The sequence below is a fragment of the Stutzerimonas stutzeri genome (assembly GCF_018138085.1).
In the GTDB taxonomy this organism is placed as follows: Bacteria; Pseudomonadota; Gammaproteobacteria; order Pseudomonadales; family Pseudomonadaceae; genus Stutzerimonas; species Stutzerimonas stutzeri_AI.
Genome location: NZ_CP073105.1, coordinates 3640790 through 3695258 on the forward strand (window position 1 = coordinate 3640790; position 54469 = coordinate 3695258).

Consider the following 54469-nt stretch of genomic DNA (forward strand, 5'->3'; position numbering starts at 1 on the left):
TCAGCAATCAGGACGCCTTGCGCAGCCCCGACATACACCCGCAGGAAGACGGCACGCTGGTGATCGACGGCGCGGCCTACCTTCGCGAAGTCAACCGGGCGCTTGGCTGGCAGCTGCCCTGCAATGGCCCCAAGACCCTGAACGGGCTGATCACCGAGGCGCTCGAACACATTCCGGACAGCGGCATCTGCCTGCAGATCAATCAGTACCGGCTGGAAATCCTGCAAGCGGCGGACAATCGCGTCAAAAGCGTGCGCGCCTGGGTGGTCGCGGACAGTCAGAAGCCAGCCGACGACGCGCCTTGAAGCGCGCCGCCCACGACCCGGTCGCTATAGCCTTGTATCGATTGCCGCAGCCGCCCGTAGCGCCTTGGCACGCGCGGCCTCGATCGAGCTATCGCGCGCCAGCGCAACACCCATGCGCCGCTGACCGCTGACGCCCGGTTTGCCGAACAGCCGCAATGCCGTGTCCGGTTCGGCCAGCGCCTCGGCCAGGTGACCGAAGCTCACCTGTTCGGATTCACCCTGCACCAACACCACCGCCGAGGCGGACGGGCCGAACTGCCGAATCGCCGGAATCGGCAGCCCGAGGATAGCCCGCGCATGCAGGGCGAACTCGGAGAGATCCTGGGAAATCAGGGTCACCAGACCGGTATCGTGCGGCCTGGGCGAAACCTCACAGAACCAGACCTTGTCGCCCTTGATGAACAGTTCGACACCGAAGATGCCGCGCCCTCCCAGCCCTTCCGTTACGGCCAGGGCGATGCGCTCGGCCTCCGCCATCGCGCCGGGCGTCATTGGCTGGGGTTGCCAGGATTCCTGGTAATCGCCTTTTTCCTGTCGATGCCCGACCGGCTCGCAGAAGGTCGTTCCAGATGAATGGCGAACGGTCAGCAGGGTGATTTCGTAATCGAAATCGATGAATCCCTCGACGATCACCCGCCCCTTCCCGGCCCGCCCGCCAGCCTGTGCGTACTCCCACGCACCAAGGACATCGGCCTCGCCACGCAGCACCGACTGGCCTTTGCCTGACGAGCTCATGACAGGTTTGATCAGGCAGGGAAACCCCAGCGCGGCGACAGCCGAGCGGCACTCTTCCAACGAATCGGCGAAGCGGTAAGGCGAGGTCGGCAGTCCCAGCTCTTCGGCAGCCAGGCGGCGAATGCCCTCGCGATTCATGGTCAGTTGCGCGGCGCGCGCGTTCGGAATGACGGTGTAGCCCTCGCCCTCCAGCTCCACCAGCGTCGCGGTGGCAATCGCCTCGATTTCGGGCACGATGAAATGCGGTTTTTCCTGTTCGATGACCGCGCGCAACGCGGCGCCGTCGAGCATGTCGATGACATGGTGCCGATGGGCCACCTGCATCGCCGGCGCGTTGGCGTAGCGGTCAACGGCTATGACCTCCACACCCAGACGTTGCAGCTCTATGACCAGCTCTTTGCCGAGCTCACCAGAGCCACAGAGCAGCACACGTGTAGCGCTGGCCGAAAGCGGCGTACCTATTCGGGGCATGTCATTCCTCGTAACGCAGACAGTAAAGAAATTCCCGTGCCGATATCTCGCACGTCAGCCTTAAAAGAGCAGCCCGCTCGAACGGGCCCGCTCGTGACAACGCTGGAGCACCTGACGCCGCTCCCGGTTGTCCATGCGGCCCCAACGGCGGATCTCATCGATGCTGCGCTGGCAGCCCGTACAACGGTCGTGCTCATCCAGGGCGCAGATGCTGACGCAAGGCGAGGCGACCGGTTTGTCGTCCAGGCTCAATCGTCCTGCTCCGCCAGGCCACGCGCGTAGCGCTGGGCGTTGTGCACATAATGGGCGGCGCTGGCCTCGAGCATCTTTTTCTGCTGCTCGGTCAGTTCGCGAATGACCTTGCCGGGCGAGCCCACCACCAGCGAGCCATCCGGGATCTCCTTGCCTTCGGCAATCAGCGTGTTGGCGCCGATGATGCAGTGCTTGCCGATCTTCGCGCCGTTGAGAATCACCGCATTGATCCCGACCAGGCTGTAGTCGCCGACCGCGCAGCCGTGCAACATCGCGTTGTGGCCGACCGTCACGCCAGTACCCAGCGTCAACGGGTGACCCATGTCGGTATGCATGACGCTGCCATCCTGCACATTGCTGTTTTCGCCGATGTGGATCAGCTCGTTGTCGCCGCGCAGTACCGCACCAAACCAGACGCTGGCGCCGGCCTCCAGGCGAATCTTGCCCACCAGCGTGGCATTAGGCGCTACCCAGCTCTGCGGATGACATTCAACTCGGGAATCGCCCAGGCGATATTTCACGGTCATGACCTCTTCTGGCTCAGATCGATATAGGAAGCAGGAGGACGGCGCATCTCGATTCCGGCGTCATAGACCAGATTCACCAGCTCAACGATCATGATCGCCGTCAGGCCCCAGATCTTGTACTCGCCGTACCGGTACGACGGCACGTACCAGGCGCCGCCCTGATAATCGATACGATGGGTGACCTCGCGGACGTCCTGGCAAAAGAATTCCAGCGGCACGGAAAACACCGAGGCGATTTCTGCATCGTTGGCGCGGTACTCGACGTAGTCCGGGACGATGCCAACGAAAGGCGTGACGTGAATACCGTGCAGCGAAACCAGGCTACTGAGCGGACCGACGATCTCGACCATTGCCGGCACCAGACCTACCTCTTCCTCGGCCTCGCGCAGAGCGGTATGCACCAGGTCACGGTCTTCCGGGTCGCGCCGGCCGCCGGGAAAGGCCACTTCACCGCCATGGGTGGACAGGCCACTGGCGCGAAGAGTCAGCACCAGTTCAGGCGAATCATTGCGGGTGATCGGCATCAACACCGCCGCCTCCGGCATTCGGCCTTCCGGCTCCAGGAGATGCGGGGAGTAGTCACGCACCCGTTGGAGAATCTTGTCCAGCATGAAGCGTCTCGTTCAATCTTTGTCGAGCATCATGGCATGAATCACACAGGCGCCCAAGACAGACAAACCAAAACCTGGCGCCGCCGGTAGCCCCGAATGCGGCAGAACGATACAGCAACTGTCGCCGGCAAACTTTTCGCGGCACACTGGTGCCAACCAACAGACAGTTCAGCGTTCGAATGGCGATGGCCGGTATCATTCACATGCCGAAGGAAGCGAGATGAAATACTGCAGCCAGTGTGGCGGCTCGATCATTGAGCGTGTGCCGGAAGGCGACAACCGGAGCCGATTCGTCTGCACCGCCTGCGACATGGTGCACTACCAGAATCCACGTATCGTTGCTGGCTGCCTGCCGGTCTGGCAAGACCATATCCTGCTTTGTCGTCGGGCCATCGAACCGCGACGCGGCTACTGGACCCTGCCAGCCGGCTTCATGGAGAACGGCGAAACCGTCCAGCAGGCGGCGGAACGAGAGACGCTGGAAGAGGCCTGCGCCCGGGTCGCGGACCTGCAGCTTTACACCCTGTTCGACCTGCCGCATATCAACCAGGTGTACATGTTCTTTCGCGCCGAGCTGGTCGACGAAGGCTTCTGCGCCGGCGAGGAAAGCCTTGAAGTCAGACTGTTCCGACAAGCCGACATCCCTTGGTCCGAGCTGGCTTTTCCGACCGTGGGCCGTACCCTAGAATACTTTTTCGCCGACCGGGTGCAGCAGACCTTCCCGGTGCGCAACGAAGCCATCGAAGCAATGCGGGTGGCGCGCAGACAGGTCTGATGCCGTAAGGATTCAGGAAAAGCTCCATGCGCTGGTTGTTAGCGATCTGTTGTTTCACGTTTGCCACCCTTTCCCATGCTACCGCCGCGCCCATGCTTGATGACTCGTTCATCGACAAGGTGCTGGTGGTCAAATCCGAACGCCAGCTTCATCTCATCAGCCGTGGCGTGACCATGAAAAGCTATCGGGTCTCGCTGGGCAAGCAACCGGGCCCCAAGGAACGCGAGGGTGACAAGCGCACGCCAGAAGGGTTCTACTGGATCGACTGGCGCAAGACGTCCGACAAGTACAATCTGGCGATGCACATCTCCTACCCGAACGCCAAAGACCTGGCCCGTGCCCGTCGCGAAGGCACTCGCCCAGGCAGCATGATCATGCTGCACGGCACCCCGGTCGACGAGGAATATCCCGAGTGGTTCTTCCACACCCTCGACTGGACCGAGGGCTGCATCGCCCTGAAGAACGACGACATGCGTGAAATCTGGAACCTGGTCAAGAACGGTACGCTGATCGAGATTCGCCCCTGACCCACAGCGCCGAGCTTGGCAGCAGGCGAGGCAGCACGTTAACGTGCCACCATTCCCTCGCCATTCTACCGCCCATGACGACGACATCCTCAGACGAGCAGCTACAGCTGGATAACCAGCTGTGCTTCGCCCTGTACTCCGCCTCCCTGCAAATGACCAAGGCCTACAAGCCGTTGCTCAAGAGCCTCGGCCTGACGTACCCGCAATACCTGGCGATGCTCGTGCTCTGGGAGCGCGACGGGCTGACCGTCGGTGAGATCAGCGCCCGCCTGCTGACCGAGCCCGGTTCGCTGACACCGCTGCTCAAACGCCTGGAGGCCGAGGGCCTGATCAATCGCACCCGGAGAAGCGACGACGAGCGGGTGGTCGAGCTGCATCTCACGGCAGCCGGAAGCGCCCTGAAAGAACGGGCCCGCAACTTTCCCGCCTGTATGCTCGAGTGCACCGGGCAGTCGCCCGAAGCGCTGCTGGCACTGCGCGACCAGCTCGCATCCCTTCGCGAAGCACTGCTGAAACGCGGCTGAGCGCACGCAAGACACCCATTTCGCGGCAACTCAGCCGGACGGAATCAAGATAGCTTTCTGTATTTATCTTGCGCGATAAATATTGGCGCGATAATTTATAGCGCACACACCCCAAGAGGAACGATCATGCAGACCATCACCGCTCTCTATACCGCCACCGCCACTGCTACCGGAGGCCGTGACGGCCGCGCCGTGTCATCTGACGGAATGCTCGACGTCAAGCTGTCCACCCCACGCGAGCTGGGTGGCCAAGGGGGCGATGGCAGCAACCCCGAGCAACTGTTCGCCGCGGGCTACTCCGCTTGCTTCATTGGTGCGCTCAAGTTCGTCGCAGGCCAGCAGAAGCAGCAGCTTCCCGCCGATACATCGATCACCGGCCAGGTCGGCATCGGCCAGATTCCCGGCGGGTTTGGCCTCGAAGTCCAACTGAACGTCAGCCTGCCTGGCCTTGATCAAGCAGTCGCAGAGCAGCTGACCGAGGCCGCGCACCAGGTATGCCCCTATTCCAACGCCACACGCGGAAACATCGATGTGCGCTTGAAGGTCAGCGTCTGATTGTCGGCATGAACAAAAAAACCCGAGCCGCCTGTGGCGACTCGGGCTCTTCATTGCAGCATCCGTTCAGAACTGCAGGTCGGACAACCGCCAGACCTCGAAGGCGGGCGTCTCGTATGGATGGGTACGTTTGAGGGCTTTGACGCTGTCATGAATCAGCTCGTCAGCCACCACCAACTCGACCTTCCACTCAGAGACCGAGTGCACCTGACCAAGCTGCCCGAGAAATGGCCTACTGCCTTCGAGCGGTCGATACTGCCCGTGACCGAGCACCTGCCAGCAGCAGCTGTCGTATGCGCCGATCCGCCCGGCGCCGGCGGCGAACACCGCCTGCTTGACGGCGTCCAAGTGGCTATCCGGGACGTAGAAACACAGCTTGTACATCAACCTCTCCGCACAAAAAACGCTCGGCGGAGCACTTCCCCGTCGACACGATCGCCTCGCCGAATCCGGTCGGTAAGGCCGAGCGCAACTATCAGACGTTGCCATCCGAGCTTGGTTCACCCGCCATGGTCGACCAGATCACAGATATGAAAAAGCCCGGAGCACCTAAAGCGCCTCCGGGCTCTTGCGCACAGCGCGACCTCAGTCCACCCAGACCCGCGCGTTGCGGAACATGCGCATCCAGCCACCATCTTCCTGCCAATCGTCCGGACGCCAGGAGTTGGTCACGGCGCGGAACACCCGCTCAGGGTGCGGCATCATGATGGTCACGCGACCGTCACGCGTGGTCAGCCCGGTAATACCCCGCGGCGAACCGCCCGGGTTGGCCGGATAACGCTCGGTGACCTTGCCGTGATTGTCGACGTAACGCAGCGCGACCGTGCCGGAGAGATCGGCCTCGAGCAGTGCTTCTTCGCTCTCGAACTCGGCATGGCCTTCGCCATGGGCGATGGCGATCGGCAGACGCGAACCGGCCATGCCCTGCAGGAAGATCGAGGGCGAATCCTGGATTTGCACCATGGCCACCCGCGCCTCGAACTGCTCGGAGCGGTTGCGCACGAAGTGCGGCCACGACTCGCTGCCGGGCACCAACTCGTGCAGATTGGAAAGCATCTGGCAACCGTTGCAGACGCCCAGGGCAAAGCTGTCCTTGCGCTCGAAGAAGGCACTGAAGTCCTCACGGGCACGGCTGTTGAACAGGATCGACTTGGCCCAACCTTCACCGGCACCCAGCACGTCGCCGTAGGAGAAGCCGCCGCAGGCGACCATACCCTTGAAACGCTCGAGACTGATACGCCCCGCGAGGATATCGCTCATGTGAACGTCGACCGCAGCGAACCCGGCACGATCGAACGCAGCGGCCATTTCGGTCTGGCCATTGACGCCCTGTTCGCGCAGGATCGCCACCTCAGGCCTGACGCCACGCTTGATAAAGGGCGCGGCAATATTCTCGTTGACGTCGAAGCCCAGCGTGACGCTCAGGCCAGGGTTGTCTTCCTCGAGCAGCGCGTCGAACTCCTGGTCGGCGCAGTCGGCATTGTCGCGCAGGCGCTGAATCCGGTAGCTGGTCTCGGACCACTGGCGTTGCAGCAGACGACGATCGCCTGCGAACACATCGGCGCCCTGGAACCGGATAGCCACGTGCCCGTTGTTGACCGGCTGGCCGATGACCGACACGCAGTCGGCCAGACCCGCGGCGCTGAATTGGGCGAGCACAACTTCGGTATCGCCCTGGCGCACCTGGAGCAACGCACCCAGCTCCTCGTTGAACAGCGCCGCGGGAATCTGCGCCGCGTCCTCCACCAGACCATCGAGGTTAAGGTTGAGGCCGCAATGCCCGGCGAACGCCATCTCCAGTGCTGTCGTCAGCAACCCGCCATCGGAGCGATCGTGATAGGCCAGGAGCAGGCCGTCCGCGTTGAGGCCCTGGATCACCGCGAAGAATGCCTGTAGATCCTCGGCATCATCGACGTCCGGCGCCTGGCGCGCCATCTGCCCGTACACCTGCGCCAGGATCGAAGCGCCCATACGGTTCTGCCCACGGCCCAGATCGATCAAGACCAGATCGGTTTCGCCCTTGTCCAGTCGCAACTGCGGCGTCAGGGTCTGGCGAATATCGACGACCGGCGCAAAACCGGAAACGACCAGCGACAGTGGCGAGGTCACGCTCTTCTCGGCGCCCTCCTCGCTCCAGCGGGTCTTCATCGACATCGAATCCTTGCCCACCGGGATGGTAATGCCCAGCGCCGGGCATAGTTCCATGCCGACCGCCTTGACGGTGTCGTACAGCCGCGCGTCCTCGCCCGGATGCCCGGCCGCGGCCATCCAGTTGGCGGAGAGTTTGATGTCAGAAATCTTCTCGATGCGTGCGGCAGCCAGGTTGGTCAGGGTTTCGCCAATCGCCATACGCCCCGAAGCGGGCGCATCGAGCAGCGCCAGCGGGGTCCGCTCGCCCATCGCCATGGCTTCGCCGGTGTAGACGTCGTAGCTGGTGGCGGTCACGGCACAGTCGGCCACCGGCACCTGCCAGGGCCCGACCATCTGATCGCGCGCCACCATGCCGGTGATGCTGCGGTCGCCGATGGTGATCAGGAAGCTCTTGCTGGCCACGGCCGGGTGGTGCAATACACGATCGATCGCTTCGCTCAGGTCGACCTGTTCGGCGGCGAAATCGTCGCCCAGCTCGGCCTCGCGCACAGCGCTGCGGTGCATGCGTGGCGCCTTGCCGAGCAGCACATTGAGCGGCATGTCGACCGGATTGTTGCCGAAGTGGCTGTCGGAGACCGTCAGATGCGGTTCGGCCGTCGCCTCACCGACCACTGCGAAGGGGCAACGCTCGCGCCGGCAGATCGCCTCGAAACGCTCGAGATCAGCCGCATCGACCGATAGCACGTAGCGCTCCTGGGATTCGTTGCACCAGATTTCCAGCGGTGCCATGCCCGGCTCGTCGTTCGGAACCTTGCGCAGCTCGAAGCGCCCGCCGCGTCCGCCATCGTTGACCAGTTCCGGGAAGGCGTTGGACAGGCCGCCTGCGCCGACGTCATGAATGAACTTGATCGGGTTCTTGTCACCCAGCTGCCAGCAGCGGTCGATGACTTCCTGGCAGCGGCGCTCCATTTCCGGGTTGTCACGTTGTACCGAGGCGAAGTCCAGGTCGGCCGAGCTGCTGCCGGTCGCCATCGACGAGGCTGCGCCGCCGCCCAGGCCAATGAGCATCGCCGGGCCGCCGAGCACGATCAACTTGCCGCCGACTGAAATATCGGCCTTCTGCACGTGATCTTCACGGATGTTGCCCATGCCGCCGGCCAGCATGATCGGCTTGTGATAGCCGCGCACTTCGTCGCCATGCGGGGTGCTGATCGATTGCTCGAAGGTACGGAAGTAACCACTCAGCGCGGGCCGGCCGAACTCGTTGTTGAACGCCGCGCCGCCGAGCGGGCCTTCGATCATGATGTCGAGCGGCGTGACGATGCGCTCGGGCTTGCCGTACGGCACTTCCCAGGGCTGTTCGAAGCCAGGGATGTTCAGGTTCGACACGGTGAAACCGGTCAGCCCGGCCTTGGGCTTGGCACCTCGGCCCGTGGCGCCTTCGTCGCGGATTTCGCCGCCCGAGCCGGTGGCCGCACCCGGGAATGGCGCGATGGCCGTCGGGTGGTTGTGGGTTTCGACCTTCATCAGGATGTGCACCGGCTCGCGGTTGGCCGCGTATTCACCGGTGTCCGGATTCGGGTAGAAGCGCCCGGCCACGTTACCGATGATGACCGCGGCGTTGTCCTTGTAGGCGGACAGCACGCCTTCGCCGTGCAGCTGATAGGTGTTCTTGATCATGCCGAACAGGGACTTGTCCTGGCTCTCGCCGTCGATGTCCCAGCTGGCATTGAAGATCTTGTGACGGCAGTGCTCGGAGTTGGCCTGGGCGAACATCATCAGTTCGATGTCGTGAGGATTGCGCCCCAGATCGGTAAAGCTGGCCACCAGATAATCGATTTCATCTTCGGCGAGCGCCAGCCCCAACTCCACGTTGGCCCGCTCCAGTGCCGCGCGACCTCCGCCAAGGACGTCGACCGCCGTCAGAGGCTTGGGCTGGGCGTGGCTGAACAGGTTCGCGGCGTCTTCGAAACGCTCGAGCACCAGCTGAGTCATGCGGTCGTGCAGCGCTGCGGCGATTTGCCGAGCCTGGTCATCGGACAGCTCTCCGGCCACGTAATAGGCGATGCCGCGCTCGAGGCGTTGGATCTTGTCGAGACCGCAGTTGCGGGCGATGTCGCTGGCCTTGCTCGACCATGGAGAAATCGTGCCGAAACGAGGGATCACCAGAAACAGCCGACCGGCAGGCTCCTGCACCGGTACGCTCGGCCCGTACTTCAGCAGCCGGGAGAGCACACGCTCTTCATCCGCGCCAAGCGTGCCGGATACCTCGGCGAAATGAGCAAACTCGGCATACAACCCGCTCACGGCGGGGACCTTCTCGGTCAGTTGCGCCAGGAGCTTGCCGTGACGGAAGGCGGAAAGAGCGGGAGCGCCGCGCAGGATCAACATCGTCGGAACAGCCTCGGGGAGGGGAGCAGTCGGGCCGCGTATTCTAGCCCATGACGGCCGTCGAGGCTAAGCCTGCTGCAAGCGGGCGCTCGCAGCTGTCGATCAGCCAGCAGCGTGAGGGCAGAACATCGCCGGCTGGCCGTCCGCAGGACCGCAGGGAGCCAGGCGACGCTCCGCTTCCGTTTCACAACAATCCCACTGCTAGGCCGAGCGCTCGCTGATTTCGGCCGAGCGCCGCGTTGCTAATGCAGTATCTGGCTGAGGAACAGTTTGGTCCGATCGTTGACCGGGTTGGTGAAGAAGGTGTCCGGATCGGCCTCTTCGACGATCTCGCCCTTGTCCATGAAGATCACCCGGTCGGCAACGGTACGGGCGAAACCCATTTCGTGGGTCACGCAGAGCATGGTCATGCCGCTTTCGGCGAGCCCGACCATGGTATCGAGCACCTCCTTGACCATTTCCGGATCCAGCGCCGACGTCGGCTCATCGAACAACATGATTTTCGGTTTCATGCACAGCGCCCTGGCGATCGCGACCCGCTGCTGCTGCCCGCCCGACAGCTGACCGGGAAACTTGTTGGCCTGCTCCGGGATCCGCACACGTTCGAGATAGTGCATGGCGACTTCTTCGGCCTGACGCCGCGGCATCTTGCGCACCCACATAGGCGCCAGCGTGCAGTTCTGCAACACGGTCAGGTGTGGGAAAAGATTGAAGTGCTGAAACACCATGCCGACCTCGCTGCGGATCGCCTCGATCTGCTTGAGGTCGTTGGTCAACTCGACGCCATTGATCACGATGCGCCCCTGCTGGTGCTCCTCCAACCGGTTGAGGCAACGAATGGTGGTGGATTTACCCGAGCCGGACGGCCCACACAGCACGATGCGTTCGCCCTGGGTGACGTTGAGATTGATGTCCTTGAGTACATGGAACTGGCCGAACCACTTGTGTACGGCCTGCATCTGGATGACCGGCTCGTCGGCCTGCGCAGGCCGGTCGGAACGTAGAGAATTCTCGCTCATGGTGTTTTTCCTTAATTCCGGTGACCGGTGTCGAGCTTGCGCTCCAGGTGCATCGAGTAGCGCGACATACCGAAGCAGAAAATCCAGTAGACCAGCGCTGCAAATACGTAACCTTCGGTCGACATCCCCAGCCAGGCAGGATCGGAGGTCGCCCGCTTGATGCTGTTGAGGAAGTCGAACAGGCCGATGATGATCACCAGGCTGGTGTCTTTGAACAGGGCGATAAAGGTATTGACGATGCCCGGAATGACCATTTTCAGCGCCTGCGGCAGGATGACCAGGATCATGCTGCGCCAGTAACCCAGGCCCATCGCCGCAGCGGCCTCGTATTGGCCCTTGGGGATCGCCTGCAAACCGCCGCGCACCACCTCGGCGACGTAAGCCGCCTCGAAGAAGACCACCATCACCATCGCGCGCATCAGCTTGTCGAGGTTCATCCCCTCGGGGAGAAACAACGGCAGCATTACCGACGACATGAACAGCACCGTGATCAGCGGCACGCCACGCCAGAACTCGATGAAGGTCACGCAGAGCACACGGATCGCCGGCATGTCCGAACGTCGACCGAGCGCCAGCAGGATGCCGAGCGGCAGCGCCCCGGCGATGCCCACCGCGGCGATCACGATCGTCAGCATCAGCCCGCCCCAGCGGCTGGTCGGCACGTTTTCGAGGCCGAGGAAGCCGCCGTGCAACAGCCAGTAGGCGACCAGCGGATAGACGATGAGATAGGCGATGCCATAGCGCGCCTTGCTCGGCATCTGCCGCAGGAACAAAGGCGCTGCGCCGACAATGGCAAGCCAGGCGGTCGCATCCACCCGCCAGCGCAATTCCGGCGGGTAGAAGCCGTACATGAACTGGCTGAAGCGCGTCTGCACGAACACCCAGCAAGCGCCCTCGCGCGTGCAGTCGGCGCGGGTTTCGCCGCTCCAGTCGGCCTTGATGATCGCCCACTCGAGCATGGGCGGAACGATCATCCAGATCAGATACAGCCCGACCAGCGTCAGCAGCGTGTTCCACCAGTTGGAGAACAGGTTGGCACGCATCCAGCCAACCACGCCGATATTGGCGGATGGCGCCGGCAGGTCCGGCTTAAAAGTATGAGTCGTCATGCGCTGGCCCTCACCGTTCGATCAGCGCAATGCGCTTGTTGTACCAGTTCATCAGCAGCGAAATGCTGATGCTGATGGCGAGGTAGACGCTCATGGTGATGGCCATGGTTTCTATCGCCTGCCCGGTCTGATTCAGCACCGTTCCAGCGAACAGCGAAACCATGTCGGGATAACCGATCGCAGCGGCCAACGACGAGTTCTTCGCCAGGTTGAGGTACTGGCTGGTCAGCGGCGGGATGATCACCCGCAGCGCCTGGGGAATGATGACCAGGCGCAAAACGCGGCCCGGGCGAAGGCCCAACGACGCGGCTGCCTCGGTCTGGCCATGGCTGACCGACTGGATGCCGGCACGAACGGTCTCGCCGATAAAGGCTGCGGTGTAGATCGAGAGCGCCAGCACGATCGACACCAACTCGGGGATGATGACCCAGCCACCGCGGATATTGAAACGCTGGAGTTCCGGCACTTCCCAGAGGAATGGCGCGCCGAACAGCAGCCCACACAAGGTCGGGATGGCAACGAACAAGGCGACGCTGGCCCAGAACGCAGGGAATGTCTGACCGGTCGCGTCGTGGCGTGCACGTGCCCAGCGGTTAAGCAAGACGATGGCCACCAGCGCCACGAACAAGGCGATCCAGAACGGCCAGAAGCCGTCCCCGGCGCTTGGCGAAGGCATCTGCACACCGCGGTTGTTGACGAAAATGATGTCCCACAGACTCAAGCTGTTGCGAGGCCCTGGCAACGGGCTGAGCACGGCGAAGTAGACGAAGAATATCTGCAGCAGCGGCGGGATATTGCGGAACGTTTCGATGTACACGGTGGCGATCTTGCGGATCAGCCAGTTGGGTGACAGTCGCGCAACGCCGAGGACGAAACCGATGAGCGTCGCCAGGATGATGCCGATGACGCTGACCAACAGCGTGTTGAGCAAGCCGACCCAGAACACACGCCCGTAGGAGTCGCTTTCGCTGTAGTCGATCAGGTGCTGGGAGATGCCGAAACCGGCCGCATTATCGAGAAAGCCGAAGCCGGATGTAATGCCCCGATGAGCGAGGTTGGTCTGGGTATTGTCGAAGAGAAACCAGCCGACAGCCACTACCGTCACGACTGCCAGAATCTGGAACAACCAGGCTCGCGCCTGCGGATCCGTGAGCAACGAGCCGCGCGCTGCCTCCGTTTTGGCGATGGTTCGCATCAAGAAACCTCATAAGGCACTGCCGATGCTAGCGCACCGGCAATGCTCGTCCCTGAAACAAGGCCAGTTTCCACTGGCCTGGCTCGGTCAACGCACCGGTGGCGCGTACTGCAGACCTCCGTTGGTCCAGAGCGCATTGAGACCGCGATCGATCTTCAGCTCGCTGCCCGAACCGATGTTGCGTTCGAACACTTCGCCATAGTTGCCAACCTGCTTGACGATCTGCACCGCCCAGTCCTTCGGCAGTTTCAGGTCCTTGCCATACTCGCCTTCGGCGCCGAGCAAACGGGCCACGTCCGGGTTCTTGGTGGTCTTGGCGGTTTCCTCGACGTTTGCCGCGGTGATGCCGAGCTCCTCGGCATTGATCATTGCCAGCAAGGACCAACGCACGATATCGAACCACTCCTCGTCACCTTGGCGCACGGCTGGGCCCAGCGGCTCCTTGGAAATGACTTCTGGCAACACCACGTAGTCGTCCGGCTTGGCCAACTTGATCCGCTGCGCATAGAGCTGCGATTGATCCGAGGTGAGCACATCACAGCGACCGGACTCCAGCGACTTGGCGCTTTCATCGGACGTGTCGTAGGTGATCGGGGTGTACTTGAGGTTGTTGGCGCGGAAATAATCCGACAGATTGAGTTCGGTGGTGGTGCCCGCCTGGATACAGACGGTGGCCCCGTCGAGCTCCTTGGCACTGGAGACGCCCAACGACTTGTTCACGAGAAAGCCCTGGCCGTCGTAGTAGGTCACGCCGGTAAAATTCAGCCCCATCGCCGAATCGCGGGAGCTGGTCCAGGTGGTGTTGCGCGACAGCACATCGACCTCGCCCGATTGCAACGCGGTGAAGCGCTCCTTGGCGGTCAAGGGGGTGAACTTGACCTTGTTGGCGTCCCCGAACACCGCAGCCGCGACGGCGCGGCAGACATCCACATCGATTCCCTTGTACTCGCCCTTGGCGTTGGTGAAGGAGAAGCCTGGCAGGCCGTCGCTCACGCCGCACTGCACGAAGCCCTTCTTCTTCACCGCATCCAGAGTCGCCCCTGCCTGCGCCAGGCCACTGACACTCAGAAGTGTCGCAGCGCCAAGCACGGCCAGTGTGGATTTAACCCTTATCATCGAAACCTCCAGTTTGCTTTTATTCTGCGGGGTCGGGGTCGTCTACCTGCGTCGCGCATGCCAACCGGCATGCATCGAGCGGAACGGCAGAAGCACCTGACCTGAGTCTAGTCGCCGATTGATTAACGGCAACTTCTCCCGATGCACTCGCCAGCACGAGCGCGAGCGACCTCGGTATCCGTGCCACCACGTGACGAAGCAAGCGCCATACCAGAACCATTCATAAGCAGCCCGAACGGCACTGCGACCTTCAACGGCGGCGCGGGTACAGGTAACCTCGCTGCATCTTGCTGCATCCACCCTTCCCGCCCGCCCCAACATGAGGCGAGCCCCAGACGGAGCCCATATGAGCGCCCCACTGATCATCGAACCCGCAACATCTGCCGACTCGTGCGTCATCTGGCTGCACGGCCTCGGCGCCGATCGCTATGACTTCCTCCCGGTCGCCGAAGCCCTGCAGGAACGCCTGTTACGGACTCGTTTCGTCCTTCCCCAGGCGCCGACCCAGGCGGTGACCATCAACGGTGGCTGGGCGATGCCAAGCTGGTACGACATTCTCGCCATGAGCCCGGCCAGGGCGATCAACCAGGCGCAGCTCGAAGAATCTGCACAAACGGTGATCGCCCTCATCGAGGCGCAGCGAGACGGCGGCATCGATCCCCGACGCATCATCCTCGCGGGCTTTTCTCAAGGCGGTGCGGTTGTCTACCACACCGCCTTCCTTCGCTGGGCCGGCCCGTTGGGCGGCGTTCTGGCGCTGTCCACCTACGCACCGACCTTCAGCACTGACCTCAAACTCTCGGCCGAGCAGCAAAGCGTTCCGGTGCTATGCCTGCATGGGACCGCTGACAATGTCGTGCTGCCGTCGATGGGACGCGCCGCCTACGAGAGCCTGGTGCAGAACCACGTCACGGCCGAATGGAAGGACTACCCCATGGCCCACGAGGTGAGCCCCAAGGAAATCAGCGATATCGGCGATTGGCTGCTGGCCCGTCTCGCCTGAGGTGCAAGCAGGCTGAGCACCGCCTTCGTCAAGAAATGTGACGCTGCGCGCCTGGCCGATCGGTCAATTAAGGCTACCCTTCAGCTGGGTAGAGCTAACTCGATGCGCCCGCTTTCGCAGCGCATTCGCGGCCAGACCGAGCCGGCCCGACCAAAATCGACGGGGCATAGCGAGTCATGACGAAGAAGTATTCCGGCAGGATGTCGCCGTCATGAGGCGTGTCGAAATGCAGCACTTGCGACAAGCACGCCTGCTCGATCATGTCGACGAGCCCTGCCTGCGCCTGTTGCAGGAGCTGTTCGAGCCATACCGGATCGACACCGGCGATATCCTGCTTTCGCCACTGCAAGCCAATCAATACCTGTACCTGGTGCTCGACGGCGAACTCGCCGTCCACCTCGACTCGCTCGACGGGCAGCCGGTGCGGACCATCGGCGCCGGCGACTGTGCAGGCGAAATCAGCTTCATGGACGGCCTGCCGCCCTCGGCCTACGTCGTGGCGCTGGAACCTTCGCTGCTGTTGCGCTTGCACCGCGGGTCGATGCCGGTGATCACTCGCTCGCCCCGGCTCATGCAGAATCTCGCCGAATTGCTCTGCCACCGGGTTCGCCTGAGCGATCGGCTGATCATCAACAGCGAGCAGAACGCCAACATCGACACCCTCACCGGCTCCTTCAACCGGCGGTGGCTGGAGCAGATCTACAATCGCGAACGCACCCGCTGCGCCTTCAATGGCCAGCCACTCGCGCTGCTCATGCTCGATGTCGACCAGTTCAAGGACTACAACGACAGGCACGGTCACCTGGCGGGTGATCATGCGCTTTGCCTGGTTGTGGACACTTTGGCCAAGCTGCTTCGCCCCGCCGACAGCCTGGTGCGCTACGGCGGCGAGGAGTTCGTGATCCTGCTTCCGGAAATGACCCTGAGCGATGCGCGTAACGTCGGCGAGCGCCTGCGCCAGAGCCTTGAAGCGATCGCCACATTCCGTTCATCGATAGGGACGCTACCCGGCGTGACGATCTCCATCGGGGTAGCGCCGATGCGGCCCGAGGATGATCTGGAGACGCTGATCCACGCCGCCGATCAAGCGCTCTACCAAGCCAAGGCGCAGGGCCGAAACCGGGTATGCGGCTGATACTGAACGGCTTTGGCCAAACGCGCCCGAGCAAGCGCAACACCCGCCCCGAGCAAGTCTTCGCCGTATCTGCTTCTTGCATTACACTGGCGGGCGAACCTTATCGACAGAGACGAAACCGTGCTCAAAGCACTCAAGAAGATTTTTGGTAAAGGCCCGGCAGAGCAAACCCCCGCCCAGCCTGTCAGCCACACCGTGACGCCCATAGATTCACCCCGCGGCCCGGCCACCGATGCGCCAGCCGATGCGCCCGCTACGGCGACGCCCAAGCCACGCCGAGAGCGCCCGCGCAAACCGGCGGCCCCGCCCGCCCCAGCCTGGAAACTGGAAGATTTTCAGGTCGAGCCCGCTGAAGGCAAGACACGCTTTCATGACTTCAAACTCGCCCCCGAGCTGATGCACGCGATCCATGACCTGGGTTTCCCTTACTGCACGCCGATTCAGGCGCAGGTGCTCGGCTTCACGCTCAAGGGCCGTGACGCGATCGGGCGCGCCCAGACCGGTACCGGTAAAACCGCCGCGTTCCTGATTTCAACCATCACCCAACTGCTGCAGACGCCCCCGCCCAGCGATCGCTACATGGGCGAGCCGCGGGCGCTGATCATTGCCCCCACTCGAGAACTGGTGGTGCAGATCGCCAACGACGCACTGAACCTGACCAAGTACACCGGCCTGAACGTGATGAGCTTCGTCGGCGGCATGGACTTCGACAAGCAGCTCAAGGCGCTGGAAAGCCGTTATTGCGACATTCTGGTCGCTACCCCGGGGCGGTTGCTGGATTTCAATCAGCGCGGCGAAGTGCACCTGGACATGGTGGAGGTGCTGGTTCTCGACGAAGCCGACCGCATGCTCGACATGGGCTTCATTCCGCAGGTTCGCCAGATCATTCGCCAGACGCCGCCGAAGAGCGAACGCCAGACACTGCTGTTCTCCGCCACGTTCACCGAAGACGTGATGAACCTGGCCAAGCAATGGACAACCGATCCGGCGATCGTCGAGATCGAAGCGGAGCACGTGGCCAGCGACACCGTCGAGCAACACGTCTATGCCGTTGCCGGCAGTGATAAATACAAGCTGCTCTACAACCTCATCACGCAGAACGACTGGACCCGGGTGATGGTGTTCGCCAACCGCAAGGACGAGGTTCGTCGCATCGAGGAACGCCTCACCCGCGACGGCATCAGCGCCGTGCAGATGTCTGGCGACGTGCCGCAGCACAAGCGTATCCGTGCTCTGGAAGGTTTCCGCGAGGGCAAGATTCGCGTCATGGTGGCCACCGACGTCGCGGGCCGCGGGATACACGTCGACGGCATCAGCCATGTGATCAATTTCACCCTGCCGGAAGTGCCCGATGACTATGTGCACCGCATCGGCCGCACCGGTCGGGCGGGCGCCACAGGGACGTCGATCAGCTTCGCCGGCGAGGATGACGCCTTCGCCCTGCCAGCGATCGAAACGCTGCTGGGCCGCAAGATCAGCTGTGAAATGCCACCAGCCGAACTCCTGGCACCGGTCCCGCCCAAGCGCTGAATCGAAGCCGCAACGGATAGCAAAAAGGCGAAGCCTGGCTTCGCCTTTTTAGTGCCTGACATTTCAGTGCCTGACATTACCTTTTCACCCGAACCCTGGTCAGTCCTGCTGCCACCGCTGTGCCGCGGCCTGGTCGCTGCAACGGCCCTCCACCCAACGCGGGCCTGACGGGGTATCTTCCTTCTTCCAGAACGGCGCCCGGGTTTTCAGGTAATCCATAACGAACCGGCAGCCATCGAACGCCGCTTCACGATGGGCGCTGGCGGCACCGACGAAGACGATCGGCTCCCCCGGTTCGAGTCGGCCGACTCGATGCAGAATTTCCAGCTTGAGCAGAGGCCAGCGCTCGCCCGCCTCCTCGACGATTTTCTGCAGTGCCTTTTCCGTCATGCCGGGCGCGTGCTCGAGAAACATCCCGGCGACATCCTGACCATCGTTGAAATCGCGAACGTAGCCGACAAAGCCGGTTACCGCGCCGACGCCGAGGTTGGCCGCGTGCAATGCATTGAGCTCGGCACCTGGGTCGAACGCGGCCTGCTGTACCCGCACACCCATGTTCAGCCTCCGGTCACGGTGGGGAAGAATGCGACTTCATCGCCGTCGGCCAGCGGCTCGTCCAGGCTACATAGCTCCTGGTTGCGAGCACACATCAGGTTCTGCTCGCCCAATACCGCCCATTGACCACCGCGCGCTAGCAGTCGCCGTCTGAGGTCCTCGACCTGCAGAAGTGAAGAGTCCCAATCCAGCTGTTCGGTATCGAGGCCGAGCGTTTCACGATAACGCGCGAAATAATGCACCTGAATCATGTCGGCACCTGCCAGTGACCGCTTTTGCCACCCAGCTTTTCCAGCAGCCGTACACCTTCCACGACCATGCCCTTGTCGACGGCCTTGCACATGTCGTAGATGGTCAGCGCCGCAATGCTCGCAGCCGTCAGCGCTTCCATTTCCACACCGGTCTGACCGGCCAGCTTGCAGCGCGCCTCTATTCGCACACAGTCATCGCCTTCCGGTTGCAGCTCGACCTTGATACTGGTCAGCAGCAGCGGATGGCACAGCGGGATCAGTTCGTGAGTTCTCTTCGCCGCCTGGATGCCGGCGATGCGGGCGACGGCAAAAACGTCACCTTTGGGATGTCCGCCCTGCTGGATCATCTGCAGGGTTTCAGGACGCATACGCACTTTCGCCTCGGCCACCGCTTCGCGCGCCGTAACGGCTTTTGCGGTGACGTCGACCATGTTGGCGCGTCCGTTGGAATCGAGGTGAGTAAGCATAAACAGGCGACTCCGAAAAACGATGCGGCACATTGTATACACAACATGCCGCCCCGCGCCTGGCCCGCCGTCCTCGTTCGACGGGCGTCAGCGGGTTGCCTACATATGGGCCTCGGCATACTCCGCCAGTATCGAGCGGGGGACGCCTTGCAGCGTAATGTGCATGCCGTGCGGGAAATCCTTGAAGCGCTCCGTGAGATAGGTCAGCCCCGAACTGGTGGCCGAGAGATAAGGGGTATCGATCTGCGCCAGGTTGCCCAGGCAGACGACTTTCGAACCACTGCCGGCCCGAGTGATGATGGTCTTCATCTGGTGTGGCGTCAGGTTCTGGCATTCATCGATCAGAATCAGGCTCTGCTGGAAACTGCGGCCGCGGATGTAATTGAGCGATTTGAACTGCAGCGGTACCTTTTGCAGGATGTAGTCGACGCTGCCGTGAGTACTCTCGTCATCCATGTGCAACGCTTCGAGGTTATCGGTGATCGCGCCGAGCCAGGGCTCCATCTTTTCCGCCTCGGTCCCTGGGAGGAATCCGATGTCCTCATCGAGGCCCTGCACGCTGCGGGTCGCGATGATCCGACGATAGCGCTTGCTCACCACCGTCTGCTCGATGGCGGCCGCCAGCGCGAGGATGGTCTTGCCGGAGCCGGCGGCTCCCGAAAGATTGACCAGGTGGATGTCGGGGTCGAGCAAGGCGAATAGCGCCAGCGCCTGATGGATGTCGCGTGGGCGCAAGCCCCAGGCTTCCTGATGCAGTAACGGCTCCTGGTGCATGTCCAGCAAGAGCAGCTCGTCAGCCTTGATGCCCTTGATCCAACCAACGAAGCCCTGCTCGTCGAGTATGAACTCGTTGATGTGCACGGCAGGCAGGTTGTCGATCAGCTGCACACGGTGCCAGGTCCGTCCATGCCCCTGATGGGTATCGACCTTGCTGACCCTATCCCAGAACGAGCCGCTCAGGCTGTGATAACCGCGAGACAGCTGACCGACGTCGTCGACCAGCTTGTCGGTGTGGTAGTCCTCCGACGCGACACCGCAGGCGCGTGCCTTGAGCCGCATGTTGATGTCGTTGGTCACCAGGACCACCGGAACACCACTGCTGCGCCGTTGCAGCTCCACCACCTGGTTGATGATCTTGTTGTCGTTGAGATCCTCTGGAAGCGCGGTCGCGTCGGCGCCCTTGCTCATCAGGATCGACAGACTGCCGCAGGGTCCGCTTTTCTCGCGCTGGATCGGTACACCGAGTTCGACTTCCTCGGGGGTCGCGTTGCCGAGCACCTTGTCGATCAGACGAATCGCCTGTCGGCATTCGGCCGCCACGGTGTGCTTGCCGGTCTTGAGCTGATCCAGCTCCTCCAGAACCGTCATCGGAATGGCGACCTGGTGCTCCTGGAAATTCAATAAAGCGTTGGGGTCGTGGATCAGGACGTTGGTGTCCAGAACGTAGAGGGTGGGCTGAGTAGCGCGGGGTCTGCCGTAGTCATCCATACGCGATCACCTTTTCGGATCCGGGACGACGGGGGGCCAAATGCCCTCCGCCGTAGAGAAAACCACCGAGCGCACGGTAGACGGACTTGGGTGGCAGGGGCCTGGGGCCACCCAGAGGCCGCCACCTGTGAGTGCAGGTTTCGGCGGTCTTGATGTCGTAATACCGCAAAACAGATGACAGGAAAAAGTCTTTTTCCAACCAGGGAGGTTTTTTTATCCAAGCGACGAATTACCTTGGCGCGCCCCCTGCCCGCTAGCTAGGCTCAGTAATCAACCTTGGCGTTTTCGCCGCAGCGATTGATTTCCGCCGTTACGTGGACCAGCTCCGAAAAACCTGCCAGTTCGGCCTTGTAGCGGTCAGCCGAATACGCCTGATGCGTGACAATAGTGACGATACAGCTGTACTGCGCACGCCCTACCCGCCACAGATGCAGATCGGTGACCTCGGTATCGGGCACCCTCTCCAGCTGCGCCTGCACGCGCTGCACCAGGGGGTCGTCCATCTCGCGGTCCAGGAGCGCCTTTCCCGTCTCGCGCAACAAGCCCTTGGCCCAGATCAGGATCACCACCGCGCCGATGATGCCCATCAGCGGGTCCAGCCAGTTCCAACCGAAATACTTGCCGCCAAGCAGGGCGATAATGGCCGCCACCGAGGTCAACCCGTCGGTGAGCACGTGAATGAAGGCGGCATGCCGGTTGAGGTCACGCCCCGGCGCTGCCGCGTGATCGTGATCGTGATCGTGATCGTGATCGTGATCGTGATCGTGATCGTGATGAGCATGGTGATGGTCGTGCTGATCGCGTAACAACCAGGCCGAGAGCAAATTCACCACCAGCCCGATGACCGCCACCCAAAGCGCTTCGTCGAAACCGATCTGGGCAGGAGACCAAAGCCGTGACAGCGACTCGATGACCATCATCAGCGCCACCACGACCAGCAACACCGCGCTGGCGAACCCCGCCAGAACCTCGATCTTCCAGGTTCCAAACGCGAAGCGCCGATCATGCGCATAGCGCCGCGCAAGAAGATAGGCGATCGCCGCCATGCCGATGGCTACCATGTGCGACGCCATATGCCAGCCATCGGCAAGCAGCGCCATGGAATTGAACAGGTAACCGGCGGCGATTTCGGCGACCATGGTGATGCCGGTCAGCAGTACGACCGCCCACGTCTGGCGCTCGGTGCCCCGCTCAAGCGGTCGGTAACTGTGGGAGTGTTCCCAGCGTGAATGATTGCAATCGGTCATAGCGGCTCCTTGTAGTCAGGCAAGTGTGCTCCTTGACCCTGCGGTAAGGTCAATCACCAGGTAAATCAGAGTCATAGGTAGAGGCGCCCGAGGCATAACGCCTAGAATCAGCGCACTTAGAAGGAGACCGATGCATGCTGATGGTGATTTCGCCAGCCAAGACCCTGGATTACGACACTCCGCCGACCACTGATCGCTTCACTCAACCCGAGCATCTCGACCACGCGCAGCAGCTAATCGAACAGCTGCGGGGTTATTCACCGCAGCAGATCAGCGAGCTGATGCATCTCTCCGACAAGCTGGCCGCCCTGAATGTCGCCCGCTACGGCAGCTGGACGCCGACGTTCAGCCCCGACAATGCCAAGCAGGCGCTTTTGGCCTTCAAAGGCGATGTGTACACCGGCCTCGATGCCGACGATTTTTCCGAGCAGGACCTGGATTTTGCGCAGACCCATCTGCGCATGCTGTCCGGCCTTTACGGCATCCTTCGTCCGCTCGATCTGATGCAGCCTTACCGACTGGAAATGGGAACTAAACTGGCGAACCCTCGCGGCAAGGACCTGTACGCGTTCTGGGGCACGTGCATCAGCACCTGGCTGAACGAAGCGTTGGCGGCGCAGGGCGATGACATCCTGCTCAACCTGGCTTCGAAAGAGTACTTCGGTGCGGTCAAGCGCAAGGAGCTGAATGCCCGGGTGATCGACGTCGACTTCAAGGACAGGAAGAACGACCAGTACAAGATCATCAGCTTCTACGCCAAGAAAGCACGCGGCCTGATGGCCCGTTACGTGATCAAGGAGCGTATCGAGCAACCGCACCAGCTGCAGGATTTCGCCTACGACGGTTACCGCTATAGCGCCAAGGACTCTTCGGCCGACCACTTGGTATTTCTACGCGACACGCCTCGCTGAGGCACTCTTAGGCCCACATCACCTGGCCTTATCGATGAAGGCGATCGCTCGCCTCGTCGTATCTGCTCCTCTTGCCCGGCCATCCTCAGCCGCTTCGCGCCGATAACAGGCACGTGCGCGGCAAGCACACCGGGCAATCAAAAAAAGTCTCCGATCAGCGGCAGCCCCTCGGGGAACTATCCTAAGGCACCTGCAATCATAAGCGCGTACCGGCACTTCCAGATGGAAAGGGACGTCGCACATGAACGTGCTTTGGGTTTCAACACAGCGTTTTCAAAGGGTCAGCCAGGGCATGCGTAGAGCGTCGCCCGGCAGCAGCGACCAAGCGCAAGGATATAGGCCGAGCTGGACGCACCAACCGCCGGCAGACAGGGCGCAGCCTGAGCTCGCTCGAACCCGTTTCTGTCAGATCAACAGAGGGCTCATACGCACTCCTTTCAGAACGACGACCGGTGCCGCCGCCTCCTATGCGGTAACCATCGACCATCAGACTACATCCCCTAATTCAGGCTCGGAGCACGCAGTTCGCCCCGAAGGCAGTTTTCTTTCGGGAAAACGAATCACGACGGCGCGCGGCACCTGAAGGCCCGACCAAGAAACGCAAGGCGAGCACAGACCACTGGCCGCCCAAATGGACAAGAAGAACCCCCTTCTCAACGATTCAGGAGAAACACTATGATTCCGGTCATCCTCTCAGGCGGCAGCGGTTCCCGGCTCTGGCCCCTTTCTCGCAAGGCGTTTCCCAAGCAGTTTCTGGCACTGACCGCTGAACAGACCTTGTTTCAGCAAACCATCGAGCGCCTCGCTTTCGACGGCATGCAGCCGCCCCTGCTGGTTTGCAACCAGGAGCACCGTTTCATCGTCAAAGAGCAGTTGGCGGCACGCAAGCTGGCCATCCAGGGCCTCATGCTCGAGCCCTTCGGACGCAATACCGCACCGGCAATCGCCATCGCGGCGATGAAACTGCTCGACGACGGCCGAGACGAATTGCTGCTGGTCCTGCCGGCTGACCACGTGATCGAGGATCATAAAGCTTTCCAGCGTTCCCTGGCGTTGGCCACCAATGCGGCGGAAAACGGTGAGATGGTGCTGTTCGGCATCCCCGCCACCAGCCCGGAAACCGGCTATGGCTACATCAAGTGTGACCACAGCGAGCGCAACGGGCTGCCCGAAGGCGTCAACCGGGTAACCAACTTCGTCGAGAAGCCGGATGAAGCCCGTGCTCAGCAATATGTGGAATCGGGGGACTACTACTGGAACAGCGGCATGTTCCTGTTCCGCGCCAGCGTCTTCCTGGAAGAGCTGAAGAAACACGATCCGGACATCTACGACACCTGCTGGGTTGCCCTGGAGCGTAGCGCCAAAAATGGTGAAGAGGTGCTGATAGACCCGGCCACCTTCGCCTGCTGCCCGGACAACTCGATCGACTACGCGGTGATGGAAAAGACCGAACTGGCCTGCGTCGTGCCGATGTCTGCCGGCTGGAGCGATGTCGGCTCCTGGTCCTCGCTCTGGGACGTGCTGGAAAAGGACGAGAACGGCAACGTGTCGCGCGGTGATGTCATCGTCGAAGACAGCCGCAACTGCCTAGTTCACGGCAACGGTAAGCTGGTGACCGTGGTTGGCCTGGACAATATCGTCGTGGTCGAGACCAAGGACGCGACCATGATTGCGCACAAGGACAAGGTTCAGGACGTCAAGAAGCTGGTCAACAAGCTCGACGCCATGAAGCGCTCGGAAACACAGAATCACTGCGCCGTGTATCGCCCCTGGGGCTGGTACGACTCGGTCGACATGGGCGGACGTTTCCAGGTCAAGCGCATCTGCGTCAACCCCGGTGCGCAACTTTCGCTGCAGATGCACCACCATCGCGCTGAGCACTGGATTGTCGTTTCGGGCACCGCGCAGGTTACCTGCAACGATAAAACCTTCCTGCTTACCGAAAATCAGTCGACTTATATTCCGGTGACTTCTATCCACCGTCTGGCCAACCCGGGCAAGATTCCGCTGGAAATCATCGAAGTGCAATCGGGCAGTTATCTGGGTGAGGATGATATCGAACGCCTCGATGACGTTTACGGCCGTGCACCTGACTCGGTAGTAAGCCAGTCGGCCCGCTAAGTTGAGCTAAAAAAAACCGCGCCGGATTTCGGCGCGGTTTTTTGTTTCCGATAAGAAACACCTACAACCAGCAATTTGAGCTTTATCCAAAGCCCATTCCGGCCATGGATCGACAGCCTGATAATTGTCGCGAGAAGACGGCAGCTCCACGCTTGGAGAGCTTCACGTAAACGGAACTAACTTCCCCACATAATTGGATTCCACGGGTAGCTTGCAAAGGTGCCTGCCAAACCTTTAAATAAGCGAAGCCCGTATTTCTCAACCGCCGCGGTATCCTGTGCGCGCTTGCTAATGGCTTGGACTTAAAAAGGAAACGATCAAGAGTGACCAAAGAAGAACTACGCGCCGAACTGGAACGGCAGGCCAACCGGTTCAAGACCGTTTATGGAGGCGAAGTAACCACCTACGCGGCGCAACCAGACCCCGAACGCAAGCCGTGGCGCAAGAAACAGACGATTCACGATCAGGTATTCAAGAAAGAGCTTGAAAAGATCGAAAAGGAAATGGCGAAGCAGGCAACCGACGAACATTGAAGCGGTGCCGATCATTTCTACTGCGCTAGCTCGACGCAGCGAGCGGCCTTTACGCAGAGATTGCTAACTTAACGCTTGCGCCCCAGTAGCGAGCCCAGCACCCCTCTCGCCAACTGCCTGCCCAACTGAGAAGCAGCCTGGCGCATCGCACTTTTGAAGGCTCGCCCGGCCAGATCTCCGAACGCGTCGCCCAGATCGCTCTTGGAGGCCGGCGCCTTCTCCGGCGCGTCAGCCTGTTTCGCCTGGTTTGCGCGCTCGAGCAGGATCTCATAAGCGGATTCACGGTCGATGGCCGTGTCGTAACGCGTACGCAGGGAAGAACTCGCTATCAAGGCATGTCGCTCGCTTTCTTCAAGCGGCCCGATCCTCGACTGTGGCGGGGCGATCGCAACTCGCTGCACCATGGCCGGCGTTCCCTTGTCTTCGAGCCCGCCGACCAGCGCCTCGCCGATGCCAAGGTCCACCAGCGTGTCTAGCGTGGAAAATGACGGATTGGACCGAAAGCCTTCCGCCACGGCGCGCAACGCCTTCTGCTCCTTGACGGTATACGCACGCAGGCCGTGCTGGATGCGCAACCCCAGCTGCGCCAATATCTCATCGGGCAAATCGGAGGGTGACTGGGTCACGAAAAACACACCCACCCCTTTCGAGCGAATCAGACGAACCACCTGCGCCAGCCGATCCTGCAGAGCTTTGGGCGTGTCGTTGAACAGCAGGTGCGCCTCGTCGAAAAACAACGCCAGCAGTGGACGATCCGCATCGCCGCGCTCGGGCAGCTGCTCGAAGAGCTCCGCCAGCAGCCACAACAGGAAGGTCGCATAGAGCTTCGGCGCCTGATGGACGAGGGTGCTGGCATCGAGCAGATGAATCCGGCCTCGCCCATCGCTCGCCGGTTGCAGAATATCTTCCAGCGCCAGCGCCGGCTCTCCAAACAGGGCGTCGGCCCCCTGCTGCTCCAGAGTTGCCAAACGTCGCAACAAGGCCTGCGACGAGGCCGACGTCATCAACGCAGCATCGTCGCCCAGCACGTCGGGGTTCTGCTTGAGATAGCCCAGCAGCGCCTTGAGATCCTTCAGGTCCAACAGCAGCAGCCCTTCACGATCGGCGATCTTGTAGGCCGCGTAGAGCGCCGCCTGCTGGCTATCGGTCAGCTCGAGCAGACTGCCCAGCAACAGCGGCCCCATCTCGGTAAGGGTAGTGCGCAACGGATGACCACTAACGCCATAGACATCCCATAACGTGACCGGATATGCCTGCGGCTGATGCTCGAGCCAGGGCATGCTGGCGATGCGTTCGGCTATCTTTCCCTGAGGCGATCCGGCCGCCCCAAGCCCACACAGGTCGCCTTTTATATCCGCAGCGAAGACTGCGATCCCGGCGTCACTGAACTGCTCAGCCAGACGCTGCAAGGTCACTGTTTTGCCAGTTCCCGTCGCGCCCGCAACCAGCCCATGGCGATTGACCAACCGAAGCGGATGGGTACTGGGTTCGCCGGTAGCCTCAACACCCAGCACGAAGCGATGATCGCTTGCCATAAGGTCGCCTCCACAGTTGGTTCAGATGACCGGACACCGGCCGTCATATTCAATCGCCGTCAGGCATCGCCACGGCAGGTTTCTCGCTGGCAGGCGCGCAACGCGCCCACAGCGCCTCAGCGCCGGGGAAATCGGTACCGAGCTCCGGCGTGAGATGCTCGGGGTCATAACGCTGGGCACAGCCAGCGCCTATTACCGGCGGCGCGCTTGCGCCAGCCTTGGCCAGTGGATCGGTCATCGCTCCTCCCGCATCGAGATGCCCGGCACCGAGAGCCCGGATCAGTTGAATACCAGCGTCTTGTTGCTGTGCACCAGTACGCGGTCCTGCAAGTGATAGCGCAGGCCACGCGAAAGCACCATCTTTTCCACGTCCTTGCCCAGCCGAACCATGTCCTCGATGCTGTCGCGGTGACTGACCCGTACCACGTCCTGCTCGATGATCGGCCCAGCGTCCAGCTCCTCGGTGACGTAGTGGCAGGTCGCACCGATCAGCTTGACCCCTCGCAACGACGCTTGGTGGTAAGGCTTGGCACCGGCGAACGAAGGCAGGAAGCTGTGGTGGATGTTGATCACGCGCTGTGCGAACTCCTCGCACAGCGCGGCCGGCAGAATCTGCATGTATCGGGCGAGAACAATCACATCGGCCTGATGTTCACGCACCAGACGCGTCACTTCAGCGAACGCCTCCTCCTTGCCTCCCGGTGCGACCGGCACATGGAAGTACGGTATGCCGTGCCACTCGACCATGCTGCGCAGGTCGTCATGGTTCGAAATCACGCAGGGAATATCGCAATCCAGTTCGCCGCTGTGCCAGCGGTGCAGAAGATCGGCCAGGCAGTGCGACTCCCGGCTGGCCATCAGCACGACGCGTTTACGCTCTGCCGAATCGGTAATCCGCCACTCCATGGAAAACTCACGCGCGATTGGCGCAAACGCCTGACGGAAACCTGCCAGATCGAAAGGCAGCGAGTCGGCGCGGATTTCATGACGCATGAAGAACCAGCCGCTCTGGTGATCCGAGTGATGATTGGCTTCGGTGATCCAGCCGTTGTAGGTGGCCAGGAAATTGCTGACCTTGGCAACAATGCCAACGCCATCGGGGCAGGCAATAACCAGCCTGAATGTGCGCATTAAGCAGAACTCCAGCTTATAAAAAGGTGGCGCATTCTAGCGCAGCGCAGAAAACCGCAGCCACATTAATGAACCAGGATCGACACGAGCCTGCGCCCTGTACCGATCCGGGAGCAAAGTGACGATCCATTGCGAAATAATAAGATACGACCTGCCAGCGGATAGGCTCCGATGGCAGCTTATATACGGATCACGGTTGGCCAGGGCTCGCCTCACGGCGTTCATATAACTCGTTTGCTGCAGCGCCCTTTGCCACGGGCTTGTTTACCACGGAAGTGAACTAACTGAGCGACATCCCCGCGGTAAGAAACCACGACAACCTACCAATCTTTATTGAAAGTCATATTTACTTGTGCATTGCGCGTGTCTATGATTGCTAACACTTGCGTTCAAACCTATACCAAGGAAGTGACATGTCGCTGATCAATGAATACCGCGCCACTGAAGAGGCTATCAAGGAACTCCAGGAACGCCTGAAGTCTCTTTCCGCAGACGACAAGCTGAAAAAAGAGCTTGAGTTCGAAGGCAAACTGCGTGAGCTGATGGGCGAATATCAGAAGTCGCTTCGCGATATCATCGCCCTGCTCGATCCGGATGCCAGAAACAGCAAGGCTCCGCGCACGGCGAAGGCACCGGCTGCAACCAAGCGCGCCCGTCGAGTCAAGCAGTACAAGAACCCGCACAATGGCGAAGTGATTGAAACCAAGGGTGGCAATCATAAAACCCTGAAAGAGTGGAAAGCTCAGTGGGGTTCCGAGGAAGTTGAAGGCTGGGCCACCCTGCTCGGTTAAATCGTAGCGCTACGCTGAAACCATCTAACGTGACATGTTCGAGCTGTCACGTTAGATGGTTTTTTTGTGTCCGTCGTTTGGTGGGTAATCAGCGAATATAGCGCTCGCGCAAGCCTTGGGCATGAAGGGCCCATTGTTGCAGTAGCGCCTTTTGTTCGGGACTGGCTGAGGTCAGCAGCTCAGCGAGGTCGCCCTCGAACTGCTCGAGCGTATTGGGCGCACCGGACTCAGGGTCGGTCAGGCGGCGCCGACAGAACTGCTCCCATTGCAGTTTCTCCTCGGCCGAAAGACCTTCCGGGAAGTTGCGCGCACGGTAGCGGAAGTGCAATTCCGGCAAGCGAGCATCATCGAACGGCGGCGTTACGCTCGCTCCCGGTGCAGCCAAGAGATTTCTAACCTGTTCGCACAACCGACGATCGCGGTCTCCCAGAAAGCCTTCGTAGAGTTGCTGCTCCGGATCGGCCACCTCATTGAAAGGCTGCTGCTCCTGGTAGATACCAGCGAGTTTCTCGCTCCACGTCGCTTCCCGGCTGAGCAAATCGCGAGCCCTCGACTCACAACATTGCAGGTCCAGGCCCAGGCGCTCGATATCGACCTGCCGCAACACCTTCATCGGCAGCAGGACCGGGCAACGATTGACGTGCACGAGCTTCAACGGCGCCGGCAACTTTTCACCAAGCTCCTCTCGCCGCGTGTACAGGCGCTCGCGCAGTGTTTCGGCGGTTTCCTCCCACAGCGGCGAGCATTCGGCGTTGAGGTCGCAAACGATCAGCGCGTTACGATTGCGCGGATGCCAGGCCAACGGCAACACGACGGATAGATAATGCCGAGCAGCTGAGAAGCGCCCGGAAATGTGCACCATCGGCTTCAGCAACTCGATCTGCTCGACCACCGCGTTTTTGCGCCGCAGTTTGTACAGATAGTCGTACAGCCGCGGCTGACGCTCCCTTATCAACCGCGCCAGCGCGATGGTCGCGCGCACATCGGACAACGCATCGTGGGCCTGCAGGTGCTCGAGCCCGTTGGCCACGCTGAGACGCTCCAGCTTCAGCGTTACCCGCCCGTCCTCCTCCGGCCAGACCAACCCTTCGGGTCGTAAGGCATAAGCGGTGCGGACCAGATCGATGAGGTCCCAGCGGCTGTTGCCGCCCTGCCATTCACGCGCGTAGGGATCGAAGAAGTTTCGGTACAGGCTGTAGCGCAGCACCTCGTCATCGAAGCGCAAGGTGTTGTAGCCGGCGCCACAGGTGCCCGGCTGTGCCAGTTCCCGATGCAGACGGGTGATGAACTCCGCCTCGCACAGGCCCTTTTCCAGCAGGGTTGCCGGGGTGATGCCGGTCACCAGGCAAGCGGCCGGATGAGGCAGGATGTCGTCGCTCGGCCGGCAATAGATATTCAGCGGCTCGCCGATCTCCTCCAGGGCCTCGTTGGTTCGGATTCCGGCGACCTGCAGCGGCCGATCGCAGCGCGGCGAGATGCCAGTGGTTTCAAAATCATACCAGAAGATGCTGGATGTCACGGGAGCCTCCCTCTCGATTGGGCGGCAGTCTAGCGTGCCTGAGCGGTGATAGGCCTCCCCGTCTTACCGACCCGTGCGGCAGGCACGCAACCTGATCGCGTGATGCCGGACGGGTTCCGAGATGAAAGGCCAAGCAGGTTCTAGCCGCAGGGGGCGTTCGGTGCTTTCATAGTGGCCATACGCGGCCACCGCAAGTCGCCGATCAGTCGATCGGTCATCGGCACGGGCCCGCATCATCTGCAATCCGAGCGCCGAGCACAGCCATTGCCTCCTGCAGCACCCCTGGATAATACGCACAGGATCGAGACGCCCGAGGGCATCGATCTTCTGCTGCGCCCCGCAGGGCTGGTTCCCCGGGCCCTGGCGTATGCCCTGGATCTGCTGATTCGCCTGGCGCTACTGCTGTTTCTGGCGCTAGGGCTCGGCTCGCTGGGCAAGTTCGGCATGGGAGCGGGCGCGCTGCTGCTGTTCGTCGTGCAGTGGGGCTACATGGTCCTATTCGAGGTGCTCAATGACGGCAGGACACCGGGCAAGTACTGGCTGGGGCTGAAGGTGATTCACGACGACGGCACGCCGATAGGCTGGCCAGCATCGCTGTTGCGCAACCTGTTGCGATTCGTCGATATGCTGCCATTGGGATACTGCCTGGGGGCGATCTGCTGCCTGGGGCATCCCTCCTTCAAACGTCTTGGCGACCTCACCGCTGGCACCCTGGTGGTGCATCGCGAGCGTCCAACGGCTCCCGTGGCGCTGCCTCCGGCGGACCCCGTCACCCCGCCCTTTGCGTTGAGATTGGCGGATCAGCGCGCACTGATCGGATTCGCTGAGCGCCAATCGAACCTGTCCGCAGAGCGGCGGCAGGAACTGGCCGCCATTCTGGCCGAGCCATTGCAGGTCGCGCCGGAACAGGCCGAAGCACGCCTCAACGGCATCGCCCGCGCGCTGGTAGGCCCGGCATGAAGCAGAACCAGTTCGAACGCCAATACCGTCCCGAATGGCTGGCATTCGGCGAGCGGCTCGATGTCCTCGAGCGAGGCAAGGCAACGCCTCAGGACTCGCTCGGCTTTCCGGCCGCGTATCGCCGCGTGTGCCATCAGCTCGCACTGGCTCAGAGCCGCGGGTACAGCCCCCACGCGACCGATCACCTGCAGCTCCTGGTACAGCGCGGACATCAACAGCTGTACCGTCATCGCAGCCCGCTGACGAGCCGCCTGCTCGGTTTCGTTCTCGGTGGCTTCGGCCGGCTGGTCCGCCAGGAATGGCGTTATGTGGCGGTTGCCAGCCTGTTGTTCTACACGAGCCTGCTGGGCATGGCGGCGCTGGTGGTGCTGTTTCCGCAGCTGGTGTACAGCCTGATCAGCCCCGAGCAGGTCGCACAAATGGAAGCGATGTACGACCCGGACACCAGTCGCCTCGGTCATTTCGGCGAGCGAGGCTCTGCCGATGACTGGGTCATGTTCGGCTATTACGTGATGCACAACGTCGGGATCGCCTTCCAGATGTTCGCGGGCGGTTTGTTGTTCGGCCTGGGCAGTCTCTTCTATCTGTTGTTCAACGGCCTGACCATTGGCGCGATCGCGGGTCACCTGACGGGCATCGGCTATCAACAGCCGTTCTGGTCGTTCGTCATCGGTCACGGTGCCTTCGAGTTGACGGCCATCACCCTCGCTGGCGCCGCCGGCCTGAAGCTGGGAGACGCCTTGATCGCTCCGGGCCGCCTTGGCCGTGGCGAAGCATTGCGCCTGGCCGCGGCCGGCGGCGTGCGGCTGATCGCTGGCGCCGCGTTCATGTTACTGATCGCCGCCTTCGTCGAAGCCTATTGGTCTTCGATGACGTACCCATCCGCGCCGGTCAAATATGCCGTTGGCGCACTGCTGTGGGTATTGGTCGGCCTGTATCTCCTGCTTAGCGGTAGGAGCCCACGTGCAGCTGAATGACGCAACCCTGGAAATCAGGCCGCGCAGCGCCTGGGAAGCAATCGACCTCGGCGCTCTGCTGGCGCGCCGCCACGCCCGCTTGCTGCTGCTCAGCTGGGCGCTGCTGACGCTGCCGGTGTTCGCGCTGCTCAGTCTGCTGTTCTGGTCCCACCCGTCGCTCGCACTGCTGCTGTTCTGGTGGCTCAAGCCGCTGTACGAGCGCTTGCCGCTGTTCATTCTCTCTCGCTCGCTGTTCGGCGACATACCGACGCTGCAGCAAAGCTTCAGGGCGCTGCCAGGCCTGCTGCGGCGCCAATGGTTCGCGAGCCTGACCTGGCGACGCTTCAGCCTGACGCGCAGTTTCGACCTCCCGGTCATGCAGCTCGAGGAACTGTCCGGCCCGACCAGAAAGCAGCGCCTGCGTGTCCTGCAACAACGCGACGCCAGAGCGGCGCGCTGGCTGACCATCGTAGGTGTGCATCTGGAGAGTGGCTTGTGGCTCGGCGCACTGGCGCTGATCTACCTGATGATTCCGGCGCCGCTGATCGCCGACTTGAGCTGGATGGATCTGCTGCGGCTGGACCAGGATTGGCTCTGGTTCGAACACCTGTCCAACCTGCTGTATGCGCTGGTACTTGTGTTCTGGGAACCTATCTATGTCGCCAGCGGCTTCAGCCTTTATCTCAACCGACGCACCACGCTCGAAGCCTGGGACATAGAACTGAGCTTTCGCCGCCTGCAGGAGCGTCTGAGATCCGTGCAGCCGGTCCTGTTACTCGGCATCGCACTGTTGCTGGCGATGCCGGCGCAACCGACCCAGGCCGCCCCGGCGATGACACCGAGCGACGAGCACTCCGCAACCGTCGATACCGGTGCTGGAACGGAGAGCCTGGACAACCAGCCGCTGACCCGCCAGGCCGCCCGCGAGCGCATCGGCGGATTGCTGAATGAGCCGCCGTTTCGTCATCAGGAGACCATTACCCGTTGGCGCCTGGGCGACGAACAGACGGAAGCGGCACCTGGCTGGCTGGCACGCCTGCTCGACCGATGGCTGCGCCTGCACCACGACTTCGATCACATCGTCGCAGGCATCGAGGTAGCGCTTTGGGCCGGTCTGTTCGGTTTGATCGCGCTGGTCCTGTGGCGTTATCGCCAGTGGCTGAGGTTGCACGTCGGGCGGCCACAACGGGCACTCCAGCCGGCGCAAGACCCACCGGCGGTGTTGTTCGGCCTCGACGTGCAACCTGAAAACCTGCCGCTGGATGTCGCCGGCGAGGTAGAACGGCTTTGGGACGAGCAGCCACGCGAGGCGCTCGGCTTGCTTTACCGGGCCTTTTTGAGTCGCTTGCTGCACGAGCGCAAGGTGCCGCTGAAAGCCGCCCACACCGAAGGCGAAATCCTCGAACTGCTGCGCCAGGCGCAACAGCCGGAGCTGACCGGCTACGCCGAGGCCTTGACGGGCCATTGGCTGAATCTCGCCTACGGGCATCGGCTGCCTGCCAGCGATACGCGTCGCGAACTGTGCGATGGCTGGCGTGACCTGTTTGCCGTGCGAGGTCGTGCATGAGCCGTTCGCGTGCGGGGTTGGTGGCGATTGCCGGTGTGCTGCTGGTCGTCTCGCTGGGCTACCTTGCGAGCCAGCTGTCGTTCTACCAGGAAACCGTCGAACAGGGGCCTGCGCCGCAGGCACGCAACAACCCCTATCTGGCTGCCGAGCGCTTCCTTGTTGAGCAGGGCAAACCTGTCAGCCTGCCCGCAAGGCTCGACGGCGTAATTCATAAAGCACCGAACGACCAGATTCTCTTGTTACTGGCCGATCGCGCCGAAATGACGGCGGACCAGTCCACCGATCTGCTCGAGTGGGTCGGAGCCGGAGGGCACCTGGTATTCGTCGCTGAAAGGCTCTGGGACGAGCAGGCCGGGCAAAGTGGCGATCTGTTGCTGGACGCGCTCGATCTGCAGCAGTACGAAACCGAGGATGATCCCGCCAAGGCTGCCGACGCCGCCGGGCAGGCAGGGAGCGTCGATAACCGCGCAACGCTCACTCGCCTGTATCTGGAAGGCGACACCGAACCGGTCTATCTGGCGTTCGACACGCGCTACCACCTGTACGACGCCGGCAAGAAGGCCCATGCATGGGCCAACAGCGACGGCGCAACCCACATGCTGCAGTTGCAGCACGGCAAAGGGTTGGTTACCGCACTCACCGATAGCTGGATCTGGCAGAACGATGCGATTGGCCAGCATGACCATGCCTGGCTGCTCTGGTACCTCACGCAGGACCGCAACGTGACGCTGCTCCATCACGCCGAACACGACAGCCTGCTGCAACAGCTTCTGCGGCATTTCCCGCAAGCGCTGACTGCCCTGCTGCTGGCCCTGCTGTTTACCGTCTGGCATCGGGCCGCTCGCCATGGGCCGATCATCGTGCCGGCAGACCGTGGGCGACGGCAGCTGCAGGAGCATCTGCGCGCCAGCGCCGATTTCCTCTACCGCCATGCCGGACAGCGTCAGTTGCTCGACACGCTCCAACAAGATATCCAGCGCCAGGCACGGCGACACCATCCGGGGTTCGACGCCCTGGACCACACCGAACAGTGCCGGGCGCTGGCAGCGCTCAGCCGGCTGCCGATCGATGCGGTCGACAAGGCGTTGCGCCCAACTGCCGCCGGTCCCGCCAATGCCACCGAATTCACCCATCTGATCGCCAGCCTACAACGCCTCAGGAATGCCCTATGAGCGAACCAACAAGCGAACCGAATAGCACCTCGCCCGCCGTGGGTAACCAGCGGCAGCGCGCCAGCCAGCTGGCCCAGGCGCTGCGCCAGGAATTGCACAAGGCCGTGATCGGCCAGCGCGAGGTCGTGGACGGGGTGCTCACTGCCCTGATCGCCGGAGGGCACGTGCTCGTCGAAGGCGTCCCGGGACTCGGCAAGACCCTGCTGGTTCGCGCCCTGGCGCGCTGTTTCGGCGGCGAGTTCGCGCGCATCCAATTCACTCCCGACCTGATGCCCAGCGATATCACCGGTCACGCCGTGTATGACCTTGCCAGCGAGCAGTTCAAGCTACGCAAGGGGCCGGTCTTCACCAACCTGCTGTTAGCCGACGAGATCAACCGCGCCCCGGCCAAGACCCAGGCGGCGCTGCTGGAAGTCATGCAGGAGCGCCAGGTCACGCTCGAAGGCAGGCCACTGGCGGCACCACAGCCCTTTCTGGTCATGGCCACACAAAATCCCATCGAGCAGGAAGGCACCTATCCGCTGCCGGAGGCCGAACTGGACCGGTTCATGCTGATGCTGCGCATGGACTACCCACAGGCTGACGAAGAGCTGGAGCTGGTTCGTCAGGTTACCCGCTCGGCGCGCACCGACATCCTCGATGTCAGCGGGTTGCGGGTCTTGTTGCAGGCCAAGGACATTCTGGCTTTGCAGAAGATTGCCAGCGAAGTCCCACTCGACGAGCAGGTGCTCGACTATGCCGTGCGCCTCGCTCGCGCGACGCGTGACTGGCCGGGCGTGACATTGGGTGCCGGCCCGCGCGCGTCGATCGCGCTGGTGCGCGGCGCTCGGGCTCGCGCCTTGCTGCGCGGAGGCGAGTTCGTCGTTCCGGACGATGTAAAGGACTGTGCGCTCGCGGTGTTGCGGCATCGCATCAGGCTCTCGCCGGAACTGGCCATCGAGGGCATGTCGGTCGATCTCTTGCTGCGTCAGCTGCTCGACCAAGTCGCGGCGCCACGGCTGTGATCGGTTGATGACTCCGTCACGGCAACTGATCCTGGCGCTGGTGGCGCTGCTGGGCCTGGCCTTGCCACTCGGCACGCTGTCGGCGCTGGGCCATCCCCTGCCTGAAGCTGTTCATACAGCCTGGTGGGGCTTGCTACTGTGTCTGGGGGCGCTTGGCACGATCGATGCCATTGCGGTAGCTCGATTGCCCTCCCCCAGGCTGCAGCGCGAGCTGAACGGCTACCTGGCGCTAGGGCGCTGGCAGGACGTACAGCTGCACATCTTTGCCCAACCGAACACGCAACTGCGACTGGATATCTTCGACCATGTGCCATCCGCCATGTCGCTTCGGCAGCTACCGCAGCACCTGGATCTAGGCGCTGGGCAAAGCGCCACGCTGCGCTATCAGGTATGCCCGCAGCAGCGCGGCCACTATCGGTTCGAGCACTGCGAGATAGGCCTCCATGGCCCGCTGGGATTGTGGCGCCAGCGCCGCCTGCTCGCCCTGGCGTCGCAGACGCGCGTCTATCCCGACTTCACGCGGCTGCACGGTGCGTCACTCATGGCGGTCGACAGCTGGCTGGGACGCCTGGGCGTTCGGCAACAGCCGCGCCGCGGCCTTGGGCTGGAATTCCATCAGCTACGCGAGTTCAGGGAGGGCGACACCTTACGGCAGATCGACTGGAAGGCCACCGCACGCAAACACATGCCGATCGCTCGCGAATACCAGGACGACCGCGACCAGCAGATCCTGCTGATGCTCGACTGCGGGCGGCGGATGCGCAGTATGGACGGCGCGTGCTCGCACTTCGATCACGCCCTCGATGCTGGCCTGTTGCTGGCCTACGTCGCCCTGCGCCAAGGCGACGCGCTGGGTTTTTGCAGCTTCGCTAGCGATCAACGGCGCTTCCTGGCACCGGCCAAAGGCCCGGCGCAGCTGAACGTACTGCTCAACGGCGTCTACGATCTGGTCAATACGCGGCAACCCGCCGATTTCACCCAGGCTGCGGTCCAGGTACTGGCGCAGCAGAAACGCCGGGCGCTGGTGGTGATCCTGACCAACCTGCGCGACGAAGATGACGAAGATCTGCTCGGCGCGGTCCGCCTGCTCTCGAGTCGACACCGGGTGCTGGTGGTGAGCCTGCGCGAACCGGCGCTCGACGCGTTGCGCCAGCGTCCCGTGACCCGTCTCCAAGAGGCGCTGGACTACTGCGGGACACTGGACTATCTGACCGCCCGAGAACGTTTGCATGATCGCCTGCTGGCGCGCGGCGTACCGGTGCTCGACGCGCTTCCACAAGCGCTGGGGCCGGCGTTGATCAGCCGCTACCTGGCTTGGAAGAAAAGCGGAACGCTGTAGCGCATCGCCGACGCTTGGCCTGCACGGCGCTGCGGGAAAAGAACCCGTCAGGTGCCGTGACAGCGGTCCTGATCGACAGCGTGACCATGTGGTACATCGTTGATCGGCAAACGGGCGGGAGGGATGTTCGACATCGGTCGAAAGCTGAAGTAATGATGCAGGGCATCGATCATCAGGCGAATTTCACTGGGTGGCGTGATCAGCACGAAACCGGAATCGAAACTGCCCGGCGTGACGTCCTCACGCGACCAACGACAAACGGCGCTGAAGTCGATGAAACGCAGCTGCCCATGCTTGCCAGGAATCTTCAGGCGCATTTCGAAACGCGCATCGATCATCATCGGATAGGGGCTGATCAACATCAGCCCCGTTTCAGACAGGTTGCCGATAAAGCCCAGAGGCTTGTCGGTAAAGCGATTGAAGACATTGAGGTAATACGGCAGCTGGTGCCGCTGGATACTGCGTTGGTTGAGCATGTTCATGTGTTCCGGGCCTGCCGCCATTCTGATCAACGCGACCGATGCCGGCCGCTCAGCTGCAGTTTTGACTGATACGACTGGCCAACTGCCGCCGCGCCGCCCCTATTTCCTCATCACTGTAGTAGACGCGCTCACCCTTTGCATCGGCACTAAAGTAGCGGCCACCGTGGGACAGTCGCGCCAGTCGCTCACGCAACTGGTGGCATTCCTGTTCACGCTGCGCCTGCCGGGCACCGGCAGCCTCGTCGGCCGCCTGCCGTTCCTGCCGGCGTGCGTCGAAAAAACGCTCGGTGCGCGCTTGGCGCTCGCGAGTCGCGTCATCACGCTCGACGACCTGCGGCCGAACCTCGACCTGCTCGGCGCCGGGCCGTGGCCGCGCATCGAAGTGCACATTGCCCTCGGGATCGACCCAGCGGTAGATCCCGGCCATCGCCGAAGGCGAGGCCAACATGATTGCAACTAGTATCGCTGCGATGCGCACGGGGTCCTTCCCATCGGCCCGCCGGGGCCGGGTTCGCTTCAGGGTTTGACGGCGTGGGTAACCACCCGCTCCTCCGGCTGATAGTGCCCTAACTGACGCAACGTCTCCAGCCTGGCGCCGCCGCGAAAGGCATATTCGCTGGCCGGATAGCGGGTCTGGATAAAGCGGTAGGTTTGCGCCGCATCGACGAACAGCCCCTGGCGCTCCAGGCACTGCCCGCGCAACAGCGAGATCTCCGGCTGGACATTGTCGCGGGGGCGGCTGGCGCGTTCGGCCTGCGACAAGGCAAGCATCACCTGTTCGCAGTCACCTTCCTGATAGTGCTGGTAAGCACTGTCCAGATGACGATCGAGTGCGTTTCGGCTGCTACAGCCTACGCTCAGAGTGGCCAGCAAAAGTATGACAAGGGTGCGCATGGGTGGATCCTCCGTAGCCGAGTTATCGACTACAGCGAGAAAAACTGCAGTCCGTTCGGCGCGCCGGAGCCGCCCGCGGCGGCTAATGCGATGGCGCCAAAGAGTAGTGCAAGCCAACAATGACTACAGCCGCACAGCGTAGTAGCCTCCCGGCCATTCTGAAAAAGGAGCATTTGAATGATCTCGCGCCGTACCAAAATCGTCGCCACCCTGGGCCCTGCCAGCAGTCCGCCCGAGGTGTTGGAAAAAATGATTCTCGCCGGCCTCGACGTCGCGCGCCTGAACTTTTCCCACGGCACGCCCGACGAGCACCGCGCACGAGCGCAACTGGTACGGGATACCGCGGCCAAGCACGGTCGCTTCGTGGCGCTGCTGGGCGACCTGCAGGGCCCGAAGATCCGCATCGCCAAATTCACCAACAAGCGCATCGAGCTGGCCGAAGGCGACAGCTTTCGCTTCTCCGTCACTCATCCTCGCGATGCGGGTACCCAGGAAGTGGTCGGCATCGACTATCCGGATCTGGTCAAGGATTGCAGCGTAGGTGACGAGCTGCTGCTCGACGACGGACGCGTAGTCATGCGGGTCGACAGCACCACCGCGGACGAGCTGCACTGCACCGTGCTAATCGGCGGGCCGCTGTCTGACAACAAAGGGATCAATCGCCGCGGTGGCGGGCTCACCGCGCCGGCCCTCACGGCCAAGGACAAGGCCGATATCAAACTGGCCGCCGACATGGATCTCGATTACCTGGCCGTATCCTTCCCGCGCGATGCCGCCGACATGGAACTGGCCCGTCGCCTGCGCGACGAAGCCGGCTCGAGCGCCTGGCTGATCGCCAAGATCGAACGGGCCGAAGCGGTCGCCGACGATGAAGCGCTGGACGGGCTGATCCGGGCGAGCGACGGCGTGATGGTTGCGCGCGGTGACCTGGGCGTCGAAATCGGTGATGCCGAATTGGTGGGCATCCAGAAGAAGATCATTCTGCACGCGCGGCGCAACAACAAGGTGGTGATCACCGCGACGCAGATGATGGAGTCGATGATCCAGAACCCGATGCCGACCCGCGCCGAGGTGTCCGATGTAGCCAACGCCGTGTTGGACTACACCGATGCGGTGATGCTGTCGGCCGAGAGCGCCGCCGGTGAATACCCGGTCGAAGCGATCAAGGCGATGGCGCGGGTCTGTTGCGGCGCCGAGAAGCATCCAACCAGCATCAAATCCGGCCATCGCCTCGGTCAGCGCTTCGAGCGCAGCGATGAAAGCACCGCGCTGGCGGCGATGTACACCGCTAACCACTTCCCTGGCGTGAAAGCCATCATCAGCCTGACCGAAAGCGGCTATACCCCGCTGATCATGTCGCGCATCCGCTCCTCGGTACCGATCTTCGCCTATTCGCCCCACCGCGAAACCCAGGCACGGGTCGCCATGTTCCGTGGCGTGCAGACCATTCCCTTCGACCCGGCTGCACTGCCGGCGGACAAGGTCAGTCAGGCCGCGGTGGACGAGCTGCTCAAGCGCAACGTGGTGAGCGTCGGTGACTGGGTGATCCTGACCAAGGGCGATACCTATCACGGTACCGGTGGCACCAACACCATGAAGATCCTGCGCGTCGGCGACTCGCTGACCTGAAGCGCTGAGCCGAACGGCATGGCTCGCCCGAGCCATGCCGTTCGCCGACCCTTCCCGCGCCACGGCGCTACCGGCCTTGTAGCTGCTGCGGGGCGTTCTCCACCTGGCGCAGCAGAAACACGTCGCTGAGCACCTGACCTCTGGGCAGGCCCGCCATGAACAGGCGCTTGGCGCACTCATCGACGAACGCAGCGGCACCACAAATCAACGCAAGCTCCTGACGCGATGCGATCCGCAGCGATTGCAGGCGCTCTGTCGCCTGTTGCCGATCGACCCGCTCTACGCTCAGGTTCGGATGCCGCTCGGCCAACTGGTCCAGCGGTGCCCGCAGGTAGAACTCCCCTCGACAGAAATGCAGCAGCCGAATCGGCCCCACATGGCTCTGCCGCAGCGCTTCGCGCAATAGGCCCCAGAGCGGCGCAAGCCCCGTACCGGCCGCCAGCATCAACAACGGCCTTGCTTGCCAGTCGGGCTCGTAGTGCAAGGCGCTGTCCTGCAGTTGCCCGAGCCGTAGCTGATCACCGACGGCCAGCTCGCGTGCCACCTCACTGAAAGCACCGGGCCGACTACAATCGATGTGAAATTCCAGCCAGGGATCCTCACCTGGAAGGCTTGCCAGGGAATAGGGCCGTGCGACCCGCTCGCCGCCCCATAACAACACTGACTGGCCAGCGCGGTAACGAAGGGGGCGTTCAGGGAGCAGCCTCAGGCGAAGGACCTGCCCATCGAGCCAGTCGAGCGCCTGCACCCGCGCAGCCAGGCCGTCTCGCCGCGGATCGTACACGGCCACGCTGAGATCCTCAGTGACCGAGCATTGGCAGGCGAGCCGCCAACCCTGCGCTCGTAGCGCGGCATCGAGCGCCTCAGGGCGCAGATCGGAAGGTACACCTCTCACGCACCGCACCAGGCAAGCCTGGCAACTACCCGCCCGACAGCTGTACGGCACGCACAGCCCGGCGTCGTTGAGGGCATCGAGCAGGTTACTGCCCTCGCCAACCGTCCAGGACCGATCCCCATGGGTGAGCTCAGGCATCGGCCATCGTCCAGCTCGCCTCGCAGCGGTTACGACCGTTTTTCTTGGCGCGATAGAGTGCCTCGTCCGCACGTTGCAAGGACTCGTCCAGGTCATCCCCAGCCTCGAGCAGGGTCAGCCCCACCGACAGGCTCAACTGCCCCGCCTGAAGCTGCACGTCCAACGGCTGGGCATTGGCGAAGGCCTCGCGCAAGCGCTCGCAACAGGCACTGAACTGCTCGGCATCGGTGCTGGGCAACAACAAAACGAATTCTTCGCCACCGTAGCGGGCAAGCACATCATCATCGCGCAGGCATGAGCGTGCCACGGAAGCGAAGGTTTGCAGAACCCGGTCGCCAGTGGCATGTCCGTGCTGGTCGTTGATGCGCTTGAAATAATCAAGGTCGATCAGGGCCAGCCCCGACCGATGCCCTGCCCGCAAACGGCTCAGCTCCGCCTCGGCGCGGCGGATGAAATGCCGGCGGTTGTACAGCCCGGTCAGCTCGTCCGTGGCCGCCAGGTCCTCGAGCTGCCGCATCATGCCGCGCAATGTTTCCTGGTGGGCCTGCAAGGCGAAGCGGCGCTGGCGCATGCGCTGGCGCAAGGTATAGACGTAACCGACGAACAGACACATCCAGATCAGCGTGACCAGCAGCACGCCGGCCTCCAGCAGAGCGGCCTGAGGGTCGCTCAGGTTCCCCAGATGGGCATCGCAGAGCGACATCCCGACGAAGCTCAGAAACGCCAACACGGCGTAGCGTATGAACACCCGAGGCGGCAGGAACACCGCGAACATCAGCACCAGCACATAGAGCACCAGCAGCGAGCCGCGATTACCGCCGAGATTGAACAGGAAGTAGGTCAACCAGACCAGCGCGACCAGCACCTGTGGTTCGGTCAGACTGGGGTCGCGAAAGCGCAGGTTGTAGCCCCGATAGAAGACCCAGAAAAAGGCCATCTGACTGGCCAGAATCATCGCCGAAGCGATAATCGCGGTGTCTAGCGACGCCTTGTAAAAGCCACCGGCGACGGTGATCCAGGTCAGCACCAATGCCAACCCGTAGGTACCGGCCGCCATCCCGAAGCGTTTGGTGACCAGTTGCTGCAGCGCCTGTTGATCGCTCTCTTCACGAGTCACGCGCATGGAATCCGTTCCCATAATAGCGATTTGACATACTTTACGCCGGCCACCTGTAAAAGCCTATAAGCCACGCGCCGCTTGTCCAGGCGAGTGTCCGGTGGTCCCGAAAGTGGCAGTTCTGTCACCCTGCTGCCGTCCACCTCGCCTATCCATGGCGGCGCGGCCATCGACGGCGCCGCCTTGAATCCCGATACCGCCGAGCCAGTTTCGCTACGCATCCCTTCCACCTTTGGTCCGTCTGTGCCCCCTGCGGCACAGCGGGTTATACTGCCGCGCCTTTTTACCTGAGCGCGTCGGCCATGTCCCACGCGCCTCGTCTCCGCCCCGCCAAGAGGACGCGCTGCATGACCGTGATCAAGCAAGACGATCTGATACAAAGCGTTGCCGATGCTTTGCAGTTCATTTCCTACTACCACCCCGTCGACTTCATCCAGGCGATGCACGAGGCCTACCTGCGCGAAGAATCGCCAGCGGCGCGCGATTCCATGGCGCAGATCCTGATCAACTCACGCATGTGTGCGACCGGTCATCGGCCAATCTGCCAGGACACCGGCATCGTTACCGTATTCGTTCGCGTGGGCATGGATGTACGCTGGGACGGCGCCACCATGAGTCTGGACGACATGATCAACGAGGGTGTTCGCCGCGCCTACAACCTGCCGGAGAACGTACTGCGTGCTTCGATCCTGGCCGACCCGGCAGGTTCCCGCAAGAACACCAAGGACAACACGCCGGCCGTCATCCACTACTCCATCGTGCCGGGCGACAAGGTCGAAGTGGACGTCGCGGCCAAGGGCGGCGGCTCGGAAAACAAGTCGAAGATGGCCATGCTCAACCCGTCCGACTCGATCGTCGACTGGGTGCTCAAGACCGTTCCGACCATGGGCGCTGGCTGGTGCCCACCAGGCATGCTCGGCATCGGCATCGGCGGTACTGCGGAGAAAGCCGCGGTGATGGCCAAGGAAGTCTTGATGGAATCCATCGACATCCACGAGCTGAAGGCGCGCGGCCCGCAGAACCGCATCGAAGAGCTGCGTCTGGAGCTGTTCGAGAAGGTCAACCAATTGGGCATCGGTGCCCAGGGCCTGGGCGGCCTGACCACCGTGCTCGACGTCAAGATCATGGACTACCCGACCCACGCCGCCTCGTTGCCGGTGTGCATGATCCCCAACTGCGCCGCTACCCGCCACGCACACTTCGTGCTGGACGGCTCCGGCCCTGCAGAACTCACCCCGCCGCCGCTGGACGCCTACCCGGAGATCGTCTGGGAGGCCGGCCCGAGCGCGCGTCGCGTCAACCTCGACACCATCACGCCGGAAGACGTGCAGAGCTGGAAGCCGGGCGAAACCGTCCTGCTCAACGGCAAGATGCTCACCGGCCGCGACGCCGCGCACAAGCGCATGGTCGACATGCTGAACAAGGGCGAAGAGCTGCCGGTGGACCTCAAGGGCCGCTTCATCTACTACGTCGGCCCGGTCGATCCGGTCGGTGACGAAGTGGTCGGCCCGGCCGGCCCGACCACCGCAACGCGGATGGACAAGTTCACCCGTCAGATCCTTGAGCAGACCGGCCTATTGGGCATGATCGGCAAGTCCGAGCGCGGCCCGATCGCCATCGACGCGATCAAGGACAACAAGGCTGTCTACCTGATGGCGGTTGGCGGCGCGGCCTATCTGGTTGCCCAGGCAATCAAGAAGTCCAAGGTGCTGGCCTTCGCCGAGCTGGGCATGGAAGCCATCTACGAGTTCGAAGTGAAGGACATGCCGGTCACCGTCGCCGTCGATACCAACGGCGAGTCGGTGCACATCACCGGCCCGGCCATCTGGCAGCAGAAGATCGCAGAAAACCTGGCCGTCGAAGTGCAGTAACCGTAGGCCACAAAAAAAGCCCGGCTTCATGCCGGGCTTTTTTGTTCTCCGTTACTAGCGGTTGAAACGCTCGACCAACGCGCGCAATCCGCGGGCAGCGCCTTCCAGCTCGCGACCGCGCTGCATCGTCAGGTCCGCTTTGCTCACGTTGCTGTCTGTGGTCACTGCGATGCTGGTGACCTGCCGAGCAATGTCCTCTGCCACGTGAGCCTGTTCGTCTGCCGCGGCGGCCATCTGCTGGCTCATGCCGGTGATACGGTTCACCGCATCTCGAATGCCTTGCAGGGCCTGCTGCGTCTCGATGACCTGGGCCAGCCCTTGCGCCGCCTCCTTGTCACCTACCTGGGCGATGACGACCGCTTCTTCAGCTTTGCTGGTCAGCGACTGGATGATGGACTGGATCTGCTGCGTTGAATCCCGCGTCTTGCTGGCCAGCGCGCGCACTTCGTCCGCCACTACAGCGAAGCCCCTGCCCTGCTCGCCTGCCCGCGCCGCTTCGATCGCCGCATTGAGCGCCAGCAGGTTGGTCTGTTCAGCGATGCTCTGAATCATGCCGGCGGCAGACATGATCTGCTGCGTCTCGCCGGCCAGCTCGTTTACCGCACTGCCGATGTTGGTCACGGTGTTGGCCAGCAGCTCCATCGCCTTACGCGAGCTGGCCGCCACCCGATCTCCGTCGGTTGCCAGCGCGTTAGCCGTGGTCGCGTCTTCGGCCGTCTGCTGCACGTGGCTGGCGACTTCGGTAATCGATGCGGTCATCTCAGTCACTGCGGTGGCCGTCATGTCCGTTTCACCGCGCTGTTGGCGCAGGTCGTTCTCGGTCTGGCTGGCCAGCAGGGAGGTATCCGCCGAAGCGCTTTCGACCTGCGCGGCCAGATCGGAAAGACGCGTCAGGGCGGTGCGCAGACGCGCATCCTCGCTGATCAGCGCCATTTCCAAGCGCGCGGCGTTGCCTTGCTGTTGGGTATAGCTCAGGGCGACCACTGGATCGGTGAAGGCGTCGGGAACGCTGCGCAGTATCTGCTCCAACTGCCGTTCAGCGGCTGCGTAACAGCCAATCCCCAAGGCGAAGAACAGGCCAAGCACGACAGCAACCTCGACCACAGTCGGCAGCCAGAACATCCCTCCAGCAGCGAGAATCGCGGCGCCAAAGGGCATTGCCAAAACGCGAGCCCAGCGCTTGATCTTGCGATCAAAGGGAACCGCCGGCTTCCCAGCCCGCAGGCGCTCGTATAACGCTGTGGCTCGTGCCACCTGATCTGCGGTCGGCTTGACGCGCACCGACTCGAAGCCAGTCAGCTTGCCTCCGTCGAGAATCGGCGTGACATAGGCGCTAACCCAGTAGAAATCACCATTCTTGCAGCGGTTCTTGACGACGCCCATCCAGCTCTTGCCGGCTTTGAGATAGCTCCACATCTCCCGAAAGATGGCTGGCGGCATGTCCGGGTGACGAACCAGATTATGATCGCTGCCGATCAACTCTGCCCTTGAGTAACCGCTGACAGCGACAAACTCGTCATTGCAGTAGAGGATCTTGCCTTGCGTGTCGGTTGCAGAGATCAGCCGCTGCTGTGCCGGAAAGGTTCTCTCGGTGTTGCTGACCGGTCCGTTATTTCTCATCGTCCTGAACTCCGTAGCGGCGCTTCAATGCCATCCAGACTCGCAGCCACAACGAGCCAATTGTTACAGGAATCGGACAGGACGAAGAAAACTTGAGACGGCACTCGGTCGACTCAGACGAACGTCGAGCCACCGCGATGGCAGGCTAGTGCTACGAGATCAACCCATTGGCCGGCGCAGCTGCACGAACAGCGCCTCGACCTTCGCCCTCGCCCAAGGCGTCTTGCGCAGAAAGGTCAGGCTGGACTTGATGCTGGGGTCGCTTTTGAAGCAGCGGATATCGACCCGCTCTGCCAACCCCTGCCAGCCGAAATGCGCGTGCAGTTCGACCAGGATGGTTTCGAGCGTCACGCCGTGAAGGGGATCTTTTGCCTGGGACATCGGTGCTCTCACGGCCATGGCTGGGTGGAATGAAAAGGCCCGCCAGCGGCGGGCCTTTCGAACCACAACATCTTACAGGCTGATGCGTGTCCCGAGCAGCTCCAGAAATGCCGCCAGCCAGGCCGGATGCGCCGGCCATGCCGGAGCGGTAACCAGGTTGCCCTGGGTATGGGCCTTGTCGACCGGGATGTCGACGTATTCACCGCCTGCCAGCCGCACTTCCGGCGCGCAAGCCGGGTAAGCGCTACAGGCATGCCCCTGAAGGATCTCGGCCGCCGCCAGCAGCTGAGCGCCATGGCACACCGCGGCAATCGGCTTTTGCACCTCGCCGAATGCCTTGACCAGGCCTATCACCCGCTCGTTGAGCCGCAAATACTCCGGCGAACGACCGCCGGGCACGACCAGCGCGTCATAGTCCTCGGCTCGCACCGCATCGAAGTCGAAGTTCAGCGCGAAGTTATGACCGGGCTTCTCGCTATAGGTCTGATCGCCTTCGAAGTCGTGGATCGCCGTGCGTACCGTATCGCCGGCTTTCTTGTCGGGGCAGACGGCATGCACGGTGTGCCCGACCATTTGCAGCGCCTGGAACGGCACCATGGTTTCGTAATCTTCGACATAGTCGCCGACCAGCATCAGGATCTTCTTCGCAGCCATTGGAGCAGTCTCCCAGTCAGGTGAAGGATTGCAGCGCCCAGCCTACGCCTCAGCCGCTGCGGTTGAATATATTGATCACGAGCCGATCGAGCAGCCCCCACATGCGCTGGTAGATGCGCTGGCTGAGCGGGCGGGCGTGCCACTGCTCGAGGTCGATCTCCAGGCTGCGGGAAAAATCACGCTCGAAGCTGGCCACCACGCAGGCACTGAACTGGCTGTCAATCGCCTCCAGGTTGGCTTCCAGGTTCCAGCGCAGGTTCCAGTGATCGAAATTGCACGAGCCGACGCTCACCCAGTCATCGACCAGCACCATTTTCATGTGCAGGAAGTGTGGCTGATATTCGTGAATCCGCACGCCCGCCCTGAGCAGCCGCGGGTAATAGCGCTGACCGGCATAGCGCACCGAGGGGTGATCGGTATTACGACTGGTCAGTAACAGCTGCACGTCCACGCCACGTCGGGCCGCACGCATCAGCTCGCGGCGTACGCGACCGGTCGGCAGGAAGTAAGGCGTGGCCAGCCAGATCCGCTGCTGTGCATGCCGCAGGTTTCGCAACAGACTATGAAGAATGTCACGATGCTGTCGCGCCGCCGAATACGCAACCCGCCCCATCCCCATGCCGGTGGACGGGTTGACGGGCACCCTCGGCTGCCGCTGCGGTAACGGCAGTTGCCAGATCCGCCGCTTCAGGCACAACGCCCATTGCACATCGAACAATCGCCGCCAGTCGTCCAGCAGCGGGCCGGTGATTTCGACCATTGCTTCGTGCCAGTGCTCGTCGGGGTTGTCGGGATTCCAGAACTCATCGGTCGCGCCAGTTCCGCCCACGAAGCAATGCCGGTCGTCGATCAGGATCAGCTTGCGATGATCGCGGTGCAGGTTGCGAAATTTCAGACGTAGTTTCAGAGGGTTATATTGGCGAAAGTCGATGCCGGCGTCGCTCAGACGCTGGCGCGCCTTCTGGCCCAGTTTGAGGCAGCCGAAACCATCGAACAGACAGCGCACCCGCACACCACGTTCGGCGGCGGCCACCAGGGTATCGATCAGCCGATCCGCACACTGCCCGTCCTCGACGAGATAAAGCTCGACGTCCACCCGGCGCTCGGCCGTACCGATGCTCTCCAGGATGCGCGGAAAGAACGTCGGCCCGTCGGTCAGCAGCTGGAAGCGGTTGCCTCCTCGCCATGGGAATACGTCCCCCGCCAGCATCATGATCGAAGGCTCCGCACAAATACCGTGCGCCAAGCGGAAGTGGCGATACAGCTGAGAGACATTGAAATCCTTGTCTGGTAAATGTTCAGGACGTTGCCGAGCGGGCACATCGCGCAACCTCGACCATCGTCCCGTGCCCTTGCGGCACGCCTGTTATAGGTTCGCGCCGCCAGCAGGAGTTCCCAAAGTGTCGGCCTTTACCTGCTTACGGCTGATTGTCCTCGGGTGTAAGCCCATACACCGCGGTAGCCTGCGCGAGCCGCCTGGCCTGCGCGCCACGCGCCAATTGCAGCACGCCGCGATCACGCCGCCAAAGATCCAGCCACTGCCGTGGACCGACCGCCAGCGCGGCATCAATCTCATCGGCCAGCACTGAGAACTGCAAGTTCAGCGCCGCCAACAAGATATGGGTTGCAGATTCTGCAGGTGAAAGTCGCGAGACTTCAGCCCCGCCGGCCAATAGACCGGACAGCTGCAATTGCAATCGTTGCGGCCAGCCGCATTCCAACCCGACGCCATAAAGCCAGCTGACCAGCGCCGTCATCACATACAGGTCTTCCAGCGTGCGGAACGGCTTGACGTAATCGTCCCACCCATCACCAGCCAGCCGGCGACATGCTGCGCTTTCCAGCCGCAGGCGGCCATGCGGAACATCCACCATCAGGGGCAACGGCGGCCGCGTCTCGATGATTACCCCGCGATCGCCGCGACCCACGACGCACAGACTCAGGCGCGGACGCTCGCCAGGCGACTCGTCGCGCGCAGGCACCAACAACCAGCTCGCCATCGAACCGGCGGTGACGAAATCCTTTTGGCCGGTCAGCAGTGATCCTTCCAGGCGGGTCAGCATATCGGCCGGGCGCAGCTTGCGGTCTTCGGTCGCACATAGCGCACCGAGCCCTTCGGGCGCCGCAGGCCAGAGCCGTCGCAGCGCGGCCTGGTAACCGGCAAGAAAGGCCAGCCCGGGAGTAGCTGCCACCCGGCCGCCGAGCACCGCCAGCTCGAAGACACCGCCCTCGCAACGAGCCCGCAGTTCGGCAAACCAGTCATCCAGTGCGAGCCGTGGTGGCAGGCGGTGCAGCGGGCCGAGCAGCGAGTGCCAGGACATCGAGTTCACTCCATGGGTTCAGCGAAGAGATAGCCAATGGCAATCACCGTCATCCAAGCATCATCGATCCGTAACAGTCGTGACACCGCCTCTGCCTAGCCTGAGCCGGCATCACTGATCGACGGAACGCCAACCATAACAATCAAGCGCTCCGATTGCATTGCCACGCCAAGGCTGACCAGGAGACAGGGCATGACCACCATCGCTTTTCCTCGCACCACACGGCGCTTACAAGCAGAGCGCCTGCACGAGCAAGCCGCGCTGCGCGAAGCCCAGGCCTTGCGCTATAGGGTGTTCAGCAGCGAGTTCGGCGCACGCATGCAAGGCGCCGAAGCCGGGCTGGACAGCGACGACTTCGACGCGCACTGCAGCCACATCGGCGTCCGTGATCTGGACAGCGGCCAGCTGGTCGCCACCACACGTCTGCTCGACAACCTGACGGCACGCAGGCTTGGGCGCTTCTACAGCGAAGACGAGTTCAGCCTGCAGGGCCTGGCGGAGCTGGACGCACCGATTCTGGAGATCGGCCGCACCTGCGTCGATCCGGCCTACCGCAACGGAGCGACCATCGCCGTGCTCTGGGGCGAGCTGGCTGAAGCCTTGAACCAGGGCGGTTACCGTTACCTGATGGGTTGCGCCAGCATCCCGATGCGCGACGGTGGCGTCCAGGCCCAGGCGATCATGCAGCGCCTGCGCGAGCGGTACCTGAGTACCGAGCTGTTGCACGCCAACCCGAAGACGCCATTGCCCGTGCTGGAACTGCCGGACAACGTCATCGCGGAAACCCCGCCACTGCTCAAAGCCTATCTGCGACTGGGCGCCAAGATCTGCGGCGAGCCCTGCTGGGATCCCGAATTCCAGGTCGCTGACGTCTTTATCCTGCTCAAGCGCGACGAGCTATGCCCGCGCTACGCACGGCACTTCAAGGCGGCCATCTGAATGGGCCGGCTGCGGTTGTACATGCGGCTGGTGCGGTTGTGTGGGGTGATTGCGATCGGCCTGTCGTTCGCCAGTGCGCTGAAGCTCCAGGCGCTGGTCGGAATCAGGCCATCCCAGGCAACACGCCATCGGCTGTGCCGCTGGTTTCTCGCCCGGCTGGCCGCAGCGCTGCCATACGAGGTTCGGCTGAGGGGTACCCGCCCTGATCAGCCGATGCTATGGCTCGCCAACCACCTGTCCTGGACCGACATCGCACTGCTGGGCATGCTGCAGCCGATGGCGTTCCTCGCTAAATCCGAGGTACGCCAGTGGCCGTTGTTCGGCTGGCTCGCCGCCGAGGCCGGCACGCAATTCATACGACGCGGAGGCGGCGACAGCAGCACCCTGAATCAGTTATTGAGTGCCGAGCTGCAGCAGGGCCGCAACCTGCTGATCTTTCCCGAGGGCACGACCACGGACGGCACCACCTTGCGTACGTTCCACTCGCGATTACTGGCCTGTGCCATCGAAACCGGTACACCGATCCAGCCGGTGGCGATCCGCTATCTGCGCGACGGCGGGACTGATCCCGTCGCGCCGTTCATCGGCGACGATGATCTGCTCTCGCATCTGTTCCGCTTGCTGGCGGCCGACGTTGCAGTCGTGGAGATCCAGCTGCTGCAGCCCATCGACAGCCGCGGCATGGAACGCAATCGACTCGCTCGCTCTTGCCACACCGCCATCGCCGAAGCGCTGTATGGCGCTGCTGCGCCGGTCCCCGTAGCCGCCTGATACAAGCCGAGCGCAAGGAAGCGCTGCTAGACTGGCCACATGAACTATCTCGCACATCTGCATCTGGGCGGCTCGCAGCCCGGCGAGCTGCTCGGCAGCCTGTACGGCGACTTCGTCAAGGGTCCCTTGCAAGGCCGCTGGCCCGCCGACATCGAAGCCGGAATACGCCTGCATCGACAAATCGATGCCTATACCGACAGCCATCCCCTGGTGCTGCAAGCCAAGCAGCGCTTTCCCAGCGAACGGCGGCGATACGCTGGAATACTGATCGACCTGTTTTTCGACCACTGTCTGGCCGCGCACTGGCATGACTATGCCGATGAACCCCTGCAGCTGTTCACAGCACGGGTCTATCGGGTGTTGGATGAGGAGGCCGAACTACCCGGCAAGCTGGCGTTCATCGCTCCACGCATGGCGGCTCAGGACTGGCTCGGCAGCTACCGCGACTTCACCGTAATGGAGCAAGTGGTGGCCGGGATGAGTCGGCGGCTGTCGCGCCCGGAAGGGTTGGCTGGCGGCGTCGCCGAACTGGAGCAGCTATACCTGCCGCTCCAGCAGGATTTCCGCGAGTTCTATCCGCAATTGCAGGCTTTCGCGCAGCTCAACGGCGCCCCGCCGAGCGCTGCCGGCAAGTGAACGGCCTCGCCTCGAATCACTCAGCCCGCAGCGCTGCGGCGAAGCGTTCCAACCAGGGCTCCGCGTCGCTTTCGGGGGTGACCGTTTCGCTGGCATCGAGACGCAGCATGTCCTGCACCTCGCGCACGCCCAACTCTGCGTACAACTCTCGAACCAGCTCACCGGCACCGCAGAAGGTATCGCCATAGCTGGCGTCGCCCAGCGCGATCACGCCGCCTGGCAAGCCCTGCCACGCCGGAAACCGGTCGCGGATGGCGGAATATAGCGGAACGAAATTGTCCGGCAGCTCACCCATCCCGGTGGTGGCCGTTACCACCAGCAATGCTTGCGGCGCGAAATCGATGACCTGCGCCAGCTGGGCACGCGGGTCATGCCACGTCTCGAAACCTGCTGCCTTCAGGACCGTTGCGGCGTGACGGGCGACATCTTCGGCCGTGCCGTAGACCGTACCGGAGAGGATGGCGACTTTCATGATGAGCTCCGCTGCGAATGGAAGCGCAACATTATGCCGCATTCGGCCCTCTAGCCGACGCAGGGAGTTCTACACTCTCAACGAGTGCGCCTGGTGTGACAGGGAATTTATCGACCAGAGCGTTGTCGCAAGGCGGTCCTTCAGAGGATCTCGCGGGGTGCCTGACAGGCGCACGGAGCCAACAAGGCATGGGCAGGCCAGGTCCTGCTGCCCTGGAGAGGGAAGTCGGGATGCCGAACAAGACCGTTCTTACCAGCGCCGAGCTGGCCTACATCAATGATCTCGTCACGGGCCCTTCCGCGGAAACGGGCCAGGCGCAGGGCGGCTTTCGTCTGGATGGTGGCGACAAGGCCAACACCCTTCTATTGCGCCTGGCAGCCAAGGCCAAGCTGTCCTTCGACGCCGAGTTCGACGACTATTGCATGTCGTTCCCGCTACAGCTCGACAAGGACGAATTCCAGACCGTCCATCTGCAACTCGCACCGCCAATCATCTACGAACGCGGCCCGGTGCTGCGCGCGTGGCGGCTGCATCTCGACGAGCCGCTGCCGTTGCTCTCCGACGACGGCCACGAGACCGCACTGAGCGTCCATGAGCTGTCACCGAACGGCCTTCTGGTCGATGTCGGAGCGAAGCGCAAGGCGCCCAAGCACCTGCATCTGCACTTGGCGCTTCCTGGCGAAGACGCGCTGGAGATCGACGCACACCGGATCCGCGATGCCAAGGGCGGGCTGACCGCGTACGAGGTCGAGTATCCGCAGAATCGCGACGCCGAGCGCATCCGCTCATACCTGTATGAGCAGCACCAGCGCCTGCATCCTGAGCTACAACCGGAGCTGCCGACCGAGCTGTTCAACGATACTCCCGAGCACTCCTAGCGTCTGGCATCATCATTTATCCTGTCCCGATCCGCCGGGCCCGTCTCGGTGTGATGCCGCCATACCACTGGTGTAAGCTGGGGCGCTTCAGGCCGCGCCCAACCGCGCGGCCAGGCGCGATTCTCTTCAGGCGACTCAGTGACGACCATGACCCAGCCAGCGGCCCCGATTCTGATCACCGGCGCCAGCCAACGCATCGGCTTGCATTGCGCCGAGCGCCTGCTCGATGAGGGGCAGCCGGTGATCGTCAGCTACCGCACCCCGCGCCCCAGCCTCGACCGGCTGCGCGAACGCGGTGCCGTGACGCTCCAGGCGGATTTTTCCGGCGCCGAGGGCATCCACGCCTTCATCGCCGCGCTCAAGCAACAGACGCAGGCCCTGCGCGCGATCGTCCACAATGCGTCCGACTGGCACGTCGAAGCGCCAGGCCAGGAGGCCGAGGTGTTCCAGCGCATGTTCGAGGTGCACATGCTCGCCCCCTACCTGATCAATATCCAGTGCGCCGAACTGCTACGCCATGGCGGCCCGGCGGACATCATCCACATCGGTGACGATGTCACCCGCGTCGGCAGCAAAAAGCACATCGCGTATGCAGCCAGCAAAGCCGGCCTGGACAACCTGACGCTGTCGTTCGCCGCCAGCCTGGCGCCGACCATCAAGGTCAACGGCATAGCGCCAGCCCTGATACAGTTCAACGAAGGCGATGACGAGGCATACCGACGCAAGGCCTTGACTAAATCCGCGCTGGGTATTGAGCCCGGTGCCGAAGTGATCTACCAGAGCCTGCGCTATCTGCTCGATAATCCCTATGTCACCGGCACCACGCTAGCGGTCAACGGTGGCCGCCACCTGATCTGATACGCGAAGGAACATCATGCCTCGACTGGAACCCGCCATGGCGCGCATCCGCGTCAAAGACCTGCGACTGCGCACCTTCATCGGCATCAAGGAGGAAGAAATCCTCAACAAACAGGATGTGTTGATCAACCTGACGATGCTCTACCCCGCCGCCGACGCCGTGCGTGACAACGACATCGAACACGCCCTGAACTACCGCACCATCACCAAGGCCATCATTCGGCACGTCGAAGACAATCGCTTCGCCCTGCTCGAGCGCCTCACCCAGGAAATCCTCGATCTGGTCATGACGCACCCACAGGTGCGCTACGCCGAGGTCGAAGTCGACAAGCCCCACGCCCTGCGCTTCGCCGAGTCGGTATCGATCACCCTGGCCGCGCACCGGGACTGAACTGTCGATCAATCACTGCCGTAGGCCAGCGTGGTCATCAGCGCGCGCTCACCGCGGCGGGCATCCAACCGGGTGTGCTGGATCACCACTGGCACGCTGGAAAC

General features: G+C 62.4%; 57 protein-coding genes (2 of these 57 cut by a window edge). 26 read left to right on the forward strand and 31 right to left on the reverse strand.

From position 1 onward, the window contains the following. On the forward strand, window positions 1-305 hold the end of the coding sequence (locus KCX70_RS16770; protein ID WP_212618210.1) for an HlyC/CorC family transporter. It extends 982 nt beyond the left edge of the window; only the last 305 of its 1287 coding nucleotides appear in the window; its start codon lies off the left edge, out of view; it ends in the stop codon at window positions 303-305. A gap of 24 nt (window positions 306-329) precedes the next feature. On the opposite strand, the gene purT is transcribed toward KCX70_RS16770, so the two are convergent. The 4 genes from purT to KCX70_RS16790 are packed head-to-tail and all read right to left on the reverse strand — an operon-like array spanning window position 330 to window position 2901. Next, on the reverse strand, window positions 330-1511 hold the full coding sequence (purT, locus tag KCX70_RS16775) for a formate-dependent phosphoribosylglycinamide formyltransferase (protein WP_212618211.1): 1182 nt from the start codon (window positions 1509-1511) through the stop codon (window positions 330-332). Between the two features lie 60 nt (window positions 1512-1571). After that, window positions 1572-1763 (reverse strand): DUF1289 domain-containing protein, encoded by a 192-nt coding sequence (locus KCX70_RS16780; protein ID WP_021208327.1) that lies wholly within the window; start codon window positions 1761-1763, stop codon window positions 1572-1574. Continuing rightward, the gene (locus KCX70_RS16785; RefSeq protein WP_031311041.1) at window positions 1760-2284 is read right to left on the reverse strand and encodes a gamma carbonic anhydrase family protein; all 525 of its coding nucleotides are present in this window, start codon (window positions 2282-2284) and stop codon (window positions 1760-1762) included. Before KCX70_RS16785 ends, KCX70_RS16780 begins: the two co-directional genes overlap by 4 nt. 2 nt (window positions 2285-2286) lie before the next feature. Further along, window positions 2287-2901: a CoA pyrophosphatase gene (locus tag KCX70_RS16790; RefSeq protein WP_021208329.1), complete on the reverse strand. Its 615-nt coding sequence runs from the start codon at window positions 2899-2901 to the stop codon at window positions 2287-2289. A gap of 220 nt (window positions 2902-3121) precedes the next feature. On the opposite strand from KCX70_RS16790, the gene KCX70_RS16795 reads away from it, so the two are divergent. The 4 genes from KCX70_RS16795 to KCX70_RS16810 all read left to right on the forward strand — a co-directional run bounded on the left by KCX70_RS16795 (window position 3122) and on the right by KCX70_RS16810 (window position 5282). Continuing rightward, window positions 3122-3676, forward strand: a complete 555-nt coding sequence (locus KCX70_RS16795; RefSeq protein WP_021208330.1) for an NUDIX hydrolase — start codon at window positions 3122-3124, stop codon at window positions 3674-3676. A gap of 26 nt (window positions 3677-3702) precedes the next feature. After that, the gene (locus tag KCX70_RS16800) at window positions 3703-4203 is read left to right on the forward strand and encodes a L,D-transpeptidase family protein (RefSeq protein WP_021208331.1); all 501 of its coding nucleotides are present in this window, start codon (window positions 3703-3705) and stop codon (window positions 4201-4203) included. Window positions 4204-4277: 74 nt separating this feature from the next. Next, on the forward strand, window positions 4278-4727 hold the full coding sequence (locus KCX70_RS16805; protein WP_021208332.1) for a MarR family winged helix-turn-helix transcriptional regulator: 450 nt from the start codon (window positions 4278-4280) through the stop codon (window positions 4725-4727). Between the two features lie 126 nt (window positions 4728-4853). Then, window positions 4854-5282, forward strand: a complete 429-nt coding sequence (locus tag KCX70_RS16810; RefSeq protein ID WP_021208333.1) for an organic hydroperoxide resistance protein — start codon at window positions 4854-4856, stop codon at window positions 5280-5282. A gap of 66 nt (window positions 5283-5348) precedes the next feature. On the opposite strand, the gene KCX70_RS16815 is transcribed toward KCX70_RS16810, so the two are convergent. From KCX70_RS16815 to KCX70_RS16840, 6 genes are all read right to left on the reverse strand, one after another. Continuing rightward, the gene (locus KCX70_RS16815; protein ID WP_021208334.1) at window positions 5349-5666 is read right to left on the reverse strand and encodes a YqfO family protein; all 318 of its coding nucleotides are present in this window, start codon (window positions 5664-5666) and stop codon (window positions 5349-5351) included. Between the two features lie 201 nt (window positions 5667-5867). Beyond that, the gene (gene purL, locus KCX70_RS16820) at window positions 5868-9764 is read right to left on the reverse strand and encodes a phosphoribosylformylglycinamidine synthase (RefSeq protein WP_212618212.1); all 3897 of its coding nucleotides are present in this window, start codon (window positions 9762-9764) and stop codon (window positions 5868-5870) included. Between the two features lie 242 nt (window positions 9765-10006). After that, entirely contained in the window at window positions 10007-10783 is a 777-nt protein-coding gene (locus KCX70_RS16825) for an amino acid ABC transporter ATP-binding protein (RefSeq protein ID WP_212618213.1), read from the reverse strand. 11 nt (window positions 10784-10794) lie between these two features. Next, a complete protein-coding gene (locus KCX70_RS16830) occupies window positions 10795-11892 on the reverse strand; it encodes an amino acid ABC transporter permease (protein ID WP_212618214.1) in 1098 nt (365 codons plus the stop codon). Between the two features lie 10 nt (window positions 11893-11902). After that, complete coding sequence (locus KCX70_RS16835) at window positions 11903-13087, reverse strand: amino acid ABC transporter permease (RefSeq protein ID WP_212618215.1); 1185 nt, start codon at window positions 13085-13087, stop codon at window positions 11903-11905. An 87-nt stretch (window positions 13088-13174) separates the two neighbouring features. After that, the gene (locus KCX70_RS16840) at window positions 13175-14203 is read right to left on the reverse strand and encodes an amino acid ABC transporter substrate-binding protein (protein WP_102853573.1); all 1029 of its coding nucleotides are present in this window, start codon (window positions 14201-14203) and stop codon (window positions 13175-13177) included. A 346-nt stretch (window positions 14204-14549) separates the two neighbouring features. Here KCX70_RS16840 and KCX70_RS16845 point away from each other — a divergent pair, with 346 nt between their 5' ends. The 3 genes from KCX70_RS16845 (at window position 14550) to rhlB (ending at window position 17871) form a co-directional block, all read left to right on the forward strand. Beyond that, window positions 14550-15206 carry an alpha/beta hydrolase gene (locus KCX70_RS16845; RefSeq protein WP_212618216.1) on the forward strand — a complete coding sequence of 219 codons (657 nt, stop codon included), beginning with the start codon at window positions 14550-14552 and terminating at the stop codon, window positions 15204-15206. A 211-nt stretch (window positions 15207-15417) separates the two neighbouring features. After that, entirely contained in the window at window positions 15418-16341 is a 924-nt protein-coding gene (locus tag KCX70_RS16850) for a GGDEF domain-containing protein (protein WP_212618217.1), read from the forward strand. A 120-nt stretch (window positions 16342-16461) separates the two neighbouring features. Beyond that, window positions 16462-17871, forward strand: a complete 1410-nt coding sequence (gene rhlB, locus KCX70_RS16855) for an ATP-dependent RNA helicase RhlB (RefSeq protein ID WP_207765196.1) — start codon at window positions 16462-16464, stop codon at window positions 17869-17871. 99 nt (window positions 17872-17970) lie between these two features. Here the strand turns inward: rhlB and moaE are convergent, their stop codons facing one another. The 5 genes from moaE to dmeF all read right to left on the reverse strand — a co-directional run bounded on the left by moaE (window position 17971) and on the right by dmeF (window position 21879). Next, on the reverse strand, window positions 17971-18426 hold the full coding sequence (gene moaE, locus KCX70_RS16860) for a molybdopterin synthase catalytic subunit MoaE (protein ID WP_102853575.1): 456 nt from the start codon (window positions 18424-18426) through the stop codon (window positions 17971-17973). 2 nt (window positions 18427-18428) lie between these two features. Then, window positions 18429-18677 carry a MoaD/ThiS family protein gene (locus tag KCX70_RS16865; RefSeq protein ID WP_102853576.1) on the reverse strand — a complete coding sequence of 83 codons (249 nt, stop codon included), beginning with the start codon at window positions 18675-18677 and terminating at the stop codon, window positions 18429-18431. Then, window positions 18674-19144, reverse strand: a complete 471-nt coding sequence (gene moaC / locus KCX70_RS16870; RefSeq protein WP_102853577.1) for a cyclic pyranopterin monophosphate synthase MoaC — start codon at window positions 19142-19144, stop codon at window positions 18674-18676. Before moaC ends, KCX70_RS16865 begins: the two co-directional genes overlap by 4 nt. 99 nt (window positions 19145-19243) lie before the next feature. Beyond that, complete coding sequence (locus KCX70_RS16875) at window positions 19244-20632, reverse strand: PhoH family protein (RefSeq protein ID WP_021208346.1); 1389 nt, start codon at window positions 20630-20632, stop codon at window positions 19244-19246. Between the two features lie 263 nt (window positions 20633-20895). Then, window positions 20896-21879: a CDF family Co(II)/Ni(II) efflux transporter DmeF gene (dmeF, locus tag KCX70_RS16880; protein WP_212618218.1), complete on the reverse strand. Its 984-nt coding sequence runs from the start codon at window positions 21877-21879 to the stop codon at window positions 20896-20898. A 134-nt stretch (window positions 21880-22013) separates the two neighbouring features. Here dmeF and yaaA point away from each other — a divergent pair, with 134 nt between their 5' ends. From yaaA to KCX70_RS16895, 3 genes are all read left to right on the forward strand, one after another. Further along, a complete protein-coding gene (gene yaaA / locus KCX70_RS16885; RefSeq protein WP_212618219.1) occupies window positions 22014-22790 on the forward strand; it encodes a peroxide stress protein YaaA in 777 nt (258 codons plus the stop codon). Window positions 22791-23465: 675 nt separating this feature from the next. Beyond that, window positions 23466-24911, forward strand: a complete 1446-nt coding sequence (locus tag KCX70_RS16890; RefSeq protein WP_212618220.1) for a mannose-1-phosphate guanylyltransferase/mannose-6-phosphate isomerase — start codon at window positions 23466-23468, stop codon at window positions 24909-24911. A 323-nt stretch (window positions 24912-25234) separates the two neighbouring features. Further along, window positions 25235-25444: a hypothetical protein gene (locus tag KCX70_RS16895; protein ID WP_102853581.1), complete on the forward strand. Its 210-nt coding sequence runs from the start codon at window positions 25235-25237 to the stop codon at window positions 25442-25444. Window positions 25445-25512: 68 nt separating this feature from the next. Here KCX70_RS16895 and KCX70_RS16900 read toward each other — a convergent pair whose 3' ends face one another. From KCX70_RS16900 to purU, 3 genes are read right to left on the reverse strand one after another with little or no spacing between them, the layout of a single operon-like run. Beyond that, entirely contained in the window at window positions 25513-26979 is a 1467-nt protein-coding gene (locus KCX70_RS16900; RefSeq protein ID WP_212618221.1) for a helicase HerA-like domain-containing protein, read from the reverse strand. Window positions 26980-27028: 49 nt separating this feature from the next. Then, window positions 27029-27217: a hypothetical protein gene (locus KCX70_RS16905; RefSeq protein ID WP_102847528.1), complete on the reverse strand. Its 189-nt coding sequence runs from the start codon at window positions 27215-27217 to the stop codon at window positions 27029-27031. 41 nt (window positions 27218-27258) lie between these two features. Next, window positions 27259-28110 carry a formyltetrahydrofolate deformylase gene (gene purU, locus KCX70_RS16910; RefSeq protein ID WP_021205945.1) on the reverse strand — a complete coding sequence of 284 codons (852 nt, stop codon included), beginning with the start codon at window positions 28108-28110 and terminating at the stop codon, window positions 27259-27261. A 413-nt stretch (window positions 28111-28523) separates the two neighbouring features. Here purU and mvaT point away from each other — a divergent pair, with 413 nt between their 5' ends. Next, on the forward strand, window positions 28524-28901 hold the full coding sequence (gene mvaT / locus KCX70_RS16915; RefSeq protein WP_021205944.1) for a histone-like nucleoid-structuring protein MvaT: 378 nt from the start codon (window positions 28524-28526) through the stop codon (window positions 28899-28901). 88 nt (window positions 28902-28989) lie between these two features. Here mvaT and sbcB read toward each other — a convergent pair whose 3' ends face one another. Beyond that, window positions 28990-30420: an exodeoxyribonuclease I gene (sbcB, locus tag KCX70_RS16920; protein ID WP_102847529.1), complete on the reverse strand. Its 1431-nt coding sequence runs from the start codon at window positions 30418-30420 to the stop codon at window positions 28990-28992. Between the two features lie 264 nt (window positions 30421-30684). Here sbcB and KCX70_RS16925 point away from each other — a divergent pair, with 264 nt between their 5' ends. Genes KCX70_RS16925 through KCX70_RS16950 form a run of 6 tightly spaced genes read left to right on the forward strand, consistent with a single transcriptional unit; the run spans window position 30685 to window position 37418 of the window. Continuing rightward, on the forward strand, window positions 30685-31380 hold the full coding sequence (locus tag KCX70_RS16925; protein WP_249121745.1) for an RDD family protein: 696 nt from the start codon (window positions 30685-30687) through the stop codon (window positions 31378-31380). After that, on the forward strand, window positions 31377-32357 hold the full coding sequence (locus tag KCX70_RS16930; RefSeq protein ID WP_212618222.1) for a stage II sporulation protein M: 981 nt from the start codon (window positions 31377-31379) through the stop codon (window positions 32355-32357). Before KCX70_RS16925 ends, KCX70_RS16930 begins: the two co-directional genes overlap by 4 nt. Continuing rightward, window positions 32344-33903 carry a DUF4129 domain-containing protein gene (locus KCX70_RS16935; RefSeq protein ID WP_212618223.1) on the forward strand — a complete coding sequence of 520 codons (1560 nt, stop codon included), beginning with the start codon at window positions 32344-32346 and terminating at the stop codon, window positions 33901-33903. Before KCX70_RS16930 ends, KCX70_RS16935 begins: the two co-directional genes overlap by 14 nt. Next, window positions 33900-35075 (forward strand): DUF4350 domain-containing protein, encoded by a 1176-nt coding sequence (locus KCX70_RS16940; RefSeq protein WP_212618224.1) that lies wholly within the window; start codon window positions 33900-33902, stop codon window positions 35073-35075. The genes KCX70_RS16935 and KCX70_RS16940 overlap by 4 nt, the downstream gene beginning before the upstream one ends. Next, window positions 35072-36079 (forward strand): AAA family ATPase, encoded by a 1008-nt coding sequence (locus tag KCX70_RS16945; RefSeq protein ID WP_212618225.1) that lies wholly within the window; start codon window positions 35072-35074, stop codon window positions 36077-36079. Before KCX70_RS16940 ends, KCX70_RS16945 begins: the two co-directional genes overlap by 4 nt. Before the next feature lie 7 nt (window positions 36080-36086). After that, a complete protein-coding gene (locus tag KCX70_RS16950) occupies window positions 36087-37418 on the forward strand; it encodes a DUF58 domain-containing protein (protein ID WP_212618226.1) in 1332 nt (443 codons plus the stop codon). Between the two features lie 47 nt (window positions 37419-37465). On the opposite strand, the gene KCX70_RS16955 is transcribed toward KCX70_RS16950, so the two are convergent. The 3 genes from KCX70_RS16955 to KCX70_RS16965 all read right to left on the reverse strand — a co-directional run bounded on the left by KCX70_RS16955 (window position 37466) and on the right by KCX70_RS16965 (window position 38794). Beyond that, window positions 37466-37900 (reverse strand): PilZ domain-containing protein, encoded by a 435-nt coding sequence (locus tag KCX70_RS16955; RefSeq protein ID WP_021205936.1) that lies wholly within the window; start codon window positions 37898-37900, stop codon window positions 37466-37468. A 49-nt stretch (window positions 37901-37949) separates the two neighbouring features. After that, window positions 37950-38348: a DUF4124 domain-containing protein gene (locus KCX70_RS16960; RefSeq protein ID WP_021205935.1), complete on the reverse strand. Its 399-nt coding sequence runs from the start codon at window positions 38346-38348 to the stop codon at window positions 37950-37952. A gap of 68 nt (window positions 38349-38416) precedes the next feature. Beyond that, window positions 38417-38794 carry a tetratricopeptide repeat protein gene (locus KCX70_RS16965; protein WP_021205934.1) on the reverse strand — a complete coding sequence of 126 codons (378 nt, stop codon included), beginning with the start codon at window positions 38792-38794 and terminating at the stop codon, window positions 38417-38419. A gap of 177 nt (window positions 38795-38971) precedes the next feature. Between KCX70_RS16965 and pyk the strand changes: the two genes are divergently transcribed. After that, on the forward strand, window positions 38972-40423 hold the full coding sequence (gene pyk / locus KCX70_RS16970) for a pyruvate kinase (RefSeq protein ID WP_212618227.1): 1452 nt from the start codon (window positions 38972-38974) through the stop codon (window positions 40421-40423). A gap of 67 nt (window positions 40424-40490) precedes the next feature. Here pyk and KCX70_RS16975 read toward each other — a convergent pair whose 3' ends face one another. Both KCX70_RS16975 and KCX70_RS16980 read right to left on the reverse strand, forming a co-directional pair. Continuing rightward, complete coding sequence (locus tag KCX70_RS16975; protein ID WP_212618228.1) at window positions 40491-41456, reverse strand: iron-sulfur-binding ferredoxin reductase; 966 nt, start codon at window positions 41454-41456, stop codon at window positions 40491-40493. Continuing rightward, entirely contained in the window at window positions 41449-42579 is a 1131-nt protein-coding gene (locus KCX70_RS16980; RefSeq protein WP_212618229.1) for a GGDEF domain-containing protein, read from the reverse strand. Before KCX70_RS16980 ends, KCX70_RS16975 begins: the two co-directional genes overlap by 8 nt. Before the next feature lie 341 nt (window positions 42580-42920). On the opposite strand from KCX70_RS16980, the gene KCX70_RS16985 reads away from it, so the two are divergent. Further along, window positions 42921-44444, forward strand: coding sequence for a fumarate hydratase (locus tag KCX70_RS16985; RefSeq protein WP_021205930.1), 1524 nt, complete (start codon window positions 42921-42923; stop codon window positions 44442-44444). 54 nt (window positions 44445-44498) lie between these two features. Here the strand turns inward: KCX70_RS16985 and KCX70_RS16990 are convergent, their stop codons facing one another. The 5 genes from KCX70_RS16990 to KCX70_RS17010 form a co-directional block, all read right to left on the reverse strand. Then, the gene (locus tag KCX70_RS16990) at window positions 44499-46064 is read right to left on the reverse strand and encodes a methyl-accepting chemotaxis protein (RefSeq protein WP_212618230.1); all 1566 of its coding nucleotides are present in this window, start codon (window positions 46062-46064) and stop codon (window positions 44499-44501) included. Between the two features lie 159 nt (window positions 46065-46223). Beyond that, window positions 46224-46445: a VF530 family DNA-binding protein gene (locus KCX70_RS16995; protein ID WP_212618231.1), complete on the reverse strand. Its 222-nt coding sequence runs from the start codon at window positions 46443-46445 to the stop codon at window positions 46224-46226. Between the two features lie 72 nt (window positions 46446-46517). Further along, entirely contained in the window at window positions 46518-47099 is a 582-nt protein-coding gene (locus KCX70_RS17000) for a DJ-1/PfpI family protein (protein WP_212618232.1), read from the reverse strand. 49 nt (window positions 47100-47148) lie between these two features. Continuing rightward, a complete protein-coding gene (locus KCX70_RS17005) occupies window positions 47149-48309 on the reverse strand; it encodes a phospholipase D-like domain-containing protein (RefSeq protein ID WP_212620372.1) in 1161 nt (386 codons plus the stop codon). A gap of 208 nt (window positions 48310-48517) precedes the next feature. Continuing rightward, window positions 48518-49420: an acyl-CoA dehydrogenase gene (locus KCX70_RS17010; protein WP_212618233.1), complete on the reverse strand. Its 903-nt coding sequence runs from the start codon at window positions 49418-49420 to the stop codon at window positions 48518-48520. A 192-nt stretch (window positions 49421-49612) separates the two neighbouring features. On the opposite strand from KCX70_RS17010, the gene olsB reads away from it, so the two are divergent. Genes olsB through KCX70_RS17025 form a run of 3 tightly spaced genes read left to right on the forward strand, consistent with a single transcriptional unit; the run spans window position 49613 to window position 51766 of the window. Next, a complete protein-coding gene (gene olsB / locus KCX70_RS17015; protein ID WP_212618234.1) occupies window positions 49613-50359 on the forward strand; it encodes an L-ornithine N(alpha)-acyltransferase in 747 nt (248 codons plus the stop codon). After that, window positions 50360-51130, forward strand: coding sequence for a lysophospholipid acyltransferase family protein (locus tag KCX70_RS17020; protein WP_212618235.1), 771 nt, complete (start codon window positions 50360-50362; stop codon window positions 51128-51130). Between the two features lie 39 nt (window positions 51131-51169). Continuing rightward, entirely contained in the window at window positions 51170-51766 is a 597-nt protein-coding gene (locus tag KCX70_RS17025; protein ID WP_212618236.1) for an ACP phosphodiesterase, read from the forward strand. A gap of 16 nt (window positions 51767-51782) precedes the next feature. Here KCX70_RS17025 and KCX70_RS17030 read toward each other — a convergent pair whose 3' ends face one another. Then, window positions 51783-52238, reverse strand: coding sequence for a flavodoxin (locus KCX70_RS17030; protein WP_212618237.1), 456 nt, complete (start codon window positions 52236-52238; stop codon window positions 51783-51785). A gap of 230 nt (window positions 52239-52468) precedes the next feature. On the opposite strand from KCX70_RS17030, the gene KCX70_RS17035 reads away from it, so the two are divergent. The 3 genes from KCX70_RS17035 to folX all read left to right on the forward strand — a co-directional run bounded on the left by KCX70_RS17035 (window position 52469) and on the right by folX (window position 54365). Next, the gene (locus KCX70_RS17035; RefSeq protein WP_021205920.1) at window positions 52469-53116 is read left to right on the forward strand and encodes a PilZ domain-containing protein; all 648 of its coding nucleotides are present in this window, start codon (window positions 52469-52471) and stop codon (window positions 53114-53116) included. Between the two features lie 147 nt (window positions 53117-53263). Next, on the forward strand, window positions 53264-53974 hold the full coding sequence (folM, locus tag KCX70_RS17040) for a dihydromonapterin reductase (RefSeq protein WP_212618238.1): 711 nt from the start codon (window positions 53264-53266) through the stop codon (window positions 53972-53974). 16 nt (window positions 53975-53990) lie between these two features. Then, entirely contained in the window at window positions 53991-54365 is a 375-nt protein-coding gene (gene folX / locus KCX70_RS17045) for a dihydroneopterin triphosphate 2'-epimerase (protein WP_021205918.1), read from the forward strand. Window positions 54366-54373: 8 nt separating this feature from the next. On the opposite strand, the gene KCX70_RS17050 is transcribed toward folX, so the two are convergent. Next, window positions 54374-54469 carry the final stretch of a sensory rhodopsin transducer gene (locus KCX70_RS17050; RefSeq protein WP_021205917.1) on the reverse strand. 276 nt of this gene lie beyond the right edge of the window, so the window shows 96 of its 372 coding nt (coding positions 277-372); its start codon lies off the right edge, out of view — the gene reads right to left on this strand; its stop codon occupies window positions 54374-54376.

Excerpts from the sequence above, each read along its gene's own strand:
- purT (WP_212618211.1), bottom strand. The coding sequence starts at position 1,511 with ATGCCCCGAATAGGTACGCCGCTTTCGGCCAGCGCTACACGTGTGCTG.
- KCX70_RS16790 (WP_021208329.1), bottom strand. The coding sequence starts at position 2,901 with ATGCTGGACAAGATTCTCCAACGGGTGCGTGACTACTCCCCGCATCTC.
- KCX70_RS16795 (WP_021208330.1), top strand. The coding sequence starts at position 3,122 with ATGAAATACTGCAGCCAGTGTGGCGGCTCGATCATTGAGCGTGTGCCG.
- KCX70_RS16800 (WP_021208331.1), top strand. The coding sequence starts at position 3,703 with ATGCGCTGGTTGTTAGCGATCTGTTGTTTCACGTTTGCCACCCTTTCC.
- KCX70_RS16805 (WP_021208332.1), top strand. The coding sequence starts at position 4,278 with ATGACGACGACATCCTCAGACGAGCAGCTACAGCTGGATAACCAGCTG.
- KCX70_RS16810 (WP_021208333.1), top strand. The coding sequence starts at position 4,854 with ATGCAGACCATCACCGCTCTCTATACCGCCACCGCCACTGCTACCGGA.
- KCX70_RS16815 (WP_021208334.1), bottom strand. The coding sequence starts at position 5,666 with ATGTACAAGCTGTGTTTCTACGTCCCGGATAGCCACTTGGACGCCGTC.
- purL (WP_212618212.1), bottom strand. The coding sequence starts at position 9,764 with ATGTTGATCCTGCGCGGCGCTCCCGCTCTTTCCGCCTTCCGTCACGGC.
- KCX70_RS16825 (WP_212618213.1), bottom strand. The coding sequence starts at position 10,783 with ATGAGCGAGAATTCTCTACGTTCCGACCGGCCTGCGCAGGCCGACGAG.
- KCX70_RS16830 (WP_212618214.1), bottom strand. The coding sequence starts at position 11,892 with ATGACGACTCATACTTTTAAGCCGGACCTGCCGGCGCCATCCGCCAAT.
- KCX70_RS16835 (WP_212618215.1), bottom strand. The coding sequence starts at position 13,087 with ATGCGAACCATCGCCAAAACGGAGGCAGCGCGCGGCTCGTTGCTCACG.
- KCX70_RS16840 (WP_102853573.1), bottom strand. The coding sequence starts at position 14,203 with ATGATAAGGGTTAAATCCACACTGGCCGTGCTTGGCGCTGCGACACTT.
- KCX70_RS16845 (WP_212618216.1), top strand. The coding sequence starts at position 14,550 with ATGAGCGCCCCACTGATCATCGAACCCGCAACATCTGCCGACTCGTGC.
- KCX70_RS16850 (WP_212618217.1), top strand. The coding sequence starts at position 15,418 with ATGAGGCGTGTCGAAATGCAGCACTTGCGACAAGCACGCCTGCTCGAT.
- moaE (WP_102853575.1), bottom strand. The coding sequence starts at position 18,426 with ATGGGTGTGCGGGTACAGCAGGCCGCGTTCGACCCAGGTGCCGAGCTC.
- KCX70_RS16865 (WP_102853576.1), bottom strand. The coding sequence starts at position 18,677 with ATGATTCAGGTGCATTATTTCGCGCGTTATCGTGAAACGCTCGGCCTC.
- moaC (WP_102853577.1), bottom strand. The coding sequence starts at position 19,144 with ATGCTTACTCACCTCGATTCCAACGGACGCGCCAACATGGTCGACGTC.
- KCX70_RS16875 (WP_021208346.1), bottom strand. The coding sequence starts at position 20,632 with ATGGATGACTACGGCAGACCCCGCGCTACTCAGCCCACCCTCTACGTT.
- dmeF (WP_212618218.1), bottom strand. The coding sequence starts at position 21,879 with ATGACCGATTGCAATCATTCACGCTGGGAACACTCCCACAGTTACCGA.
- yaaA (WP_212618219.1), top strand. The coding sequence starts at position 22,014 with ATGCTGATGGTGATTTCGCCAGCCAAGACCCTGGATTACGACACTCCG.
- KCX70_RS16890 (WP_212618220.1), top strand. The coding sequence starts at position 23,466 with ATGATTCCGGTCATCCTCTCAGGCGGCAGCGGTTCCCGGCTCTGGCCC.
- KCX70_RS16900 (WP_212618221.1), bottom strand. The coding sequence starts at position 26,979 with ATGGCAAGCGATCATCGCTTCGTGCTGGGTGTTGAGGCTACCGGCGAA.
- KCX70_RS16905 (WP_102847528.1), bottom strand. The coding sequence starts at position 27,217 with ATGACCGATCCACTGGCCAAGGCTGGCGCAAGCGCGCCGCCGGTAATA.
- purU (WP_021205945.1), bottom strand. The coding sequence starts at position 28,110 with ATGCGCACATTCAGGCTGGTTATTGCCTGCCCCGATGGCGTTGGCATT.
- mvaT (WP_021205944.1), top strand. The coding sequence starts at position 28,524 with ATGTCGCTGATCAATGAATACCGCGCCACTGAAGAGGCTATCAAGGAA.
- KCX70_RS16930 (WP_212618222.1), top strand. The coding sequence starts at position 31,377 with ATGAAGCAGAACCAGTTCGAACGCCAATACCGTCCCGAATGGCTGGCA.
- KCX70_RS16940 (WP_212618224.1), top strand. The coding sequence starts at position 33,900 with ATGAGCCGTTCGCGTGCGGGGTTGGTGGCGATTGCCGGTGTGCTGCTG.
- KCX70_RS16945 (WP_212618225.1), top strand. The coding sequence starts at position 35,072 with ATGAGCGAACCAACAAGCGAACCGAATAGCACCTCGCCCGCCGTGGGT.
- KCX70_RS16950 (WP_212618226.1), top strand. The coding sequence starts at position 36,087 with ATGACTCCGTCACGGCAACTGATCCTGGCGCTGGTGGCGCTGCTGGGC.
- KCX70_RS16955 (WP_021205936.1), bottom strand. The coding sequence starts at position 37,900 with ATGAACATGCTCAACCAACGCAGTATCCAGCGGCACCAGCTGCCGTAT.
- KCX70_RS16960 (WP_021205935.1), bottom strand. The coding sequence starts at position 38,348 with ATGTTGGCCTCGCCTTCGGCGATGGCCGGGATCTACCGCTGGGTCGAT.
- KCX70_RS16965 (WP_021205934.1), bottom strand. The coding sequence starts at position 38,794 with ATGCGCACCCTTGTCATACTTTTGCTGGCCACTCTGAGCGTAGGCTGT.
- pyk (WP_212618227.1), top strand. The coding sequence starts at position 38,972 with ATGATCTCGCGCCGTACCAAAATCGTCGCCACCCTGGGCCCTGCCAGC.
- KCX70_RS16975 (WP_212618228.1), bottom strand. The coding sequence starts at position 41,456 with ATGCCTGAGCTCACCCATGGGGATCGGTCCTGGACGGTTGGCGAGGGC.
- KCX70_RS16980 (WP_212618229.1), bottom strand. The coding sequence starts at position 42,579 with ATGCGCGTGACTCGTGAAGAGAGCGATCAACAGGCGCTGCAGCAACTG.
- KCX70_RS16985 (WP_021205930.1), top strand. The coding sequence starts at position 42,921 with ATGACCGTGATCAAGCAAGACGATCTGATACAAAGCGTTGCCGATGCT.
- KCX70_RS16990 (WP_212618230.1), bottom strand. The coding sequence starts at position 46,064 with ATGAGAAATAACGGACCGGTCAGCAACACCGAGAGAACCTTTCCGGCA.
- KCX70_RS16995 (WP_212618231.1), bottom strand. The coding sequence starts at position 46,445 with ATGTCCCAGGCAAAAGATCCCCTTCACGGCGTGACGCTCGAAACCATC.
- KCX70_RS17000 (WP_212618232.1), bottom strand. The coding sequence starts at position 47,099 with ATGGCTGCGAAGAAGATCCTGATGCTGGTCGGCGACTATGTCGAAGAT.
- KCX70_RS17005 (WP_212620372.1), bottom strand. The coding sequence starts at position 48,309 with ATGCTGGCGGGGGACGTATTCCCATGGCGAGGAGGCAACCGCTTCCAG.
- KCX70_RS17010 (WP_212618233.1), bottom strand. The coding sequence starts at position 49,420 with ATGTCCTGGCACTCGCTGCTCGGCCCGCTGCACCGCCTGCCACCACGG.
- olsB (WP_212618234.1), top strand. The coding sequence starts at position 49,613 with ATGACCACCATCGCTTTTCCTCGCACCACACGGCGCTTACAAGCAGAG.
- KCX70_RS17020 (WP_212618235.1), top strand. The coding sequence starts at position 50,360 with ATGGGCCGGCTGCGGTTGTACATGCGGCTGGTGCGGTTGTGTGGGGTG.
- KCX70_RS17025 (WP_212618236.1), top strand. The coding sequence starts at position 51,170 with ATGAACTATCTCGCACATCTGCATCTGGGCGGCTCGCAGCCCGGCGAG.
- KCX70_RS17030 (WP_212618237.1), bottom strand. The coding sequence starts at position 52,238 with ATGAAAGTCGCCATCCTCTCCGGTACGGTCTACGGCACGGCCGAAGAT.
- KCX70_RS17035 (WP_021205920.1), top strand. The coding sequence starts at position 52,469 with ATGCCGAACAAGACCGTTCTTACCAGCGCCGAGCTGGCCTACATCAAT.
- folM (WP_212618238.1), top strand. The coding sequence starts at position 53,264 with ATGACCCAGCCAGCGGCCCCGATTCTGATCACCGGCGCCAGCCAACGC.
- folX (WP_021205918.1), top strand. The coding sequence starts at position 53,991 with ATGCCTCGACTGGAACCCGCCATGGCGCGCATCCGCGTCAAAGACCTG.